Genomic DNA, 57,671 nt, shown 5'->3' with positions numbered 1-57,671 from the left:
CTTTTATTAAGATAGGCAACTTACTTTAGTAAAGATTTTCCTGACATTTCCTCTGGCTTTGCTACATCAAGCAGATCAAGTAGTGTTGGAGCAAGGTCTGCCAGGATTCCGCCGTCGCGTAATGCTGCATCCTCTTTTGTTACAATAACAGGCACTGGATTCGTCGTATGTGCTGTCATTGGGTCTCCGTCTACTGTAACTACTTCATCTGAATTACCGTGATCAGCGGTAATAATAGCATTTCCACCTAGAGAAGTAATTTTGTCCACAATCTTACCTAAGCATTCATCCACTGTTTCAATCGCTTTAATAGTTGGTTCAAGCATTCCGGAATGCCCCACCATATCAGGATTTGCGAAGTTTAGGATAATCGCGTTTTGATTGCCTTCGTCAAGCTCTTTTAATAGCGCGTCTGTTACTTCGTAAGCACTCATCTCGGGTTTAAGGTCGTATGTTGCGACCTTTGGAGAATCAATTAAGATACGTTTCTCTCCTTCAAACTCCTGCTCACGTCCGCCACTCATAAAGAAAGTAACGTGCGGATATTTCTCTGTTTCAGCAATACGCAATTGGTTTAAATTGTTTTGAGCCAATACTTCACCAACCGTGTTATCAAGATTAATAGGCTCATAAGCCACATAACCATCAACTGTTTCACTGAAGTTAGTTAACATAACGAAGTCTAGATCCTTCGGTACGTTTTCACCTCTGTCAAAATCACGGAAATCTTTATTGGCAAACGTACGCGAAATTTGAATCGCTCTGTCCGGACGGAAATTATAGAAGATAACCGAATCTTCGTCATTTACCGTACCAACAGGATTGCCACTTTCATCTGTTATTACCGACGGTAGCACAAACTCATCATAAATGCCATTCTCATAGGAATCGTCCACTACTTGTTCAGCACTTGAATAAGTTGGACCATCACCATAAACCATCGCGTCATACGCTTTCTTAACGCGTTCCCAACGCTTATCTCTGTCCATGGAATAATAGCGACCTGAAACCGTAGCAATTTTCCCTACACCCAATTCTTTCATTTTTTCTTCTGTTTGGGCAAGATACTTTTTAGCAGATTGTGGACCAACATCTCGTCCATCTAAAAATGCATGTACGTAAACCTCTTCTAATCCACTGTCTTTAGCTAGCTTTAGTAATGCAAACATATGGCTAATATGACTATGCACACCACCATCAGATAAGAGGCCGAAGATATGCAACGCTTTGCCTTTTTCTTTAGCTGAACGAATTGATTTTAAGAAAGCTTCCTTCTCAAAAAAGTCGCCTTCTTTAATAGAAAGGTTTACTCTGGTCAAACTTTGGTAAACGATTCTACCTGCACCAATATTTAAATGCCCTACTTCGGAATTACCCATTTGACCATCAGGCAGGCCTACAGCCTCCCCGCTTGCCGTTAGCTGATTATGAGCATATTTTTCCCAATATCGGTCGAAATTTGGGGTATTAGCTTGTTTTACTGCATTTCCCATCTCTTCATCACGAAAAGCGAAACCATCAAGAATAATCAATGCAGCTAATTTATTTTGTGTCATTATTTACCAGCCTCCACGAGCTGCAAGAATGAGTCTGCCTCCAGACTTGCTCCGCCAACTAGGGCGCCATCAATATCTGATTGAGCAAGTAATTCACTAATGTTTGCAGGCTTAACACTACCACCATATTGAAGAACAACTTTTTCTGCTGTCGCTTCTGATGTAACTTCTTTTACGACATTACGGATGTGTGTACAAACTTCATTTGCTTGCTCACTTGTTGCCGTTTTACCAGTACCGATTGCCCAAATTGGTTCGTAAGCAATGATAGTTTCTGCTACTTGCTCCTCGGAAAGTCCTTCTAAGGCAGCTTTTACCTGGTTTCCTACATGGTTCATTGTTTCATTTGCTTCACGTTGATCAAGTGTTTCACCAACACAAACGATTGGAGTAAGATCGTGTTTGAATGCAGCCTGGGTCTTTTTATTTACAGATTCATCTGTTTCTGCGAAAAGTTCTCTGCGCTCAGAATGGCCAAGTACCACATGTGTCACACCAAGATCTTTTAACATTACAGGACTTACTTCGCCTGTGAATGCGCCACTTTCTTCAAAATGCATGTTTTGTGCAGCGATTTTCACTGGTGAATTTTTTGTTTGTTCAACTAAACTCGCAAGGAATGGATATGGTGCACAAACAATTGCTTCAGTTTGATCAGATTGAGGTGCTTTATTTACAACTTCCCCAACGAATTCAGTTGCCTCAGACAACACTTTGTTCATTTTCCAATTACCTGCAATCACATTTTTACGCATACGATCACCTCTTCAATAAATTTTAGTTCCGTAAACTATTTATCGTTTAAAGCTTCAACACCTGGAAGTGCTTTTCCTTCCATGAATTCCAATGATGCACCACCACCAGTAGAAACATGGTCCATGTCTTCAGCATAATCGAACTTCTCTACTGCAGCAGCAGAATCTCCGCCACCGATAACAGTATAACCTTCTGTATTTGCAAGGCTCTCTGCAACAGCTTTTGTTCCACCAGCGAATACGTTAAGTTCAAATACGCCCATTGGTCCATTCCAGATCACTAGCTTAGAATCTGCAACAATTTGGCTGTATTTCTCACGTGTTTTTGGCCCGATATCTAATGCTTCCCAATCTGCAGGAATTTCTTCGATATCTACAATTTTGGTATTTGCCTCTTCAGAGAAGTCATCTGCTACAACGACGTCTACAGGTAATACAAAATTAACACCGTTATCTTTTGCTTTTTGCATGAACTCTTTTGCGAGATCAAGTTTATCTTCTTCTAATAAAGATTTTCCAATTTCATGGCCTTGTGCCTTGATGAAAGTATACGCAAGCCCACCACCAACGATAAGGTTATCTACTTTATCAAGAAGGTTATCAATTACATTGATTTTATCTTTTACTTTTGCTCCACCTATGATAGCTGTGAAAGGACGCTCAGGGTTTTCAAGTGCTTTACCCAATACTGCAATTTCCTTTTCTAATAGGTAACCAGCTACTGCTGGAAGCTTTTCTGCAACTCCTGCTGTTGAAGCATGGGCACGGTGTGCTGCACCGAATGCGTCATTCACATAGATGTCAGCCATATCTGCGAAGGCTTGAGCAAGCTGTTCTTCATTTTTTTCTTCTCCTGCTTCAAAGCGAACATTCTCTAATAGTAAAATATCGCCATCATTTAAGCGAGATAGAGCTTCGTTTACTTCACTACCATAAACTTCGTCTGTTTTCACTACTTCTTTGTCTAGAAGATCGCTAAGACGCTCTGCAACAGGGTCAAGACGTAATTCTTCGACAGCTTCTCCTTTAGGACGGCCTAAGTGACTTGCAAGGATTACCGTTGCACCTTGTTCACTAAGATGCTTGATTGTCGGAAGGGCTGCCTTAATTCTTGTATCGTCTGTAACCTCTCCGTCCTTCATTGGTACATTAAAATCGACACGACAAAAGACTTTTTTACCTTTTACGTCAATGTCTTGAAGTGTTTTCTTATTCATTAAAACAACCTCCTGCTTTATTAAATTATGTAGCGTATATAGCTTTTCCCTTAAAAAGATGTGGTTAACCATGTAACAAGCAAAAGACGAAGGAGGATTTTGCTCCTCCTCCGCCTGCTTTAATTAACCTGACTACTTGTAAAGTGAATCTTATAGTCCTTGTTTTTTAAGAAATGCAGCTAGATCTACACAACGTGAAGAGTAACCCATTTCATTGTCATACCAAGAAATTACTTTAACCATATTATCTTCAAGTACCATTGTTGATAGTCCATCAATAATTGAAGAATGTGGGTTACCTACAATGTCAGAAGAAACAAGTGGCTCTTCGCTGTATTCAAGGATACCTTTAAGATCGCCTTCTGCAGCTTCTTTTAATGCAGCATTAACGTCTTCAGCTGTTACGTTTTTATCCAACTCTACTACTAGGTCAACTAGAGAACCGTCTGGAGTTGGAACGCGAACTGCTCCACCGTTTAATTTGCCGTTTAATTCAGGAAGTACTTTACCTACTGCTTTAGCTGCACCAGTTGTTGTTGGGATAATGTTTTCAGCTGCTGCACGAGCACGACGGTAGTCTTTATGTGGCAAATCAAGGATTTGCTGATCGTTTGTGTAAGAGTGAATAGTAGTCATAAGACCACGCTTCACACCAAATTTATCATTTAATACTTTTGCATATGGTGCAAGACAGTTTGTAGTACAAGAAGCGTTAGAGATAATGTTATGGCTAGCTGGATCATATTGATCATCGTTAACACCCATAACTAGTGTAAGATCTTCGTCTTGAGCAGGTGCGGAAATAACCACTTTTTTCGCTCCAGCTTCAATGTGTTTCTGTGCATCTTCACCTTTAGTAAAGCGACCAGTTGATTCAATAACAACTTCTACACCAAGATCTCCCCACCCTAGATCTGCAGGGTTACGCTCAGATAGTACTTTAATTTCTTTTCCACCAACAACAAGGTTGGAACCATTTACTGAGATTTCTTGATCAAGTTTACCGTGAACAGAATCGTATTTTAACAAGTGTGCTAGCATATTAGCATCTGTTAAATCGTTTACTGCTACTACTTCTACTTCGTCATTTTTAAGTGATTGACGAAATACGTTACGACCAATTCTACCAAAACCATTAATACCTACTTTTACTGCCATGTATATTCCTCCTAAAAATAGAATCTAATTTTATATATAAAAGGGTTACCCCTTTAATATCTCTTTTGCTGCTGCTTCATCTGTAATCAGAAGATTGCTTTTCCCCTGTTTAAAATAAGAATCGATTGCTTTTCCTTTGGAGCTTCCGCCTGCGATGGTAACCACATGCTCGATTGTGTGAAGGTCCTCTAATTGAATGCCTACTGTTCTCACCTTATATACGACATTTCCCAGTGCATCAAAATAATAACCAAAAGCTTCACTAATAGCCTGCTTGTTTTGGAGTTCCACAGCTACCTCGTCCGGCGTTTTCCGGCGTCTTGCCATTGTCAGAGCATCCCCGATTCCGTGAAGAACAACTGTTGCTCCCTTCACATACTGAAGCGTTTCATTAATAGATGGCTCATTAATGATTGTCTGATAGGCAGATTCACTCAATGGATCTGGCGCATAAAGCAAACGATACTGAACCCCTGCTTTACTAGCCATTTCGGCTACGATAGTGTTGGCTTGGTTTTCTACTTTTTCACCAATCCCTCCACGTGCAGGTACAAATAAATAATTATTTGTCTTATCTAATGGATTCATTACATTGGCTACGGCTGCCATGGTTGTACCACCCGTAACGGCGATAATATCCTCGTGATCTACTACAGACTGAAGGAAGGAGACACAAGCTTTCCCCATTTCCTGCTTCACCCATTCATAATGATCACTATTCCCTGGGACAACAATAACCTTCTCAATATTCAATTTATCCTTGATTTGCTTTTCTAAAACACTTAAACCTTTAATTTCATTCATAAATTCGGCCAACTGTTCTAGAATTACCTTACCCTCTTTTGAGATATACATTCCTTTTGAGGTAACTTTTATAAGTCCCTGTTTTCCTAGGAAATCTACCTCACTGCGGGCGTTTCTTTCAGACAAACCGGTATTTTCCGCCAAACCGCGCCTGCCAATAGGTTGGAACAGGTCTACGCTATGAAGTACTGCATATCTTTGCTGCATGACTTCCACTAAGTCTGGAACTAGTTTTTTCTGCAAATCAATTAGATCACTCATTTAGATCCCCTCTTGCTGGACACAAAAAGTCCCAGATGGTTATATTATGTCCCGTTGACGACAAAAAAAAATAACATCTTTCTACAAACACATTATAGCATAGCCAAAATAATATACAAATAAAAAGCATGAGATATAAATGAAACTTCAATTGGCGGGGGCTTTCCTGCCTCCCCACCAATTGTTAGTTGAAAGAATCAGAACCAATACTCCCAATCGATCTCGCTTCCTGCCGTTAATAATAGATAAGAAATCCAATACTAGTTTATTTTATTATTGCAGCTTCGAGCACTTCTGGTTGGAGTTGTTCACCGTAAAATTGTGTTCTTCCGATCTCTACAACAGGTATCATAAGCTGATACTGCTCTAACCATTGATCATTCGTATAAATGTCCCGCTCTTCAATTTGAAATGAATGGATCAATTGTAAGCTCTCTAATAAATCCTTTGCTTGTTCACATAGTCCACAGTTTTCCTTCGTATATAAAATTATCGTTGATTGCATTATTTAGGCTCCTTGCGTTTTATTGAAGATGGGATATTTAGTTGCTCGCGGTATTTCATTACAGTTCTTCTAGCAATCTCAATACCAAACTCCTTTTTAAGTTTATCACGCAAAGCTTCATCTGAATAAGGGGAATGCGACACTTCATGCTCCACTATTTTTTTCAACAATAACTTAGCAGAGACGGATGCTTGCTGTTTACCATTTTTCTGTTTAATTCCAGATTGGAAAAAGAATTTAAGAGGTACTGCCCCATTTGTGGTTTGAACATACTTATTTGCCACTGCTCTACTTACTGTCGAAAGATGGATATTTAAATCTTCCGCAACATCTCGCAATGTTAGCGCTCTAATATAATGGACCCCCAATTCAAAGTATTGCCATTGCTTTTGAATGATTACATAAATGATATTTTCTAACGTATTGGCTCGGAAAACGAATGCACGGTTCAGTTTCTCAATCTCTTGTCGTTTCCTATTTAAAAAATGATGTGCTTCTTTCTGATGTGGGTTTATATGCTGATAGGTGGAGTCAATCGTTATGATAGGGGTACTCCATTTATAAAAAGAAACTTGCCATTTTCCCTCGCTTTTATAAATAAAAGCTTCAGGTACAACATTTTCCGTCTTTTTTGGCTGCAGCAACTGGCCTGGCTTGGGATGGCAATCTTTAATTTGATTCAGAATTTCCCGGACTTTTGTTGGTGTAACATTATATTCAGCTGAAATCTCTGCAATAGAAGCGCTTGCAATCCAATCTAAATGGTTTAATAATAAATCCTCTAAAAATGGAGCAATTCCCTTACTATATCGCTTTACCTGCAACAAAATACACTCTGTCAGATTTCTAGCCCCCACCCCTGCAGGTTCTAACTGTTGTAGTATCTCTAATGACTCCTGAATTTGTGCATCTGACGCGAGCTTTTCAGAGGCCCATTCTTCTATGGTTATATCTAAATAACCATCATCATTTAAAGAATCAATCCCATATTCTACTAGGTCGACCTTTTCGTCAGGAACATCAAGAAGTAGCAATTGGTCCTTCAATTTATCACCCATTGATCTTTCTCGTTCTTCCCATAAATTCGGGTCCAGTCCTTTTTGCGAGCTATCGTAAATATAATCTGTAAAGGAAGTAGAAATCTCCGTCTGATCAATTAAGGGATTTTCTTCGGCTATTTCTTCGATGTATTCCAATAGCTCTAAACCGGAGAACTGTAAAAGCTGAATCGATTGTAGAAGGGATTGATTCAACTTCCTTTGTAACCGCTGTTCCAGTTGAAATACCGTTTTCATTTCTCCCACCCCTGTTCCCAATTATATTTTGGCACACTTGTTTGTGACTGTCACGCACTGCTTTCTCATTTACTCTGTTGTCTATTTCTGGCTATAATAAAATATATCTATTAAAGGAGTTGCAGGAGAACATGATTGAAGTGTATACAGATGGCGCCTCCCGCGGAGATCCAGGCACTAGCGGTGCAGGTATATACATAAAACAGGGCAAGAATAAGTTTGAGTATGCCATTCCATTAGGTGAACTCTCCAACCATGAGGCAGAGTTTCTTGCAGTGATAAAAGCATTGGAAATTTGTGAAGAGAGATTTCCTGGTGAAATTATCTCCATTCGCTCTGATTCAAAATTAGTAGTAGATGTCGTAGAAAAGAATTTTACTCGCAATCAAAATTTTAAGCCATTTTTGGAGCAAATCAATCAAAAATCAACTGCGTTTTCTTATTTATTTATTAAATGGATACCTGAAAAACAGAACCCTCATGCAGACAGACTCGCAAAGCGGGCTATTAACGATATGATCTAAACAAAAGGAGTTTGCTTTATGCCACACAATAAAAGAAAGAAGGAAAGCATTGGTCATCTTATCATCAGATATATAATGCTTTTCTTTGGAGCAGCATTAGCAGCTGCATCTATTGAACTATTTCTCGTACCAAATGAAATTATTGACGGCGGGATTATCGGTACCTCTCTATTAATCACTTATCTAACCGGTTTTAGTTTTGGGGTCCTCGTTTTACTCATTAACATCCCATTCTTGTATGCCGGACTTAAACGCCTCGGAAAAGATTTTTTATTTTCCTCACTGTTTAGTATTTTAGCTCTTGCTATAGTGGAATCCTCGTTGCACCATATAGCTCCCATAACAGATGACACATTGCTGGCAACTGTATTTGGTGGACTTACACTTGGGGCAGGTGTGGGAATTGTCATCCGCAACTCAGGCGCATTGGACGGAACAGAGATTCTAGGTATCATATTATCGAGGAAAATACCTTTCTCTGTCGGGGAATTTGTAATGTTCATTAACATATTTATCTTCCTGTGGGCAGGCTTTGTGCTCGGTTGGGAACAGGCAATGTTTTCCATTCTAACCTATTACATTGCGTCCAAGACGATTGATGCTGTAGGGCAAGGTTTTAACGAAACAAAAGCCGCCCTTATCGTAACGAATTTAACAAGTGAAATTGCAGACGAGATAGGGGAAACGCTTGGTAGAGGTGTCACCAAGCTTTATGGTCAGAACAGCTACCAGGAAACCGACACGGAAGTTGTCTATGTTGTGGTGACGAGATTAGAAGTGGCCAAGCTAAAAACTATTGTTCATGGTATTGACCCATCTGCCTTTACCACCATTATGGACACACAGGAAGTACATGGAGGCAAGTTTAAAAGTAAAGGACACTGATTAGAGTTTATACCATTTAAAAGCCTAGCGATCTTGAATGATCACTAGGCTTTTGTGTTATTACATATGTGATTATGTCGTAAGTTAGCCATTGGATAAAACTCTTTTATCCGTAAGCCTCAACCTTGTTTTCCATTTTACCAATGTTCTCAATCTCTACCGTAACTAAATCGCCATCGTTTAAGAAACCTGGTGGGTCCATAGCAAGGCCGACTCCACTTGGTGTACCTGTTAGAATAATGTCCCCCGCTTCTAATTTCATAATGGAAGAGATAAATTCGATAAGGTATGGGATATTAAAAATCAGATGCTTTGTATTCGAAGATTGTCGTTTCTCCCCATTCACAAATGACTTTATTTCCAGATTAGCAGGATCAGCAATTTCATCTGCTGTCACAACCCAAGGTCCGACAGGTGTACTTCGATCAAGCGTTTTTCCCTGTAACCACTGTGGTGTACGTTTTTGTAGGTCACGGGCGGAAATGTCATTCCCAATGGTATAACCTAAAATATATTCCACAGCATGTTCTTGCTGAACATGTGAAGCTTCCTTTCCTATTACAATAGTCAACTCAGCCTCATAATCAAGCTTGTTAGTTAATGGGCTCTTCACAATGACGTCCTCTGGGCCAATTAAGGAATTAGCAAACTTGGCGAATAAAACAGGGTGTTCTGATATGTCACTTTTCATTTCTGCTGCATGCTCGGCATAATTCTTCCCAACACAGATGATCTTACCTGGTTTGGAAATTGGTGTTCCTAATTCCACTTCGTCCCTGTCAAATTGCATTGATTCTACCTGATTACTTTCAACATATGCCACTACTTGCCTTGCCTTTTCTACAGCTTCGAATCCACCTGTAAAAAAAGCAGTCGGATCTGCAGGAAATTCATATCTAGCTTCCCCACTTAATTCCAGTTGCTTATTTGCATCTTGTAAATCAAGTACTTTATCTGTATCTAATAATACCCCCATTTGAAACGGGCTATTTTTCTCTTTTCTGTAGCTGACTAGTTTCATATTATCACCTCAATAATTATTATGAATGCTGATGAATGATCTGTAATGCTTTTCTTAGTTCGGCAACCGAAATCTGACCTGGAGCTGAAGCTTGCTTTCCTGCAGCAAATGTTGCAGCACTTCCAAATACCTCACCTGAAAGACGACTTAACAAACCTAATTTCCCCATAGCCATGGTAATAAGGGGGCATTCTGATTTTTTTGCCTCCTGTGTTACATCTAACAATGTCAAAAGATCTTTCACGCTTTGTGGCATAACAGCAATTTTAGAGATATCAGCGCCTAGTGAGACCATCTTTTGTAGGCGAAAAAGCAAGGTTTCCTTTGCAGGTGTATGAGAAAACTCATGGTTTGATAGAATTATTTTTACACCTTGCTGCTTTGCATGGTCTATCGTTTGTTGCAGCATGCTCTCATCAGTGAGTAATTCCATATCTATGAGATCCACCTTATTTGAATCGAGGACAACGTTTAACAGGTTAAAGTAATCTTCTACATGCATTGGACAGTTTCCGCCCTCTTGTTCCGTTCGAAAGGTAAAGATTAATGGGATGGCAGGTAATTTTTCTCGTAATAAGCGAAGTATCTGCTCTACAACCGAGAAGTCAGCGACACGTTGAAAAAAATCAGCACGCCATTCAAGTAAATCAGGTTTTAATTCTTCTATGTATGTAATCTCTTCTAGTAGTTCCTTCTCTGTCGCTCCCATTAAAGGAACAATAATCTTAGGTATTCCTTCTCCTACTGTAACGTCTCTCACCTGAATTGGATTCATCTACTTTCCCTCCCGCGGTTATTAAGTTAACACTATTCTATCATCTTTATCACAATATTTTTAGTTAATTTGATAGTTGTTTTTCTTGGTAGATCTAAGCGGCGTTATCAAAACAAATCTATTTAGAAACACCGTTACAAATTTGGATGTTTCCCCTATACTAGAATAAATCATATTTTGAAATGAGGGTGACGATGAACCGGGAAGATAAAAAAAGTATTGCTTTAACTGGATTTATGGGTGTTGGAAAAACTTCTATTGGACAAGCCCTAGCGAAAAAGACAGGGAGACAGCTAATCGATATTGATGCAGAGATAGAAAAAGTGCATCAGCTCACTGTACCGGAAATTTTCCGTGAATATGGAGAAGCATATTTTCGGGAGAAAGAAAAGGAAATGATTGATAAATATAGTAAGGTAGATAAGAAAGTTCTTTCTCTAGGTGGCGGGGCTTTTCTGCAGCCTGAGGTGAAAGATATATGTATGGCCAACTGTTATGTCATTCACTTAGAGCTTTCTTGGGGAAAATGGGTCAAGCGCTGTGAGCAACTCATTGAAACAAGACCCGTCCTACAAGGGAAGAGTCTTGAGGAAATGAAAGCTCTGTTCCATGATAGAGAAAAAATCTATCAGACATACCATCTAAAAATCAACACAGACCATTTATCCATCGACGAAGCCGCTGAAGAAATAATACTTTCATTATAAGAACAAAAAGAGACAGCTCTTGGTTTTTTCCAAAAGCTGTCTCTTTCTTTTTATAGCGCGCCCGGAGGGATTCGAACCCCCGACAAACCTGGTACCGGAAACCAGTGCTCTATCCGACTGAGCTACGGGCGCAAATTCTATTTCTTAAATAAGACACATAGGCTATTATAACTCCCCTGAATGTCAGATACAAGCATTTTATTAAAGAAAAACTCGTATTCGCTCATTTTTTAGCGAGTGTTTAAGTTTTTCTTATAGTTAGGACTTCTAATCTCTAACTATATACCCTTTGCTTCCTGGATAAAGTTTTTTACTTCTCTAATTTGAAAAAAGGAACGAAAGTACCATTTTTTACTAGTAAGTTATTAATCCATGGGCATGTTTCATATAATTTACGAGCAGCAATCTATGAGGAGGAGTCCTATGCAAAATGATTCATCACTTCTTGAAGTAAGAAACCTGCATACACATTTTTTTACCAAATCCGGTGTGGTGAAAGCAGTTGATGGGGTGGACTTTTCTGTGAAACCAGGAGAAACACTAGGAATCGTCGGTGAATCCGGTTCAGGAAAAAGTATTACAGCATTATCCATTCTTGGTCTAATTCCTTCTCCCCCAGGGCGGATTGTGGATGGAGAAGTATTGTTTAAGGGTGACAACTTATTGAAAAAATCTCCTAAAGAGATGCGGTCAATTCGAGGAAAAGAAATTGCCATGGTTTTTCAGGATCCCATGACTTCACTTAACCCAGTACTTACCGTAGAAAAACAAATGGTTGAAACCATTTTGACTCATGAAAAGCTAACTAGAAAACAAGCTTTTGCTCGGGCATTGGAGTTATTAGACCTTGTTGGAATACCAGATGCCAAAAATAGAATTCATAATTACCCACATGAATTTAGTGGGGGCATGAGGCAACGAGTTATGATCGCAATCGCTTTATCATGTAATCCCTCCCTGCTCATTGCAGATGAGCCAACTACCGCTTTGGATGTTACCATTCAAGCGCAAATTTTAGAGTTGTTTAAAAAAATGCAGAAAGAACTCGATATGGCAATCGTTATGATTACACATGATCTTGGTGTAGTGGCCGAAGTATGTGACAGGGTGATGGTGATGTATGCAGGAAAGCCGGCAGAATACACGGAAACAACAAAGCTTTTTGATAATGGAAAACACCCTTATACACTCGGACTTATGCACTCGATCCCCAAAATAACGGAAAAAAGGCAAAAACTAGAAGCTATTACGGGTATGCCACCTGATCTGCGTTCTCTCCCTATTGGCTGTAGTTTTGCACCACGCTGTAAATATGCAATGGAGAGTTGTCTGGAGTCTGATCCCCTGTTAAAAAATGTGGCAGACGGCCATGCTGTCAGATGCTTTCTTCATGACGACGCTTTCAGCAAGGAGGAATCATTCAATGAGACCATTATTGGAAGTGAAAAATCTTAAAAAACATTTTCCTATAAAAGGTACTTCCCTATTTTCGCGAAATAAAGAAATGGTAAAAGCAGTGGATGGTATTTCATTTTCTATAAAACACGGGGAAACACTGGGCTTAGTCGGGGAAAGTGGCTGTGGCAAATCTACTGCGGGTAGATCCATATTAAAATTGACAGAACCCACCGAGGGACAGCTTATTTATAAAGGAGAGGATATAACCACTTTTCGTGGAGAACGTATGCGAAAACTACGTAAGGAAATGCAGCTAATTTTTCAAGACCCTTATGCTTCTCTAAATCCACGGAAAACAATTGAGCAGATTATTACGGAGCCAATGAAAATATTTGAGATAGAGAAAGCAACACGGACGGAAAAGCTGAACCGCTTATTAGATGTAGTTGGCTTGAGTTCCTATCATAAGTCTCGCTACCCTCATGAATTCAGTGGCGGACAGAGACAACGGATTGGCATTGCCAGATCTTTGGCACTAAATCCCGAGCTTGTCATATGTGACGAGCCAGTCTCCGCCTTGGATGTGTCCATACAAGCCCAAGTTATAAACTTGTTAGAAGAACTCCAAGAGGAATTTAAATTAACATACCTTTTTATCGCACATGATTTAAGTGTTATCCACCATATAAGTGATCGAGTCGCCGTCATGTATTTAGGTGAGCTTGTCGAGATTGGCGATGCAGTAGAAGTCTATGAATCACCCAAACACCCTTATACACAGGCTCTTCTATCTGCTGTACCAAAAGCAAATCCTCATCAAGAAAAGGAGAGAATCATCCTAAAAGGTGATCTTCCATCACCAGCCAATCCACCAAAAGGATGTAAGTTTCATACTCGCTGTCCATTTGCCGAAGCAATTTGTCGTAGTGAAAAACCGAATATGAAACAAGTATCCTTATCAGGGCAAATGGCCGCTTGCCATTTTGCAAAGGAGGTGATGAATTAATCATACTGCTTCTAGAAACATTGAAAGAAATCATACGAGGGGGATTCATATTGATAAACAAAAAATGGTTTGGAATACTGGTCTTGTTGTTTGCGATGTTACTTGTTGTTAGTGCGTGTACCGGTGATGATGGCGATTCTAGTAACGAATCAGGAAAAGAGAAGGATACTGAAAATGCCACGGGTGATAAAACACTCATATTTGGCCGCGGAGCAGATTCCATTCAATTAGACCCATCAAAAGTAACAGATGGCGAATCCATTTATGTTACAAACCAGATTTATGACACACTTGTACGTTATGAGGAAGACAGTACAGAAGTAAAACCAGCACTCGCAACAGAATGGACCCCAAGTGAAGACGGATTAACGTGGACTTTTCAGTTACGTGATGATGTTACTTTCCATGATGGTAGTGAATTTACAGCAGAGGACGTAGTCTTTAATTTCGAGCGCTGGGCGACATCGGCAGAATTTATCTATTATGGTTATATGTTTGGAGCTTCGGAAGAGGATTTAGGTGGCATCATTGAATCCGTGGAAGCTACTAGTGACTACGAAGTTACTTTCACCTTAAGTGAGCCTAATGCTCCATTTCTACAAACACTGGCAATGCCTCCATTCGGAATTGCCAGCCCTGAAGCAGTTGAAGAACATGGAGAAGACTATTTTAAAAACCCTATTGGCACAGGACCATTTGTTTTTAGTGAATGGGTTCCAGATGACAGCATTACGGTTATCAAAAACGAAGAATATTTCGGAGATACAGCAAAGGTAGATAAAGTTATCTTCCGTACTATCCCTGATAACGGTGCGCGTTTTATGGAACTGCAGTCAGGTTCCATTGATATGATGACTGGTTTAAACCCACAGGATATTCAAACAATTGATGCAGATGAAAACTTACAGATTATCGAACGACCATCGATGAATGTTAGTTATATGGCGATGAACACAGATAAAGAAGGACCACTTGCAGAAAAAGAAGTTCGTCAGGCAATTAACCTAGCTATTGATAAAGAAAAGCTTGTTTCTTTATATGAAGGTATTGGCAAGCCTGCTAAAAATCCTCTACCACCTTCATTATGGGGATTTAATGATGACATAGAAGACTATGGCTATGATATTGAAAAAGCAAAAGAATTACTTGCTGAAGCAGGATTCGCTGATGGTTTTGATATTACTCTAAATACGTTTTCAAATCCGAGACCATACATGCCTCAGCCTAAAGTGAGTGCACAGGCAATCCAGGAAATGTTGAAAGAAGTAAACATTAACGTAGAAATCATCGAAAGCGACTGGGATACCCATTTGTCCCTCACAGAAAATGGGGAACATGACATGGCCTTTTTAGGCTGGACCGGTGACAATGGCGATCCGGACAATTTCCTTTATGTTTTACTCGATAAAGACAATGCAAAAGTAGGTTCAGCTGGAAACATTGCTTTCTATAAAAATGATGAAGTCCATGATTTGCTTAAAGCTGCACAAACAGAGATGGACCAAGAAAAACGAACAGAACTGTATTTGGAAGCTCAGGAATTAATTCATGAGGATGCGCCTTGGTTCCCGATTGCTCATACGACGCCTCCAATTGCGGCAAACCAAAAGGTAAGTGATTACGTGCCACATTCTACTGGAAGTGAACCTTTTAATATGCTTGATATTCAAGAGTAATTCATTTTGAACAGGAGTGCTGCCTTTATGTACAGGGCAGCACTCCATAAAAGGAGGTGTGTTTCATGCTTAAATATATTAGCAAACGCTTACTGATGCTCATACCCGTCCTTATTGGTGTTTCCATCATTACCTTTTCACTCATTCACTTAATTCCCGGGGATCCTGCACGCAGTATGCTTGGAGAAAAGGCAACAGAGGCTCAACTGGAATCACTTCGCCAAGAGCTGGGACTAAATGATCCATATATTGTTCAGTACGGACGTTTTGTAGGAGATATCCTTCAGGGTGATTTGGGACAATCTATCCAATCAAAGGAATCTATTGGATATGAATTGTTACATAAGCTTCCAGCAACCATGGAGCTTACCTTGTTTGCTATGTTACTAGCTGTAACGATTGGAATTCTCGCGGGAGTAATTGCAGCAGTAAAACAATATTCCTGGTTTGATAACATCAGTATGACAGGTGCTTTATTTGGTGTGTCACTCCCCATCTTCTGGCTTGGTCTTATGATGATTTGGTTCTTCTCTGTCAAACTTAATATTCTCCCCCCTTCTGGAAGACTGACACCAGGTACTGAAATAAATACCATAACAAATTTTTATCTGCTAGATAGTCTACTGACAGGGAATTTCCGTGCATTTAAAGATGCCTTTTTACATTTAATAATGCCAGGTATCGCTTTGGGAACTATACCAATGGCGATTATTGCTCGAATGACCCGCTCCAGTATGTTAGAAGTAATGAAGCAGGATTATATTCGTACCGCAGACGCAAAAGGTTTAAAAACGCGATTGATCATCTTTCGTCATGCTTTAAAAAACGCATTTCTTCCTGTTCTTACGGTAATAGGATTACAATTTGGTCTATTGCTTGGAGGGGCAGTGCTTACGGAAACGATATTTTCATGGCCAGGTATCGGACGATATGTATATTTAGCCGTCCTGGGCAGAGATTATCCGGTTGTGCAAAGCACGATATTAGTTGTCGCGACCATATTTGTATTAGTTAACTTATTAACTGACCTCCTGTATAAGTATTTTGACCCGAGGATCCGGTATGAATAATTGCGTTGCACAGCAATGGAAAGGATGTGAATACGATGGCGCGCACTCCAGAGCCTTTACCGAGCACAGGAAGTGGAGAAACCTTAAAAAAATCAAAGCCTATTCCCTTGTGGTATGAAGCTGGATTACGATTAATAAAAAGTAAAACCGCCCTTGTCGGGGTGATTATTATTGTATTACTTGTATTAACTGCCATTCTTGCACCTGTAATTGCCACACATAATCCTACTGACCAAGATATCGTCAATCGTTATCAAGCACCATCTTCAGCTTACTTACTCGGAACAGACGAACTCGGGAGGGACATATTTTCTCGGATCGTTTATGGGACAAGAATCTCTATTCAGATTGGCGTTATTGCAGTAGGGATATCGCTGGTAATTGGTGTCTTCCTTGGAGGTATTGCTGGCTACTATGGTCGTTGGATTGATCAATTGGTGATGCGTTTTATCGACATCATGATGGCCTTTCCAAGTATTCTTATGGCAATTGCACTTGTGGCTGTACTTGGCCCAAGTCTCCAAAATGCGATGATCGCGGTCGGTATAGTGGGTATTCCCCAATTTGCGAGAATAGTACGTTCAGCGGTATTATCTATTAAAGAGAACGAATATATAGAGGCTGCCAAATCAATTGGGGCCAAGCATGGCAGGATTCTTATACAGCACGTTCTTCCAAACTGTGTAGCACCAATTATTGTCCAAGCTACTCTAGGCGTTGGTACTGCGATATTGGATGCAGCAGGCTTAAGCTTCCTTGGTCTTGGTGCTCAGCCGCCCACACCTGAATGGGGAGCCATGTTAAGTGATGGACGTGCCGCTATACAGAATGCACCTTGGGTCGTTGCCTTTCCAGGTCTAGCTATCTTTTTGGTCGTACTCGGATTTAATTTGTTTGGAGATGGATTAAGAGATGCATTGGATCCAAGATTAAAACGATAAAGTTGCGAGGTATCCCCTTCTACCCCTCTTCTCTTTCGTTTCATTTTTCTTAAACGTTATTAAGAGAAGATGGGTTTATTTTCCTTACAAACGGGAATAATGGAGGAATGTACATAGTATGATGCTATTACGGTGAAACTTGTCGATCTATTTTATTTGACCTTTTTTGACCTATTAGGTATGATAAGTATATCCAATCCAATACATGGATAAAGTGAAACAATTGAAGGAGGATTTACAAATGAATTTAATTCCTACAGTTATTGAACAAACGAACCGTGGAGAACGCGCCTATGATATTTACTCACGTCTTTTAAAAGACCGCATTATTATGCTAGGAAGCGCGATTGATGATAATGTAGCAAATTCAATCGTGGCACAATTGCTTTTCTTAGAAGCGGAAGATCCTGAAAAAGATATTTCTCTTTATATCAACTCTCCAGGTGGTTCCATTACAGCAGGTATGGCTATTTATGATACAATGCAGTTTATTAAATCAGATGTTTCTACTATCTGTACTGGAATGGCTGCATCAATGGGTGCTTTCTTACTTGCTGCAGGTGAAAAAGGGAAACGTTATGCTCTTCCGAACAGTGAAGTTATGATTCACCAACCACTTGGCGGAACGCAAGGTCAAGCTACTGATATTGAAATTCATGCAAAACGTATTATCCAAATGCGTGAGAAAATCAATGAAATTCTATCAGATCGTACTGGACAGCCAATTGACGTGATTGAGCGTGATACAGATCGAGATAACTTTATGACTGCTCAGAAATCAGTTGATTACGGGTTAATCGATAAAATTTTAGAACGTAACACAGATAAATAATTTACTTAAACTCAAAAAATCCCTTTCATAAAGAAAGGGATTTTTATTCTGTAACAAAGGCTGTCAACTCTTGGATTGCTTCTTGTTCATCCGTTCCATCACCTAGGATTATAATTTCCTCGTTACTGGCAACCGCTAAACTCATTAGACCCATAATACTCTTAGCGTTAACTCGCTTACCTTCCTTTTCTAAGTACAAATGTGAACTGAACCGGTTTGCTAACTGAACAAATTCTGCAGCTGGTCTAGCCTGTAAGCCTGCTGCTAACCCCACTTTAACTTGTTTCTCCTGCATCACCATCACCTCTCCTTAGTAAGCGCTATCATTCGTTGTGTAAAACAATCCGGTTTGGCTGTATTTTCGCCTACACCGGATCTATAAAGCATTATATCACTAAATTTTTTAAATTATTCGTATTATATCATGGAGAAATGAAAAAGAAAATCTTTACCCATTCCCAAGTAACTCTCCACGTTTAATTTTTTCTGCAAATTCATCTATTTTCTTCAGTCGGTGATTAACTCCAGACTTAGAAATTTTGCCACTGCTTACTAACTCTCCAAGCTCCTTCAACGAAACATCCTGGTGTTGCACACGTAACACCGCAATTTCTCTTAGCTTTTCCGGAAGCTGATCAAGTCCTACAGATCGCTCAATTAAATTAATGTTTTCAATTTGACGGAATGCTGCACCAATTGTTTTATTAAGATTGGCTGTTTCACAGTTAACGAGTCGATTAACAGAATTACGCATATCCCTTACAATCCGTACATCTTCGAACTTAAATAAGGCATTGTGCGCACCAATGATACTTAGAAACTCTGTAATCTTCTCAGCCTCCTTCATATATACAATATAGCCATTCTTTCGTTCTAGCTTTCGTGCATGAAGGTCGAACTCATTGATAAGCTCACATAGCGCATCATTATGTTCTTGATAAAAATTGAATATTTCTAAATGGTAGGATGACGTTTCTGGATTGTTAATAGAACCACCAGCAAGAAAAGCACCTCGTAAATAGGATCTCTTGCAACAGTTTTTCTCCATATAATTACTGGATATTGTTCTACTGAATGTATGTGGCGATTTTAATATTTCAAGATCTACAAGTAGGTCTTGAACTTCTTCTTTCATTCGCACAATGTATACATTATTCTTTTTTAACTTCATTTTTTTCCGTACCAAAAGTTCCACAGGTAGATCAAAGAGGGATTTAATTAAAGTATAAATTCTTCTGGCAATTGCAGCATTTTCTGTCTGAACATCAAGCACATATTTTTGCCTTGATAGTGAGATGGCACCATTCATACGAATAAGGGCAGCGAGCTCCGCTTTTTTACAGCATTCATCCACTTCAATTGCCGTTAGTTCCTTTTTAATTTCTGATGCAAATGACATTGGGCGTCCCCCCTCTCTATTTCCCAATTTTCTTTGCTACGTTAATGCTTGTAACCTGTACATTTTATTTCTTTAAAATGGAATAAAGCAGGTTTGCTACTTTAACATTATCATGCCTAAGCATTTGTTGAGAATGATCTATAATATCTCCCTCAATAATCTGGATTCCCATTTTAAGGAGTGTATCTGTATCATAAATTACTGGCTCAGCGTTTTCTTCAGCATAAATTTCCCGTACTGATCTTACAATTGGCTCATTATGTACGACAATTGCATCCACACTATCTTCTCCGATATGATCCCGAATAGCCTGAACATGATTAGAGGCCGTGTAACCAGTTGTTTCCCCTTCTTGGGTCATGACATTACAGACATAGACCACTTTCCCCTTCGTTTTGCGGATAGCCTCATCAATCTTTGGCATAATGACAGTTGGCATGATACTTGTATATAAGCTACCTGGAGCGATAACGACTAGGTCAGCATTTTCGATCGCCCGAACCGCGTTTGGTAATGGCTGTACAGGTTGTGGGCTCAAAAACACTTGATCGATTTGCTTATTGGATAATGGGATATTCGATTCTCCAGAAACAATTGTCCCATCCTTCATCTTTGCGTGAAGGGACATATTGTCATTAGAAATAGGGTAGATTTTACCCTTTACATTCAGTACTCGAGATATCTCTTTTATCCCTGTATTAAAATTACCTGTTATGGCAGTCATGGCTGCCAATAACAGATTTCCCATAGAATGCCCTGACAATCCATTGCCGGCATTAAATCTATGCTGAAACAGCTCAATGAGCATAGGCTCCGCATCTGAAAGTGCGGCAATAACATTGCGAATATCGCCTGGTGCCGGGATGGACATTTCGGATCTTAGTCTCCCTGTGCTCCCACCATCATCAGCTACCGTTACTAATGCGGTTAAATGAATTGGTAAATTCTTTAGTCCCCTTAGAAGAACCGGCATCCCTGTACCGCCCCCTACTACGACCACTTTAGGTAAAGCTTGTTGTTTCATATTACTGTCCCTTTCTTTTGTCTATATCCCTGTGAGTCACATGTGTGATATAAGATTTTGAGAGTTCTTTGGCAAAAAACTCAGAAAGGGCAACGGAACGATGCTGTCCGCCTGTACAGCCAATTGCTACAACAAGCTGTGATTTCCCCTCTTTTTTGTACTGTGGCAGCATAAATTGCAGAAGGTCCAGTACCTTTTCATTAAATTTCTGTGTGTCTGACCATTTAAAGACATACGAAGCAACATCATTATTTAACCCGGTCAACGGCTGTAATGTTGGCACATAGTGGGGATTTGGAAGAAACCGTACATCAAAAACTAAATCTGCATCGATTGGCAATCCGTACTTAAACCCAAAGGATACCATGTGAACTGAGAAAATTTCCTGTTTTTCCTCCGTATATTTCTGGACGATTTTCTCACGCAACTCCTTAGGCTTCAAGGCCGTGGTATCTATAATACGCTGTGCCCTTCCTCTAAGTTGGTCGAGAATCTCACGCTCTTGACGAATACCATTAAGAGGCAAACCACCAACATCTAATGGATGCGCTCTTCTAGTCTCTTTGTATCTACTCACTAATTTTTCATCTTTTGCATCAAGGAAAAGAATATGCTCTTCCAACCAGTTTTCCTTCCCTAATACATCTAACGCTTCGAACAAGGAATCAAAAAATTCTCTGCCACGCAGGTCCATAACAAGGGCTACTTTATGAATGTTGTTCTTTGAATCCCTCATTAACTCTAGAAATTTTGGCAATAGTGCGGGTGGTAAATTGTCCACACAGTAATAACCTAAATCTTCAAAGCTCTGAATAGCTACTGTTTTTCCTGCTCCAGACATACCAGTTATAATAACCAGCGATGTTTCGGTATGATTACTTTCCATCGATATTCCCCTCCATTCAGAATCAGTCCCTTACGATGGGTCCAAACGGGCATTTAGAAGTTGATAATCCTCCGTATAAGAAAATGCGCCGTATAATAGCTTTTGTGAGCGTTTGACATGCTGAAAGATTTTACGATCGCCTTCTGCCATTGGCAAGTTTTCTATTTCATCCAAATGGATCCACTCAAGCTCGCCTTCTGGGCTATTATCTGTTATTTCCCCTGTATATTCATATGCTATAAAGGTGAACATCATCCACTCCTGAATAAAAGTGTCGTCAGTATCAACCGAAAAGGTGAATACACCCGCAAGTTCAGGCTCTTGTATATGAAGATTCGTTTCCTCGCGGTATTCTCTTGTGACCGCCTCTTTTACTGATTCCCCTGCTTCCATCTTCCCACCAGGTATCGCGTACCATCCGCGCCTTGGTTTTTTTATTAATAAAACACGATTATTCTCGATAACGATACAATTTGTTACACGTTGCATTTTTTACCGCCTCTTTCCGTATCTATTAAGAGGATATATTTGCGCCCAGTGGTCCGGGTCATGGCCACATCGACTCAGGACGGGTCGTTCTTAGTCAGCATTCCTTATTACGGGCGTTCTCCGCTCTTATTTAAACACACTACTCTTATTATACAATGAATAAATTCATTCCAACAAGGTAAAGGTTTTACCAAAAGGACACACTTACTTCTTCATGTCTAGAATTTTTTCTTTCCTAACACGCAAAAAAAAGACACAGGCGCATCAGCACCTGTGCAAGAAACTAATCTATCTATTAAAAGGGGGTCAATTAGTTATCTATAGTGTACCCCATTATTATTGCGTACATATTACAGCAGCGTTAAGAAGCAATTACTTCTTAGTAAAGATAATTTCACAATTCTAAGATTGTGTTGTTTTTAGTGCTTCTTGAATGTCTTCCACATACTTAATAGCAGCCTCTGCAGCCACACTGCCATCCCCTGTTGCTGTCACAATTTGTCGAAGTGTTTTATCGCGGATGTCTCCAGCAGCAAAGATACCTGATACATTTGTTTCCATGTGTTCATTCGTTGGAATATATCCTTCTTCATTGGTAATCCCAAGAGATTTAAATGGTTCACTTAGTGGGACCATTCCAATGTAAATGAAGACACCATCAATGTCTTTCTCTGTAACTTCTCCTGTAACCGTGTCTTTTAACGTTACGCTGCCGACTTTACCATCTTTATCGTTGATGTTTTCTACAACTGAATTCCAGATAAAATCGATCTTTTCATTATCGAATGCACGCTCTTGGAGAATTTTTTGTGCACGTAATTTATCACGACGATGCACTACAGTAACTTTGTCAGCAAAACGAGTTAGGTAAATACCTTCTTCAACTGCTGAGTCACCGCCACCAATTACAATTAGATTCTTCGCCTTAAAGAATGCTCCATCACAAACTGCGCAATAGGAGACACCACGGCCACCTAATTCTTCTTCACCAGGGATGCCAAGTTTTTTATACTGTGCACCAGTGGTAATAATTAGTGATCTTGTGTTGTATTCCTTTTTTCCCGCTACTACGGTCTTATATTCCCCATGATCAATTACCTCTTTAATGTCGCCATAAGCATACTCAGCGCCAAACTTTTTTGCATGGTCAAACATTTTATTTGATAAGTCTGGTCCTAATATATGATCATAACCTGGGTAATTTTCCACATCTTCCGTGTTAGCCATTTGGCCACCAGGAATTCCTCTTTCAATCATTAGTGTGTCTAAATTTGCACGAGATGCATAAACCGCCGCAGTCATTCCTGCAGGACCAGCACCTGCGATAATCACATCATACATACGTTCTTCGGACATATTTATCGCCCCTTTTTCTTCTATTAATTAGCCATATCTAGCTTATAAGACAAACGTCATTTCGTCTAATATAATGCTCATTCCCATGGCGCCGACTCTTTAGCTAGCTTGGGATATTTTTTTATCCCTTCCTCCCAAAGCTGACGGGACCGATCTTTATTCCCTTCATGAAATGCCGCGATACTATACCAACGGAAATATGATGGGTGTCCTTTTAGCCTTCCCTTAGAGAGTAGCTGAAAGCGTTGATAAGCTTCCTTGAACCGGTTTGTTCGGGCTAGTGTAACAGCAATTCTTAGCTTTTGCTGCTCATGGATAGGATATACATTTAGTAATGCCTGAATATGCACTTCATATTCCGAATAGTTTTCTTGCTGGAAGTAGAATAAAGCAAGATTTACATGACTATATAAGGAAGTTGGTTCTTCAGCAAGAATGTCTTCCTCCATTTGAACAGCCTCTTCTTCTTTACCAGAGAAAAAGAGTGCCTGCGTATAATCATGCTTAGTCATTTTATGCTCTGGGAAGAGGGTCATCATCTCCTCAATTAGCGGGACCGCCTTCTCCCATTCCATGTTTTCCATATGGTGAAAAACGGTTTCCTGATAAATGAGAAGTTCATCCTCATCCTCTAAATCCCAGTCTTCCTCTTCATCCTCATCAATATCTATCAGTTCCAAAAGCCTTTTGGCTTCCTCACTTAAATCCCCTTCTGGTTCATGCTCTAGGTATGACAACGCAAATTTTTTCGCATCATGAAGCAAACCCAAATGGGCATAATTGTTTGCAAGTAAATAATAACAGTCAACATAGTCTGATGTTTGCAAGACCTTATTTAATAGCTGATTTGCTGCGTGAAATGCACCGATTTCCGTATATACAACCGACATTTGGCAAAGATACAATGGATCATCCGGCTTTTCTTCCGTTGCTTTTTTCATCCATTTAATTGCAATGTCAAATTTTCTTTTTTGAAAAGCCTCTATGCCTTTTGTGAAATAAAAGTCACCTTCAGGAATAAAAGGGATAACATTGTTCTGATTTTCTTTCTTTCCTTTTGTCACCTGTGGCATGCATATCCCCCTAATTAAATTACATACGAAAAGATTATACCACAATACAAAGATGAATTATATAGAAGGAGCAGTTAAAAAGCTATATCATAAATGTCTAAATAATACAAGAGCCGAACTTAGTTGTCCGGCTCTTGTATTAGTGTTATTTTGATTTGTCATCCTCAGCTTAAAGTGCTGCATAGTGTGTCCCCATTGTCGTTAATTAAGACTTGATAGGCGTAACAGCATCGTGCAGAAGTTGCTCAAGTTCGTCTTTATAAGCCTTTGTTTGATCATCTGTCCACTTCAATTCTTTCGCCATGTAGCGAATTACATTTTCCTTGTGTGCTTTAACCCATCCAATTTCAAAGAACAAAGCACCCGTACGACGAACAAAAAAGTCAACTGGTTTATAGGCCAGTTCATATTCTAATGCGTAAACAAGTTCAGCAAATACGATAGGATCAATATCTTCCGTTTTAGCTTTCTCTTGATTCGTAACGTAAAGTTCTAAAATCTTATCAAAGTTAGAGCCGTATCTCTCAACTAACATGAGTGCAGTTTGTTCATCAAGTCCCTGCGCCATACCTTCACTAACTTTTCTATTTTTGAAGTCCTTAAATCCTTTTGAGCCGCCGACTTCTCCACCAGAAAGGGCTAAATGCTCTGTTTCCGATCCAGAATAAAGAACCCCTTCTTCTTCTTTCAATTGTTTGGTAACTTTATCGACTGCATGCTGTGCCATTTTTCGGTAACCTGTTAACTTACCACCGGCCATGGATATAAGGCCAGAGTCTGAAACGAAAATCTCATCTTTACGTGAAATCTCACTAGGATTTTCATTATCCGCTTCCGCAATTAAAGGACGCAGACCTGCCCAGCTTGAATCAACATGCTCAGCTTTTATATCAAGGGTAGGGAACATATAATTAATCGCATCGATAATATAATCACGATCTGCTTCCGTCATTTTCGGATTAGCGATATCCCCTTTATAGGTTGTATCTGTTGTACCTACATAGGTCACATTATCACGCGGAATTGCAAAGACCATTCTTCCATCAGCTGTATCGAAATATATAGCCTGTTGTAATGGGAAGATTTCTTTACGGAAAACAAGGTGTACCCCTTTGGTTAAATGGAGTGCTTTCCCTTTTTTTGATCCATCGATTTCTCTTAGCTCATCGACCCATGGACCACCTGCGTTAATTACTTTTTTGGCGAACACTTTATGTTTTTCACCAGTAATAAGATCTTCCATAACGACTCCAGAAATTTTATTTGCGTCATTATATATGAAATCCACAACTTTTGTGTAGTTGACAGCATGCACACCATTTTCAACTGCCTTTTTTAATACCTCTATCGTCAAGCGAGCATCATCTGTCTTATATTCAACATAAAACCCAGCCCCTCTTAACTCATCACGTTTAATAAGTGGCTCTCTTTCCATTGCTTCTTCTGGTTTGAACATTTGTCTACGTTCACCTTTTTTCACACCAGCAAGAAAATCATATACACGAAGCCCTAGATTTGTAGTAAGTGGGCCAAATGTTCCGCCCTTATGAAATGGAAGCATCATCCATTCTGGTGTTGTAACATGCGGACCGTTTTCATAAACAATGGCTCGCTCTTTCCCCACTTCGGCAACCATTTTCACTTCAAATTGTTTAAGATAACGAAGTCCGCCGTGTACTAGCTTTGTAGATCGGCTAGAAGTTCCTGCAGCAAAATCCTGCATTTCTACTAATCCTGTCTTTAATCCCCTTGTTGCGGCGTCTAATGAAATTCCTGCACCGGTAATCCCTCCACCGATAACAAGTAAGTCTAATTGCTCTTCTTTAAAATGGTTAAATGTATGATTTCGTTCATAACTGGAAAAAACAGTCATGTCTAAGCCCTCCCTGTTTATTACGATTGTCTATACATATAAATACCCTAATTTCAGCATTCTAATGTATATTCCTATAGAAAAATCGCTCTTCAGGCAAATAAAAAACCGCAAAGCACACTAATCATTATATGATTAGCGTGTTTGCGGTTTCTCCATTTCTCCGTCCGAGATTATTAACTTAAATTCATTGTAACATAGCTATAATTGGAAGTATAGCAATATGTTGATGATCTATAGCAGATTAAGAGAGTCTATACCTTACTCTCCATGATACCCAATTATTTAAATGCCTGTGCCGCCTTTACAGCTTTTTTCCAGCCGTCATAAAGCTGTTCTCTTTCATCCTCATTAATCTCAGATTCAAATGCTTTATCTACCTTCCATTGATTTGCGATTTCCTCCTTACTTTCCCAGAAGCCAACCGCAAGTCCTGCTAAATAAGCTGCACCAAGTGCTGTTGTCTCCGTGACAACCGGACGCTCTACTTGAAGTCCCAGGACATTGCTCTGAAATTGAACAAGGAAGTCATTTTTAACAGCGCCACCATCAACACGTAATGTCTTGACATCAATACCCGAATCATCTTTCATGACATCTAATACGTCACGTGTCTGGTAGGTGAGAGATTCCAGTGTTGCACGTACTAAGTGCTCCTTCTTCGTTCCCCGGGTCAGTCCAAATACCGCACCTCTTACATCACTATCCCAGTAAGGTGTTCCTAGACCAACAAATGCTGGTACGACATATACCCCACCGGTGTCCTCAACACTTGTAGCAAGAGATTCCGTTTCCTTGGCATCTTTAATAATTTCTAACCCATCACGAAGCCACTGAATGGCCGACCCGGAAACAAATATACTTCCTTCTAGGGCATATTCTACCTTCCCATCAATCCCCCATGCGAGCGTTGTTAATAAGCCATTTTCAGACTTAACTCCTTTTTCTCCAGTATTCATCAACATAAAGCCGCCTGTTCCATACGTATTTTTTGCCATTCCTTTTTCAAAACATGCCTGACCGAATAGAGCAGCATGTTGATCTCCAGCAATACCAGCAATTGGAACTTCATGTCCAAAGAAGTGATAGTTTACTGTTTTTCCATATACTTCGGAAGACTGCTTTACTTCTGGTAGCATGGATTTAGGGACACCAAGAATATCAAGTAATTCTTCATCCCATTCTAAGTCATAGATATTGTACATAAGAGTTCTTGATGCATTCGAATAGTCTGTTATATGTTGCTCCCCACCAGTTAACTTGTAAACAAGCCATGTATCAATCGTGCCAAACATTAATTCGCCATTATCTGCTTTTTCCCTTGCACCGTCTACGTTATCCAATATCCATTTCACCTTGGTTCCAGCAAAATATGGATCAATAAGCAAACCTGTCTTATCTCGAAACAGCTCATTATGACCAGCTTCGCGCAGTTCATTACATATTTCAGCAGTTTGACGTGACTGCCATACTATCGCTCGGTAAATCGGCTTTCCGCTTTTTCGGTCCCAAACAACGGTTGTTTCTCGTTGATTGGTTATACCAATACCAGCGATGTCTTCTGGCTCGATATCACTCTTTCGCATTGCCTCTGAAATACTGGATAAGATAGATGTCCAAATTTCATTCGCATCATGTTCTACCCATCCTGGCTTTGTGAAATGCTGCTCGAATTCACGTTGCCCTGTTTCTACAACTTTTCCCTCTTGATCAAAGATAACAGCTTTTGAGCTAGTAGTTCCCTGATCTAATGCTAAAATGTATTTTCCCATTATAATCTCTCCTCTTTTTAAAAATTAGTTTTGGCTAGCAGGTTTCTTTAGTTCCTGTTGTAAACCTACCCCAAATAAAATAAGTATGATAGCAGTAACTACCCAAAATACCACGGTGGGATTTGTCTCGAAAATCGCCTGGTAAAAAAGTCCGCCATAAATCCCTCCGAGTGCTGGACCTATAACAGGCACCCAAGAATAACTCCAATTAGATCCCCCTTTACCTGGTATCGGCAGGAAAGCATGGGCAATTCTAGGCCCCAAATCTCTAGCCGGATTAATTGCATAACCTGTTGTTCCACCAAGTGACATACCAATTACAACAATAAGTAGCCCAACAATAAGCGGATTTAACCCTTCTGTGAATTCACGGGCACCAATAAATAGGATTCCCATTACTAATACGAAGGTACCAATGACCTCACTTATTAAATTTGCGATTGGACTGGCAATTGCAGGTCCTGTACTAAAAACCCCTAACTTTGCTCCTGGGTCTGTTGTACTTTTCCAGTGTGGCAAATAGTGAAAAAATACAATGATTGCGCCAATGATCCCACCAATCATCTGTGCTGTAATGTAAAGTGGGGCTTTACTCCAAGGAAAATCACCCACAGATGCGAGCCCTAAAGTAACGGCAGGATTTAAATGACCACCTGTAATATCTCCAACTGCGTAGACACCCATTGCGACACCTAGTCCCCAGGCGAACGTCACAAGTACCCAGCCAGCACCTTCTGATAGTGTGTTTTTCAATGTGTTACCAGCTACTACACCAGTACCGAAGATAACAAGAATCATTGTTCCAATTACTTCTCCAACAAACTCTGACATGACATCTCCCCCAATAACAATATATATATGTTATTCCACAATTTTCAGAGATTACACGTCAAGGCTGGTTCTTTTAGAAGTATTATGAAAAAAGAAACCTATAGGCTAGGTCTCTTTTTTTGATGTTACCAAAGCGATTTATTCGATGTAGAGACGGCTATTGCTCCTGCTTCTAATGCTTTGTCAACTTCATCTTTGGTTTTGATAAGTCCACCAGCTATCACAGGAATATTCGTCTGCTCTTGAATATAGGTTATCATATCCGGTATCAAACCTGGTAAGACTTCAATACAGTCCGGCTTTGTTCGATTAATTAATTTAATATTATGCTCCAATGCTAGACTATCCAGTAGAAAAACTCGTTGGACTGCTAAGAGATTATTCTTTTTCGCCATTCCAATTACATTTGCTCTCGTCGATAGAATTCCATCTGGCTTGATTTCTCTTATTAAAAACTCCATGGCATAATCGTCAGCTCTGAGCCCTTGAATTAAATCAAAGTGAACCAGCGCTTTCTTATTAGCACGCTTTGTATAATCTACAAGACTTTTTAGCTGGGCTAATCTTGTTTCAAGAAAAACAATCGTTTCATAGGAGGTTTCCAACGCGAAATCAAAATCCTTCATTTTACGTATTGCTGGTAATATCCCTGAAGGTGCGTTCATTATTTCACCTGCTTCATGTTTCAATTTGACGTCTTTCCATTTCCTCTTGCGAGTAGATCAACTTCATCGGGTTTCCCCCGACAAAAGCTCCTTCTGGAACATCTTTATGTACGAGGGTTGCCGCTGAGACAACTGCACCGTCCCCAATCGTAACACCAGGTAGAATGGTCGTGTTAGCACCAATCAGAACATTATTTCCTATATACACTTCCCCGATCCGATACTCCTTGATCAAATATTCGTGAGCAAGGATTGTAGTATTATACCCAATTACACTATTCATTCCAATTGTAATTTTTTCAGGGAACATAATATCAGGCATTACCATAAGGGCAAATGCTGTTTGGTTGCCAATCTTCATTTTCAAAAACGTGCGGTATAGCCAATTTTTCATTGCTAAAAAAGGTGTGTACCTGGCCACCTGAATGACTACAAAGTTTTTTACGACCTTCAAGAAAGGAACTGTTTTATAGATTTGCCAAAGCGAATTAGTGTTTTCCACCTGGTAACGTTTGGTCTTTCGCATTATTTACACCTCTGTAAGTTGAAGTAAATCCCGGATATCTTTAAGCATATAGGTAGGATTGTATCCTTCCAAGAAGGAGCTTCCTTTACCAGACCAGGCAACACCAGCTGTTTTCACTCCAGCTTTATGTCCTGATTCAATGTCATGGGAGTTGTCTCCTACCATTAAGGTTGTTTGCAAATCAGCGCCTAATTCTTGAACTCCCTTAAGTACAGGCTCTGGATGTGGCTTAGCATGTGTGACATCATCCAATGTTATGATAGTGTCCATGTATGTATCCAAACCTGTGAGTGCCAATCCCATCTTAACGCCTTTTCTCATTTTGGTCGATACAATCCCTAATTGAATCCCTTGTTTTTTGAGGGATTCAATAGTTTCCTTGACATGTGGAAAGGCTGTCACATAGCTATCATGTGCTGCTAAATTGTGTTCCCGGTATGTTTTCACCATGTCCTCTGCTAGTTCTGGAGAAATGTTTTTGAACGTATCTACTAATGGTGGTCCATTAAACTGAATAATTTCCTCCCGTTCATAATCCATACCGTAATGCGAAAAGGTATACTGGAAAGAAGCAATAATTAATTCATTGGTATCAATCAATGTACCATCTAAATCAAAGAGTATTGTACGAATGCTCATGTTGGTTTGATTCCTTTCGTTTCTTTTTGTCCAATCGTTTCCATATATATGCAATCGTCATCGTTAATAAAATAGCTGTTGCCAGCCTTATTAATAGTAGTGGCCAGACTGGGATTCCTAATGGTATAAATATAAGCGTATCCTCCACGACAGCATGGCAAGACACAAGGAAAATGAGGGCAAGGGACATATCCTTTTTAGAAACATTATCCTCTTTTACCGCCTGAATCATTAAACCTGCCCCGTATGCAAGCCCAATTGTCAAACCAGCAACCATGGTCATAGAGGTGTTTTTTTCCATTCCTAAAAACCGCATGCCTGGAGCCAGTTTATTGGATAGCAACGTTAACCATCCCTTCTCTCTCATAAACTGCATGATGATCATTAATGGAATGACGATTAAACCAAGCTGTACAACCGCCATCAATGCTTTTTCCATTCCTAAAAAGGCAGTTTCTCCCCAGCCAGCTGGTACATTATCTGTAGCTGTTATAAATCCATATTGCGCTTTTTCAGCGCCTCCATGCCATACTAGGTTAATCACAAGTCCCCCAAGCAAGGCAAGTCCTATTCTTATTCCGGAAATTAGCCACCAGCTAACACCAACCTTTGATGCAACGGCAGATTCGATAAACAAGTTATGTGAAAAGGAAAGCATTACAGCCAAAATAAATACTTCCTTTACTGTAAATTCAAAGGAAACAATAGCCGCAATCCCTGCATATAAATTTAGGGTGTTTCCCAATACAAGTGGTACAGCTGCTTCCCCGGATAATCCTAACAGTCCCATAGCGGGTGATAACATTTCAATAATCCAAGGTAAAACGGGTGTGAATTGTAAGATGGTAATAATTAATGTAATAGGGAAAATAACTTTTCCTAATGTCCAAGTTGTTGTTAATCCTTGTTGAAAACCACGATATAGCGTACCAGACATCTATATTCCCAACTTTCTGTGAAAATTATTTCTTTTTCTTTTTCTTTTTATTCTTTTTTGGGGGGATTGGAATATCGTTATATCGTTCTATTCCCCCTTTTTTTCTGCGATAGATGATTAATATAATGGACACTATGATAAGAATAATGGACAATAGCTGCGCCTGTCGAAGACCAGCAAAGGCATACAAACTATCTGTTCTCATTCCCTCAATAAAGAAACGGCCAATTGAATATGTAATCGCGTATCCCAAAAAGATTTCACCGCGTAACGGGTTATATCTTCTTAATATCAGTAATAGGGCAAAAACAAGCAAGTTCCAAACCGATTCATATAAAAAAGTCGGATGGTACATCACCCCATCTATTGTCATCTGATTCATAATAAAATCAGGAAGATACTGTAGAAAATTATCATAAGCTGCACTGGAAACCTCGTGTCCATGCGCTTCTTGGTTCATAAAATTTCCCCAACGGCCAATCGCTTGGCCAAGTATTAAACTAGGTGCAATAATATCTGCAATCTGCCAAAATGAAATATCACGATATCTTGCATAAACGATAGCTGTGAGTACCCCACCTATTACAGCTCCATGGATAGCAATACCGCCTTCCCAGATAGCAAATATATCTGTCCATGTACCATTGACATAACGATCCCATTCAAATACTACATAGTAAATACGTGCACATATTATAGCTATCGGGATAGCAAAAACGATGAAGTCAATGATTAAATCTTTCTTCAAACCAAGTCGATCTGCTTCTCTTGTTGCTAAATAAAGGCCTAGAAATGCGCCAGTTGCAATAATTACCCCATACCAATAAACAGTCAATGGACCGAGTTCAAAAAAGACTCTATCCAAAGGAGCCGCAGTTAACAGCATAATGAACCCTCCTATTCTGTTTCATCCTTTTCATTATTTATCATCGTTGTTAGCCGTTCTGAAAATTCTTCCGCTGCGTTGACTCCCATTCTTTTTAACCTGAAATTCATCGCAGCTACCTCAATAATTACAGCGAGGTTTCTACCAGGACGTACGGGAATCGTTGCTTTTGGAATATCTACTTCCATAATCCTCATTTTATCTTCGTCGAGGCCGAGACGGTCATATTGCTTCTTTTTATCCCAGATTTCCAGGTTAATAATAAGCGATATCCTTTTATGACTTCTAACAGAACCGGCACCAAATAATGTCATCACATTAATAATACCAAGACCACGAATTTCTAATAAGTGTTCTATAAGGGGAGGAGAATTTCCTACAAGGCTGTCATAATCCTCCTGCCTAATTTCAACACTATCATCTGCAACAAGTCTGTGGCCGCGTTTAACGAGCTCCAAGGCAGTTTCACTTTTCCCTACACCACTTTGACCGGTAATAAGTACCCCTACCCCATAAATATCTACAAGCACACCGTGAATTGCAGTAAATGGAGCGAATTTAGTCTCTAGATAATTCGTTAACCTGCTTATAACCCTCGTCGTTTTTCTTGGTGAGTGTAAAATAGGCACCCCTGATTCGTTTGCTGCTTCAATTAATGCTTCTGGTATGTCCATCCCTCTAGAGATAACGATACCTGGTGTAATGTCTGTGCATAAATTAGCAGCTCGATCTCTTTTATCTGCATCGCTTAATTCCATGTAATAAGCCATTTCCGTCTTGCCAATAAGCTGTAATCTTTCTTTCGGGTAATATTTAAAATAACCTGTCATTTCAATACCAGGTCTGGAAATATCACTTGTAGTAATTTCTCTATGTATACCGTCCTTGCCAGCAACTAATTCTAAATTAAAATGCTCTAGTAAATCTTTTGTACGCACTGTCGACATCAAGTATATCCCCCTAGCTAATTAACGTTGTTCATTCTATTATCACCATTCTACAAGTTTTCTTATTCCTCTAAGCAGAACAGATACACTTTATTGTAGCACACGGCAAACAAAAATCGTAGGCTATGGGCCTACGATTTAACAGAATCTTTGATCAAGCTATTAAGGAATAGGTTGAGTATCGCTAATATGATGGCAGCAATGAGTGCTGTACCGAATCCTTCAATAACAAAGCTGCTTCCCATCAGCGACTGGGCTATCATTAGGGTAATGGCATTAATAACGAAAAGAAACAACCCAAGTGTGAGAAAAGTAATTGGCAAGGTTAACACGACGAGTATTGGTTTTATTATCACGTTTAATATGGATAAAATAAAACTCGCTAGAACCGCTGCGCCAAACCCTTCAAGTTGGAATGAATCAAATAGTTGCGCCACTACAATTAATGCCACAGCATTTAATACAATTGATAAGACCCAACGAATTAGCATGGTTACAACTCCCTTTCATTTGGGATAATAAAGAGAGCGACGAGGTAAAGAAGTGCTACGGTAAAGAAGCTCATAAATAATAGAATGACAAAGATTAAACGAAGAATAGTGGTATCAACATTTAGATAAGCTGACAATCCACCAAAAATTCCTCCAACCATTTTATCTGAATTAGATCGATAAAGTTTTTTCATTATAATTCCTCCCTTTTATAATATACCAATACTATTGGATATATAAACTTCAATCAGTGGGGTTTCATTTTTCCCCCACTGATTGTTAATTGAACGAATCGGGGTGTTAGCGTCCGTTTACTCCCACTTATACATCACTGTTTCACTTAACCTGGTTCTCGCCTTACTTTAAATGCTTTGATTCCAAATTGGTGAGAGATAATACATTATACGGATCTTCCCCTTTAAAGGATTCAAAAAACTCTCCTGCACCATGTACAGAAGAGTTCTCCCACTAATAGTTCCACGTATAAAATTGTTCTTTGCCAAACTGTTCTACCACTGCATCCCTGTCTTCACTGTTCATCTGCTGGTAGTTTTTAATTTGGCCGAGAATGCCACCTGCTTGAGAATCATGACAAAGAATGGCTTCCATTTTTTTATCAAAATGTTTTCTTACATCATTTATAATATCAGGTTTACCTAATACTTCTTCATAATCTCTCGAAATAGCTTGTGCCCAAACGACAGGTCGCTTTGCTTCATCCATTAAGCGTACTGCTTCGATAGCTGCAGCACCAAGTGCGTTATGATCTGGGTGAACGGCATGATCAGGATAATGGGTAATAACAAGACTTGGATCAATTTCTTCCAGTAAACCTTTAAGATGTCTCGCTACTTCATCACGATCCTCGTATTCAACTGTTTTGTCACGATAGCCAAGCATTTGTAGATCAATATCAAGTACTTCGCACGCTTTAATTAATTCTTTTTTTCTAATTTCCGGTAATGTTTCCCTATTTGCAAAGGTAGGTGTACCCATGTTACGTCCCATCTCTCCTAGGGTCCCACAAAGGTAAGTTACAGGTACTCCCTCTTCACGAAATTTTGCTATTGTGCCCGCAGCACCGAATGATTCATCATCTGGGTGTGGGTAAATGACTACAACATGTTTTTCCATCGTATCTCACCTTTCTTTATTCAATCTCTTGCACCCGTTCCTTAATAACGGAAAGGTGTTTCACTTATTTGTAAGGAGACCATTAGTCTTCCTTCACGATCATGGCCAGCAAGCAATAGTTTATTGTCATCCTCGATGGTCCAGTCTGTTAGTCCTTCTGCATATATCCAACCCATTTCCATCTTTAGTCCTGCTCTGAACACTTTTCCATCACCTACTATTTTAGCTTGACTGAATGTTACAGCAGCATTCCGAACATAGGCACCAACATTATATGCCTTATCATTAAAATGGCTTGCATATGCACCATTGGTTGTCTCCACATGGACGTAAACTTGCTTATTAATAAATTGTTCCAGTTTTTCCTGTACGTCGTTTATTTTAATTTGCTTCATTCTTTAATCCTCCTACTACGCTTCTCTTCTTAGCTTATCGAAATGATGGGTTACCGTCAAAACATTGAACCACAAACTAAAAAACAGCCAGTAGTTGCGTAGACTTACTGGCCATTTTTATTGGTTTAGCTATTTAGCTGTAGCTTTTTCTCTTGTTGTGATATTATCTTCCGTTCGTTTTCGATCTCTTTCTAGTACTGGTTTTAAATACCTTCCTGTGTAAGAAGCCTCTACCTTTGCAATCTGCTCTGGTGTTCCTTTGGCAATAATCTGTCCGCCTCTGTCTCCACCTTCAGGTCCAAGGTCGACAATATGGTCAGCTGTTTTAATGACATCAAGATTATGCTCGATAATTAAAACAGTGTCTCCATTATCTACAAGTCGCTGCAAGACTGCTATTAATCGTTTAATGTCATCAACGTGAAGTCCTGTAGTTGGCTCATCAAGAATATAAAAAGATTTCCCGTTAGATCGGCGGTGTAACTCACTTGCTAGCTTCACACGTTGTGCCTCACCACCAGATAAAGTAGTTGCAGGCTGACCCAACCTGACATATCCCAAACCTACGTCAAAAATGGTTTGCAACTTCCGTTTAATTTTCGGTATGTTTGCAAAGAAATCAAGTGCATCCTCGATCGTTAGTTCTAACACATCCGCGATATTTTTCCCTTTATATTTAACTTCTAAGGTCTCACGATTATAACGTTTTCCATGGCACACTTCACATGGAACATACACATCTGGAAGGAAATGCATTTCAATTTTGATAATACCATCCCCGCGGCAGGCTTCACAGCGTCCACCTTTTACATTAAAGCTGAATCTACCCTTCTTATAACCGCGTACCTTTGCCTCATTTGTTTGGGCGAATACATCACGAATATCATCAAATACACCTGTGTAAGTAGCAGGGTTTGATCTAGGTGTTCTGCCAATCGGGGATTGATCGATATCAATTACTTTTTCAATATTTTCAATTCCTTTTACTGCTTTATGCTTTCCAGGCTTATGCTTACCACGGTATAGTTCTTTCGCTAGAGATTTATAAAGGATTTCATTTACAAGTGTACTTTTACCAGATCCGGAAACACCTGTGACTACCGTCATTAAACCAATCGGGAATTTTGCTGAAACCTTTTTCAGGTTATTTTCCTCAGCCCCTACTATCTCGATGAATCGTTTATCAGCTTTTCTTCGCTTAGTTGGAAGTCCAATAAATTGATCCCCCGATAAGTATTGACCTGTAAGTGAGTTTTTGTTTTTCATCACTTCATCTGGTGTACCACTGGCCACAATATTTCCACCATGTTCGCCAGCGCCTGGACCAATATCAATGAGCCAGTCGGCCGCGAGCATTGTATCTTCATCATGTTCCACGACTATTAAAGTATTATCCAAATCACGCATCCTTTTTAAGGTGTCAATTAAACGATCATTATCTCGCTGATGTAATCCAATGGATGGTTCATCCAGTACGTAAAGAACCCCTGTCAGTGCTGAACCAATTTGGGTCGCTAATCGGATACGCTGTGCCTCTCCTCCAGATAATGTACCTGCAGCCCGAGACAAAGTAAGGTAATCCAGACCCACATTGTTTAAAAACTCTAAGCGATTGCAAATCTCTTTTAATATCATTTTAGCAATTTGCTGTTCTTTTTCCGACAATTGTAGGGTTTCAAAGAAGTCTTTTGCTTCCACAATAGAAAAATCTGTTACATTGCTTATATGCAAGTCGTTTACTTTTACAGCAAGTGCTTCACGCTTCAAACGATATCCTTTACACGTTGGACAGTTCTTCTGCCCCATGTATTTCTCTAGAGACTCCCTAATAAAATCAGAAGAAGTTTCACGATATCGTCGTGCAACATTATTTAGTACCCCTTCAAATTGAATTTGGTTATCTCTCACATTTCCAAATTCATTTACGTAGTGGAAGCGAATTTTTTCTTTCCCGCTACCATGTAAAATAATATCCATTTTTTCTTTCGCTATCTTTTTAACAGGTTTGTCCATATCTATATCAAAGTGTTCACAGACGCTTTTCAGAAGCTGTGGGTAGTATTGAGAGCTAATTGGCTCCCACGCTGCGATTGCATGCTGGTTAAGTGATAAATTCCAATCCGGAATAACAAGGTCAAGGTCGACTTCCAGCTTTGTCCCTAACCCGTCACACGTTTGGCAAGCGCCATACGGACTGTTAAAGGAGAATAAGCGAGGCTCCAGTTCTCCAATGGAAAATCCACAAATTGGGCAGGCGAAATTTTCACTGAAAGTAAGCTCTTCCTCTCCAATGACGTCTACAATAATCTTTCCATCACCCAGACCAAGTGCTGTTTCTATGGAATCACTTAAACGTCCAGCAACGCCTTCTTTTACAACAATTCTATCTACTACCACTTCAATGGTATGTTTCTTATTCTTTTCCAGTTGTATATCATCTGTAACTTCTCGCATTTCTTTGTCGACACGGATACGGACATACCCTTCTTGACGTAGCTTTTCAAGTGTTTTTACATGCTCACCTTTACGGCCTGAAACGACTGGTGCAAGAATTTGCATTTTCGTTCTCTCTGGATACTCTAATATCCGATCGACCATCTGCTGAACTGTTTGAGATGTAATCTCCACACCGTGATTAGGACAGACAGGATGACCTACTCTAGCATAAAGCAATCTAAGATAATCATATATTTCGGTAACTGTTCCCACTGTTGATCTAGGGTTTTTACTGGTTGTTTTTTGATCAATTGAGATTGCTGGCGATAAACCTTCAATTGCATCCACATCTGGTTTATCCATCTGGCCTAAAAATTGCCTTGCATATGCTGAAAGCGATTCTACATATCTACGTTGTCCTTCGGCATAGATGGTATCAAAGGCAAGGGAAGATTTTCCGGAACCTGAGAGTCCTGTTAATACAACAAGTTTATTTTTCGGGATCGTCACATCTATATTCTTTAAATTATGCGCCCTTGCTCCCTGAATCTGGATTGATTTACTAGGCATTTTCCCATCACCTTCCTGCTTTTAGTTCATGTATTACGTCACGAAGCTCGGCTGCTTTTTCAAAATCAAGCGACTTTGCAGCTTCCTTCATTTCTTTTTCCATTTTTTCTATTACTTTTGCTTTTTCGTCCTTTGACAGCTTCGTTAAGCTCTTAGCTTTGTTTTCATATTCAGTCGTTTCCTCTGCTGCAACTGTTGCACGAATAACATCTCGTACTTCTTTTTTAATGGTCGTTGGTGTAATGCCATGCTCTTCATTAAAGGCTTGCTGTTTTTCTCGGCGTCGATTGGTTTCTCCGATCGCTATTTCCATTGACTTGGTCATTTTATCAGCATACATGATAACCCGCCCGTTCTCATTACGTGCGGCTCTCCCCATTGTCTGGATCAAGGAACGCTCAGAACGAAGGAATCCTTCTTTATCTGCATCAAGTATTGTCACAAGGGAAACTTCAGGAATATCCAGTCCTTCACGTAATAAATTAATTCCGATCAGCACATCATATTTTCCAACACGAAGGTCCCGAATGATTTCAATACGCTCTAACGTTTTAATTTCTGAATGTAAATATGCCACTTTAATGCCAATTTCCTTCATATAATCGGTTAGATCTTCTGACATTTTTTTGGTTAATGTCGTAACAAGGACTCGTTCATTTTTTTCTGAGCGTATGTTGATTTCTGCTAAAAGATCATCTATCTGTCCATCTATTGGTCTTATTTCCACTTCAGGATCCAGTAACCCCGTAGGTCTAATAATTTGCTCCGTCATCTGTGGAGAATGTTCTAACTCATACGGCCCCGGAGTTGCAGAAACATAAACGAGTTGCTTTGTCTTTTCCTCAAATTCTCCAAACTTTAATGGTCGATTATCCATTGCAGATGGAAGTCGAAAGCCGTGATCCACTAAAACCTGTTTTCTGGCCTGGTCTCCATTATACATTCCTCTTATTTGCGGAAGTGTAACATGGGATTCGTCAATTACGACAAGAAAATCATCTGGAAAGAAGTCGATCAGTGTATACGGAGTTGCTCCCTGCTCACGTAGCGTCAAATGTCTGGAATAGTTCTCTATCCCCGAACAGAAGCCCATTTCATTCATCATTTCCAAGTCATAATGGGTACGTTGCTCAAGACGCTGTGCTTCTAGAAGTTTGTCATTCTCACGCAGCTCTGTTAACCGTTCTTCTAGTTCTTTTTCAATGTTTTTAATCGCAATTTTCATTTTATCTTCTCCTGTAACAAAGTGAGAAGCTGGGAAAATAGCTATATGTTCTCTGTCACCAATAATTTCTCCAGTAAGGGCGTCCACTTCACGTATTCGGTCGATTTCATCACCGAAAAACTCCACTCGGACACAATGCTCTTCTCTTGAAGCTGGAATAATTTCCACGGAATCACCTCTTACCCGAAAAGTTCCGCGCTGAAAATTGATGTCATTTCTTGCATATTGGATATCAACAAGTTCACGTAAAAGCTGGTCTCGCTCCTTCTCCATTCCTACCCGAAGAGAGAGAACTTTCTTTTTGTATTCTTCCGGTGAACCTAAACCGTATATGCAGGATACACTGGCTACAATTAATACATCATTCCGTTCAAATAACGAAGAGGTGGCAGAGTGACGTAACTTATCAATTTCATCATTAATACTTGCATCTTTTTCTATAAATGTATCTGTAGATGGCACATAGGCTTCTGGTTGATAATAATCATAATAGCTCACAAAATACTCTACTGCATTATTGGGGAAAAACTCTTTAAACTCACTATAAAGCTGTCCGGCCAGTGTTTTGTTATGGGCAATTACTAATGTAGGACGATTAATCTCTTTTACCACATTAGACATTGTAAAGGTCTTTCCTGTCCCCGTGGCACCAAGCAACGTCTGATGTCGCTGGCCTTTCATAATTTTATCGATAATTTCTTTAATCGCTTTTGGCTGGTCACCGCCAGGTTCGTAGCTTGATACTAACTCAAATGTATTGTTCACATTTTAACCTCCGTTCAAGTGAATATCTAACTTAAAAACTTATATATTGAGGCTATTTCCTAATAGTTGAACCCGTTTAGAAATTCCGCTTGTGCAGTATCACCAGGCAGGCAAGTACAACTTCAATATCCAGTGGGATACCTACCACTTGCAAAATAGGAAAAGCCGTTCATTTAAAATAGTTCATTTTATCTTATCATATAACTTCTATATTATAACATAAACACGAACAAATATTCGATTATTTTGTTTTGACTATCTTACCATTATACCCTCTTTACCTACCGAAATATCAAAAGGACATGGATAAAGTGAAACTTCAATCAGCGGGGATTTTCAATATCCCTCACTGACTGTTACTTGAACGAATCGGGGTGTTAGCGTCCGTTTACTCCCACTAAAACTAACGGTTTCACTTCATGTTTTGAAGTGGGAGCCTTACGGACAGTTGCTCTAGGATAAAGTGAAACTTCCTTTGTTGAACTGAGATCTATTGGAAATTGAATACCTCACCTTAAATGCTTGGTTTCACCTCAAATTCTTACACAAGGGGTTTACATCCAGTTAAAGCGGAATTTAAGTAATGAATACTCCCGCCACTTAATTTCCTAACGAAAATTTGAAGTGGGGGTTTCTTTCGTGTCGAACTTAGTGAACGATTAACGAAAGTGGAGTTGACACGTTGATGGACTGACTACCATCCAACCCCTCTATTCCATTTGCAAGTGCATTTGGAAATGCTTTTCTTAAAATATTGCAGGCGCCGTTTACATCTGCGTTTAGTAGTGTTCCGTTCGAAGAACGGTACAAACCTCGCTTGATGCGTTTCCCCGAAAACACAGGTTTGTCCTTTGTTTTCTTTCCATATGTTGGGATAACATCGTTATCCAAGAAACTCGCTTTTGAGGTGTAGGACTCTTCGCGTATTTCAACTTTAATACCGTGTTCTGCAGCCTTATATTCGACCATATTTAATAACATTCCGTGCGGAATGCTGGTGAAGGATTGATTGTTCCTTTTGGACATATTTGTTTCCTGTTTCCATTGCTTGTTCAGTCCAATTACAATGGTTGATACATCCTCTCGGAGTGCAAGGTTAACGATATTACGGCTCGCCTTGTGGAACAAATCCTTTATTTTGCGTTGTCGTTTCTGGTACAGACCTGTGAGGGCATTTGAAGAGAAAGAACCCTCTTTCGCTCCCTTACCTTGGCGCAAGACGCCATATAAATGAGCTCTTTTTTTATTGTACAATTGATTAATGGATTTAATATTTTTGCCCTTTAACAAAACAGGTCGATAACCTGTGTTTGTAATAATAGTTGCTAAATTATCAATTCCCAAATCGATGGCCATGTACTTATTGTTGTCTGCTTTTGGTTCGTTCTTAGGCTGTGTTTCCTTTATCACTTCCACAACGTACTGGCCGTGTCTAGGGATAACTCGGACCTGTTTTAACTTGCCTTCGGTAAGTCCTAACTTGCCAATATTCAAACGTTCCTTGGTTTTAGGAAACTTTAAGAAACGTTGGTCTTTCACAACGCAATCTTGATTGCTAAAAACCACTTCTTTTTGCTTGGCCCGGGAGTAGTTCGGAATTCTTGGTCGGCCTTTGTATTTAGAAGGGTTCTTTTTGTAGTCTTTCAGACTACTAAAAAACGACTTCCAGTTCTGAAAAACGTTCTTCATGACTGCTTGAGCCGATTGTGTTGGCAAAGAACGGTAATCATTCTGAACCATGGATTTGAACAAAGCATCCAAAAAATTGTAATCAACAAAAGGTTTTTCTTGAGTTGGACCTTCGAAAAGATTACATTTCAACTCTTTTCGTTTTTCTTTTGGTTTCACTTTTTCTTTTTCTGCTTTTCGAAGATAAGCAGCTAGCTGCACATCATTCATTTTAGGTAAGTGTTTTTGGATATTTTCCAGCACTTCGTGTTGAAGAGGTTGAAGCTCTTTATCGCTTTTCAACGCTGTGTAAGCCTGACGAATATAAAAATTAGTCGTGTTATACATCTTCTTTGCATTAGAAGTGGCTTGTTCAAAATAATTGAACATGCGATGACCTTTTTTAACTAAAATTTGATCTGTTTTGTACTGTTTTTCTGTTGTAGCCATAGCTCCCATCTCCCAATACGAATGTATGTTTGTAAGATAATATTACCAAAAACAAATTAAAAAGTCTCTGATTTCGCCAGAAAATAAAAAAAGTCCATTCACCCCGCCACTTAGCAAGCTTGAAGTGGGGGTACTCTGGACGGATTTGATAGAAAAAACATTAGCGAATTTGCTAATGCTTGTCTATAATTTCTTTTAGAATCTCACTAATATCTCGAGTATCAAGGTTGGTATGATACTCTTCTACCCTTCTTTTATAGGACTGTATTTTTGTTTGGTCTTCTAGATAGCTAATAATTTGCTCTTCCACGTTTTTATCAGGGGACAATGCTAACATTAAGCCATGCTTGTCCAACTCTTTCATATTTATTTTCTCCTGACCTGGTAGGGCATGACTAACAAAAATAGGTTTTTGCTTTATCAGACACTCACTAATCGTGACACCGCCTGGTTTGGTTAATACTGCATCCACCTTATTATATAACGCATTCATTTCTTGCTTATTATTAATATATGGAATTGGGATGAGCTGCTCGTTCTTTCTTGCTGAAAGTCTTTTAAAGAGCTTTTCGTTATTGCCACAAAGAATAAAATAGCGAATAGAAGCGTTCTTTTTTTGTGGTAGCAGATTTTCCAATGAACCAGCTCCCATATTTCCTCCCGTAACGAGCACAGTATAATTTCCTTCCTCTTTTTGAATCGAGTTTGCTTCTTTAAATACAGAATGGACAGGGATTCCTGTAATATAAATACGTTCTCCATCCACTCCCAAGCGAATTAGGAAATTTTTTACTGTTAAAGAGGGCACCAAATGGTAATCTATCCCGTCAATTCCCCATACACGATTTACAAAAAAGTCAGTATACACATTTACAATTATCGCATTTAACTTACCCTTTTGCTTTAAAACAGAAGCCATATTTGAAGGCAATGCGTGTGTACAGAAGAGGAGTGAGGGATCTTTACTTGCTACTAGCTTGTGCATAAATGGTTTAAAGAGAAGCTCGTAATGAAGATGACGACTACGTTTACTAAGATTGCGAAAAGCCAAAAGGTGATATAGGCGATCATAGGAACTTGGGAAAAGGTGGATCCACTTCATATAGAATGCTGATACCAATTTTTCAGCCCCGCCATAGCTATAGGAAAGGATATCTACCTTGCTCATTCTTATATTTTCGCTAAGTTTTGCCGTTTCTTCCATAAGGGTATCTGCTACATGGTGATGCCCTGAGGCCATTTTCATAAATGGCAGAAATAACGCTTCTTTCTCCATCTCTCTCCTCCTCTTGCTTGATATACCGCTAATTACCAATGATTTGCCTACTTTTCACATGCTATAATAATCGTGGAGGCGATACTACATGACCTATCTAGCAATCGGAATATTACTAATTGTCACCTCGATCTTAATCTATAAAGCATATAGCAATACAAAAGACATTAAGTTTAATAAGATAAACATTGATTGTGAGAAGGCACCAACGCTTTCTTCCCTATCAATCCTTCATCTGTCTGATTTACATCTAGAAAATATCTCCATAACTCCCGATGAATTAGAACAGAAACTAGTTGGTGAAACACCCGATATAATAGCTCTGACAGGCGATTTTCTCGATAGAAAGAAATCAATACCAAGATTAGGTCCCTATTTAGAGGTACTGCAAAAAATGCAACCGAAATATGGTATGTATGCTGTATTAGGTAACCATGACTACGTACTAAAGGACATTGACCTATCACATTTAAAGCAAACCTTGTTAGATTACAACTGTTCTGTGCTACAAAACCAACACAAGACTTTATTGATAAATGAACATCCAGTTAACATTATCGGTATAGATGATTACAGTACGAACAGAAGTAATGTTGAGAAAGCCTTTCATGGTGCTGCAAGAGGAATGAATCTTGTTTTAACTCACGATCCTACCGTTGTGCTTGAAATGGAAGATCAATCCTTTGATTATCTCCTTGCAGGACATTTTCATGGGGGACAGATCTGCTATCCTAAAGCATACCACTTAGTTAAAATGGGAAAGCTTGCTAGGAAAAATATTGTGAAAGGATTGCATAAGCAATATGGGTGCCCTTTTTACATTAGTGAAGGTTTAGGCCAGACCGGTTTTAATATTCGAATAGGCAGTCGACCGGAAATAACGACACACACAATAAGCGGCTACTGATACACTTCTAATAGGTGTTGTTTAGACATAAATAAATATACTGGATCTTTACCAATACGCTTTTTCCCTGCAATGTAATTGATGGGGAGAAGCGTTATTTTTTTATAGGTGCGGTAGAAACTGTTTTTTATGGGTGCCGTTTCAAAGCCAAGTTTTCCAACCCCGCTACTCAATGAAGTGATGCCAATTATTCCTTTAATTTGCTCGTGATTTTGGTGTGTAGAAAGATAGGTCGCAAGCCTTGGTAAGGAACGTTTCATCATATGATAAATATAAACAGCTCTTTTCATCTCACTCGTAACACCGTCAAGCTCTTTTAGCATCCGCACGTTATGCAAATGAACTTTAAGAAGAAGGTCGTTTTTTGTAATAACAGTGCCATCTAGTAAAGTGAAGCTTGCACCTTTGTATCGAGTTACTCGAACTCGCAGGATTGTATTCGTTTTATTAGTTTCCTCCAAATACTGCAACCTTGTACATTTAAAATAAAGAGGATCAAGATAAATCCATGCATTCATTAGATAGCTTTTCATCATTTTATCCATTCCATTCCTTAAACTTAGGAATAGTTTTAGATGATATCAAATAAATTATTGAAGGAATAATATGGATTTTAGGCTTTTTGCCTGAGAAAAGCGTGTTTAGCATAAAAAAACCAGGCAATCGATTAATTCGATGCCCAGTTCTTCTTTTTTTCTTATTAAGCTTCCTTACGACGATATGGCGTATCACTAAATAGCAATCCCAATTCATGGTGATCTCCTTGATAGAGTGCACCTTGAACAAACCTGAGTTCCCCATTTAAATCCTCGATATCTAATTTAAAATAGGCACCACTTGCCTGCAACGACTGGTAAAAAGAATCAATACTGTTTACCTTTTGCCCATTAACTTTCATGATGTTTTCTCCGACTTTAATATCCAAGCGATCAGCAGGCGTACCAGGGATAACTCCAAGCACTTTTAATCCGTTGTTCATCGGGTGGAAATAACAACGTCTCAATCGCTCACTATTACGATGTCGATAATTGATATATTCTTTACCAAAAATAGTTACCACCACCGCTACGAGAGACAATGGGGAAAAGAACACACCTCCAACAGCTAGTCCCGCAGCACCAATACCAAGCAATATAATAGGTACTGCTATCTTATTTGCGGCTTCTTTCGGATACCTCCCACGGACCTTATAATCTACCCCAAGCAAAAAGGGAAATAAAATGATGCTGTATGATTGCTCACCGAAAGAAACGTACGGCCAGAAATCAGCAAATGGTGTAATTAAACCTGATGGAAGGAGAAGAAAAAATGGAATCATTGCTAGTTTTTTAAGATGATGTTCTCCAACCCAAACCCCACGGTTACTAAGGGACAGGCCGGGAAAAGTATCTTTCATGTTTGTTCGTTTTAATAGCAAACCTTCTGCTATTAAAAGAACGCCTAGTAATAGTGGGAATGCAGCTAAATTGATTGGATCAAAAATATCTTCCCTAATCCACTGTTGATTTTCAAGAAGGGTGGGAACAAATAATAATAACACGAAAGAAATACCTATCGTATAAACAGGAGATAAAAACATAAACCTGCCTGATATACTGAATAAAATAGCTATGAAGCTTAATAACAATAACGATGGGTATGATACTACAAAACCTGTGCCTATCATGATTACAGAAATAACAAAACCTGTAACAAGAGAAAACAACCACGTTGATCTCCATTCAGAAAACACATCAAATATTTTCGTTCCAAAGTTTTGCCTCTCTCGTTTCACCCGTCTATAACCTGCAAGCAGTAATACGATGACAAACCAATACAATAACGGGTTTAATAATAGCTTGGCCACCCCTTTAGCAAGCTCTACTAGCCATGCTTCCACCATAACGATCACCTCTTTTGCTGTATCTATGTTCTTGCCTTGCATTCGTTCATATCTTGTTATGAAATAATTTTACCATACAATGGAGAAGGTTAGTATATTAATAGATTTGTTCCTAGAAATTTTGATACGTAGATTATCTATTCTGATACCTGTATTGGTACTCTATATGCTATTAAATTAAATAGCATAAATGAAAAATAGAGCAAGGACTTAGTCCCTGCTCTCCACCAAAATTACTAGTATATCTCTTCTAATGATTTCTCTAACTGTCTATCGTCTTCACCACTGCGTATTTTATCAATAATTTGTGCTTCAATTAATCCGGCCGTTTCTTCATTAACTTTGCCGGTTACATCCAGGTCATTTTCTTCTTGGAAGGAATTCACTGCCGACTCGGTTTCTTCACTAAAATAACCGTCCGTTCTACCTGGGTTATAACCGAGACCTTCAAGCATAATTTGAACATTTTCAATAGCATCCGCTGTTTGATCAAATTCCAATGCTTCCTCAATTTGAATAGGATTCGTATAGAAATAATCAGCTTGTTTCACTTCGACAGTAGGTTCTACACCCTTCTCGTGGATAGACTCGCCTTCAGGAGATAACCATTTATAAAAAGTTAACTTAATGGAGCTACCGTCCCCCATTGGTACTGCTTGTTGTACAGTTCCTTTTCCGAAGCTAGTCTGGCCTACAATATCGTAGCCCATTTCTTTCATAGCTACAGCAAGTATTTCTGATGCGGAAGCACTTCCTTCATCAATCACGACACTCACTGGGTAATCTTTTTTCTCACTTAAATCTGAAAAATAAGGTGTTTTCTCTCCGTTTTTATCTTCAATTTGCAAATATGGCATATCTTCAGGAACAAAGAGCTTTAGCATGTCTTCTACAGCCGTAAGTAATCCACCAGGATTGCCACGCACGTCTATTACTAAGCCTTCAATACCTTCCTCTTCCAACATTGTCAATTGTTCTTCAAATTCTTCTGCTGTATGCTCAGAAAAGTTCGTAACTTCAAGCACTCCAGTTTTCTTTCCATCTATTTCTTCAATACTATTGTACACTGTTTCAAGTGGAATAGTGTCGCGTACAATAGTAATGTCAAATGGATCAGATGCGCCAGGACGCTGAATCTCTAATACAACCTCTGAACCTTTCTCACCACGTATCTTAGCGACTGCCTCGTTTAAATCCAAACCTTCCACACTTTCCCCATCAACACTTAAAACTTGATCATTCGGACGCAAGCCTGCTTTTTCAGCAGGAGAGTCTTTAATCGGCGCTACGATCGTTACCATGCTGTTTACCATACTAACCTCTGCACCAATTCCTTCAAATGAAGATTCAATCTGCTCATTAAACTGAGCCATGGTTTCGACATCCATATAAGAGCTATAAGGGTCTTCCAGTGTAGAAAGCATACCTTGTATAGCACCTTCGATTAACGTACTATCTTCTACGTCCTCTAAATAGTTATCCTTTATTAATGAAAAAGCTTGCTCTACTTTTTCTATGTCAGATGTACTTGTTTCTTCTGTACTAGGTATTGTCTCTATTGTTTGCTCAGTACTTTCTTCATTATCTCCCTGTCCTGCTAGCTGTACGCCAAAATAGGCACCTGCAAACCCTAGAAGGAGTGCAGCAAGAAGCAGCAGAATTATATGTGACCTTTTCAAACTCATTTTTCCACCTCGATAGTTGTTAGTCTAATAATACTTTTCATCACATCTTACAAAAGCATACCATTATCTTCTACTTATGACTATGGTTTTCCTGCACGTTTTATGTAATACATTTATGGGAATAGAATAAAAAGACATCACACATAGAGAGTGATGTCTTTAGTTAAAAGAATGTTTTAATAGAATTTCATTGGGTCTACTGCATTACTTTTGGCTCCATTCCATGGTCCCTCATGGATCTCGAAGTGAAGGTGAGGCCCAGTACCAATTCCTGTATTCCCCGTCTGCCCAATAACTTGTCCTTGTGACACACTTTGTCCAACTGATACGGAAACATTATTTAAGTGTGCATATAGTGTTGTATAAGTTTTCCCATTTAAGTGATGGGAAACCATGATTGTTTTACCATATCCGTTCATTGTACGGGTGCTAATTACGACACCTGAGGCCGCTGCTTTTAATTCGCCATATCTCACACCAATGTCAATGCCATAATGCGGACTAACATATCCCTTAACAGGATGCATTCGATTTAAGTTGAATGGAGATGTCAATCCACCTTTTGCTGGCCAGATAAACAATCCGCTACCACTGCTCGAAGGAGTCGATGTAGTGGTGTTTGTATTTGAGCTAGTATTAGACGAAGCTGACTGGGACGAACCAGTGTTTGAAGAAGGTGCTTTTTCTTTTGTCTGCTCAGCTTTTCTCTTCTCTGCAGCACGTTTTTCAGCTTCTCTCTTTTCCGCTTCTTTTCTTGCAGCCTCTTCACGTGCTAACTGCTCTAATTTACCTTTTTCTGATTCTGCTAGTGTTTTAGCTTTCGCTACCGCATCAGCTTGTGCTGCAAGAATTTGTTGTTCATCTTCAAGGCTAATTTTGTAATTTTCAAGGTCAATGTACTCTTCTTCTAGCTTAGCCATTAATGACTTCTTTTTCTTCTTTTGATCATCAAGATCATCTTTAAGTACAAGTAATTCTTCTTTTTGCCCTTCTAGCGCAACTTTCTTCTCTTCCACGGAAGCTTTGCTCTCTTCTACTTCAACTTTATTAGCCTCGAGCGTGTTTTTGTCAGACTCCTGTTCTTCCATGATGCTTTTATCTTGGTCCATTATCGTGTTTACTGCTGAACTGCGATTAATGAAGTCTCCAAAGCTTTTTGAACCTAGAATAACTTCGATATATTTCATATTTCCGCCACTCTTTTGAATTGCTCTTAAGCGTTCTTTTATAAGTTTATCCCGCTCTGCAATTCTTTCCTTTAATACTACTATCTCTTCTTTCAATTCTACTATTCTATCTTCTAGCTTTTTAATTTCATCATTAGTAGACGTAATCTCTTGTTCTTTTGACGCAATATCATTTTGTGTTTTCGCTAATTTATCGTCAATTGAATTAATTTCACTTTCAACGGTAGTTTGTTTCTCTTCATTTTCACCCATTTTGCCTTCTGTTTCGTTCTTATCACCTGAGATATTTCCCTGTTTCTGTTTCAGGTCATTTTGTTCTTCTTCTAATTCATTAATTTTCTTCTCTAATCCACCAATAGACTCTGCTGAAACGGTAGTCCCACCAAAGGAAATGCTGGTGACTGCCAAAGTTGTTGCAAGTAAAAATGAGGCATATTTTTTCATCGTTTTGCTTTCCCCTTCCCTTTGTACAAAAATGGTAGTTTCTTTTTATCTAGAGCTATACTTTTAGGAATTTACGTACACTCATCACACTGCCCCAAATTCCAATAAACGCACCAATTCCCAAAATAATAAGGGAAAGTTGCCATGCAAATGGGTTAAATGGTAAAACTTCTACAAAGCTGTATGAGATACGATCACTTACATTGTTTGCCAAATAATAATACCCTGTAAGAATTACTCCAATTGGAATAATAGATCCTAATATGCCTAACATTAATCCTTCAATAAAGAACGGCCATCTAATAAAACCATTTGTAGCTCCAACGAGTTTCATAATACCAATTTCTCTACTGCGTGCCATAATTGTAATTTTAATTGTGTTTGAGATTAGGAAGATTGCTGTAAATACTAGTCCGATGATTAGAGCTAAGCCAATATTTCTTGCGTATTTATTAAAAGTGAATAATCTTTCGACTACTCCTTTACCATAATTTACTTCTTGCACACCATCCATTTCACTTATTTGATCTGCAACATCTATCGTGTCTTCCGGGTCCGTTGTTTTTACAACATAAACATGATTTAAGGGGTTGTCCTGTTCAAATAGCTCCCAAGATCTCCCTTCATCTCCCATGCTTTCAATAAGTTTTGCCAGCTCATCATCTTTAGATGAGAAAGAGACCGTTTCGACACCATTAAGTTCTTCTATTTCATTACCTAAATTCGTAATTTCTTCTTCGTTTAATGTCAAATCAATGAGTGTAGTTATTTCTACATCTTGTTCTATGTTATCTGCCATTTGATTTAGGTTAAGCATGAGTGCGAGAAACGCTCCAACAAGAATTAATGTTGTGGTTACTGCTCCCACCGATGCTACTGTCATCCATCCATTTCGGCCTATGTTTTTTAAGCCTTCACGAAAATGTCGCATCACTGTTCTAAACTTCATAGCCGTATTCTCCTCGGTGTTCGTCTCTTACAATTAAGCCATCCTCTATTGCAATAACACGTTTCTTAATTGTGTTTACTATTTCTTTGCTGTGGGTTGCCATGAGAATGGTAGTACCTCTAGCATTAATTTCTTCAAATGTTTTCATAATTCCCCAAGAAGTATCCGGGTCTAAGTTTCCTGTTGGTTCGTCTGCAATAACAATTTTAGGATTGTTAACTATTGCCCGGGCAATAGAAACACGTTGCTGCTCTCCACCAGAAAGCTCGTCAGGAATAAATCTTGCTTTGTTTTTCAACCCTACCAGGTCTAGTACTTCCATGACGCGATTGCGGATTTTTTTAGGAGATTCCTCAATAACTTCTAAGGCAAATGCAATATTTTCATAGACTGTCAGTTTTGGCAGCAACTTAAAGTCCTGAAAAATAACCCCTATATCACGTCTGAGAAGTGGAACCTTCTTTTCTTTAAGCTCACTCATATTCATTTCATTAATAAGAATGCTTCCTTTAGAAGGTTTTACTTCACGGTAAATTAGTTTAATAAAAGTCGATTTCCCAGCACCACTTGGTCCAACAACATAAACAAACTCACCTTGCTTTATATCAACATTAACGCCATTCAGCGCGGTAACCCCATTGGGATATGTTTTATATACATCGTTCATTAATATCATTTAATCACCTTTGCTTTTTTGTTAACTTCTACACTGTGTGTGTTCTACCCTATGACTATATTGTGGTAGGTGGTTATGTACCCAATACTTACCTAGTATAACATCTTTCGCCACGATTTTTAGACACAAAATTATTACATTTATGTTTCAAGAGTTTGCAATTGACACTATTTGTAATATGCTGGTGATACATGTAATAATCGCCATCCTACTAAAGATAATATTCGTTTTTAAGTGTGATTTTCTGACTTTCTTGATTACAAAGATATATCAATGTAGAACTCGGCCATAGGTAATGGAAGTTTTTGTGGAAGATTATGGATGGGTAACTCTTTAATAAACGAGGGCAGTTCTTTTAATAGGGAGATAGTGTTTCTACACGGTGTAATTTAAGTGAAGTACACTAAAAAATGGGATTGAATCTTTAATGAAAAAATAACGTATAAGTAATATATAAATCTTACTAATGGGGGGAGCGTAATGTTATTCTTTGTCATAGTACTTTCAATACCTGTATATGTCTTATGCATTTGGAGTCTATATGAACCAGAAGAAAGCTTTTTATTTCTAGACCGATGGCGATATAAAGAAACGCCTGAGTTGTCGGATATTCAGATTAAGTTAATAAGAATTGGAAGTGTGATTACTATGGTTCTATGGACTATATTTCTTATTGTCACTGCAATTGAAACCTTTACACCTGATCCGCCTATGTTCCCGATGGAATAAATTTGCTCAACATAAAAAAGGCCCAACGCTTATTAAGCATTTAGACCTTTTATCCTTTATTTCTTTTCAGCTAACCAATTGGCAAGAAGATCAACGTCATCTCCAGTAGCCTGTCCTGGCGGCATGGAACCTTGTCCATTGTTAATAATGTCTGCAATTTGATCCGCTGAGTATTTTTCCCCTGCATTTGTTAAAGCAGGACCAACACCACCGGATAAGTCAGCACCGTGACAGCTTGAACAGTTGCTCCGAAAAGCATCTTCGGCTGCAGCTGTATCGACTGTACCTCCAGCACCTTCATCTGATTGGTTGGCTTCTTCTTCTGTTGCCCCATCATTAGCGGGTTCTTCTGAAGCATCATCTCCGCCACCACAGGCGCCTAAAACAAGGGCAGAGCCAAATAATACGGTAAATAACCATTTTTTCATAGCATAGTTACCCCCCTTTTTAAACTTTTGTTACGTTTCAAGGATTATTATAACCTAATTAGAATTTTTAAAACCGATATATAAAAATCCATCCTTAAAGTCTTAGGGGAAAAATGGCTTTAGACCCAATCAGGTCAATTGTTTCCTAAGTTGTTACAATTTCATGAAATGTATTATTGTTCACTAACTCTAACCCATTTGTGAACGCAAATATGCATCAATAAATGGATCAATTTCTCCATCCATAACGGCTTGTGTGTTTCCCATCTCCGTGTTCGTACGGTGATCTTTTACCATAGAGTATGGATGAAACACATAGGAGCGAATTTGGCTACCCCAACCAATTTCCTTTTGTTCTCCACGAATTTCAGCTAGTTCCTGCTGTTGCTTTTCAATTTCTAACTGATAAAGCTTCGATTTTAACATTTTCATTGCTGCTTCTCTATTTTTAATTTGGGACCGTTCATTTTGACATGTAACGATAACATTTGTGGGTAAATGGGTAATACGAACGGCGGAGTCTGTGGTGTTAACATGCTGACCACCTGCGCCACTTGCTCTGTAGGTATCCACCTTAATATCTTCAGTTCGAATGTCAATATCCACATCATCCGACATTTCTGGCATAATGTCACATGAAGCAAAAGAGGTATGTCTCCGACCAGAAGAATCAAATGGCGATATTCTTACGAGACGGTGAACACCTTTTTCTGCCTTAAGATACCCGTAGGCATTGTGTCCTTTAATTAGGAGGGTAACACTTTTAACACCAGCTTCTTCCCCTGCAAGGTAATCGAGCATCTCCACTTTGAAATCTTTTGCTTCCGCCCAGCGCTGGTACATACGTAATAACATACTTGCCCAGTCCTGTGATTCTGTTCCACCTGCACCTGGATGAAGCTCTAAAATAGCGTTGTTCGCATCATATGGTTCACTTAATAGCATAAGCAATTCAAATTCATTAACGTCCGAAATGATCGCTGCCATGTCTCCAGCTAATTCTTGAAATAATTCCTGATCGTTTTCCTCTTTTACAAGCTCATACGATACTTCCAGATTTTCAATTCTCTCTTCCAATGCTTCAAAGTTTTCCGAATAACTTTTTAAGCCGTTTACTTCATTGATTACTTTTTGAGCTGTTTCCTGATCATCCCAAAATCCTGGATCAGTCATTTCCAGTTCAAGTTCCTGGATACGTGCTTTTTTATTATCGAGGTCAAAGAGACCCCCTAAAGTTCTCTATTCGGGTATTTAATTTATCCAATTCATTTCTTATTTCAGCTAATTCCATGCTATTCACCTCTGTTAGTAATATGTAGGAAAGGGGCTGTGACGCAACGTCCCAGCCCTTTCAAAATGCGAACAATAAAATAAGAAAAAAGACTGCTTCATTACCGCTACGGAAAATACTCCGCTTTCCGTGGGCACGGCCTTAGTCTCCTCAGAAGTAAAAATCGCTTCTTGCGGGGCCTTCGGACTCGTGCTGTTCCCACAGGAGTCTACGCATTTCCCTTCGCTAAAGTGTGATTAACACAAAAGATTAGGGACTATCCTAATTGCCCGCACCTTTTCTTCATTACTTCGTTTGAACTTCAGATTTTTTCTTGTTTAATATTCTTAAGACCTATCCTCTTTGAAATTTTAATTTCCGTGACAATTTTTATATTTTTTGCCGCTTCCACATGGGCAAGGGTCATTTCTTCCTACATCTTGTTTTTTAATGAATGGTTTACGGCTTTTCTTTTTCTCCTCTTGGTTACCGGAGACAGCCTGTGTATTTTTAACAACTTCCTGTCGTTGCAAGTTATCACGGATTTGTGCTTTCATGATATATTTCGCAACTTCTTCTTCAATGTTTTCGATCATCACTTCAAACATTGCGAAGCCTTCAAGCTGATACTCACGAAGTGGATCATTTTGTCCGTATGCACGTAAGTGAATTCCCTGGCGGAGTTGGTCCATTTGATCAATATGATCAGTCCATTTCGTATCCACAGTGCGTAGAAGAATTACTTTTTCAAACTCACGCATCTGCTCTTCCGTTAACTCTTCTTCTTTTTCATCATAACGGTTACGGACTTTATCCAAGATTAATGCATTAATCTCTTCTGGTTCTTTACCGCTTAAATCATTTTCGGTCACATCTTCTGGTGGAAGAAGGTTACCTTCAACATATTCAACAATTGCTTTTAAATCCCAGTTATCATTATCATCATCTTGAGTATGTGTTGCAACCACACGATCCAGCGTGGAAACAATCATTTTTTCGATAATGTCACGCAATTCTTTGCCATCCGACTCAATAACGTCAAATCGCTGTTTATAAATGATTTCACGTTGTTCACGTAGAACGTCATCATAAGAAAGCACTGTTTTACGTGCGTCAAAGTTATTTCCTTCAACCCGTTTCTGTGCCGATTCTACTGCACGAGAAACCATCTTACTTTCAATTGGCTGGGTATCATCCATGCCAAGACGTTCCATCATAGACCTTAAATTATCAGAACCAAATCGGCGCATTAATTCATCTTCCATGGATAGATAAAATTGCGACATACCTGGATCCCCTTGACGACCTGAACGTCCACGAAGCTGGTTATCAATACGTCTAGATTCATGACGTTCTGTACCAACTACAGCCAGTCCACCTATATCTTTCACACCATCGCCAAGTTTAATATCTGTACCACGACCAGCCATGTTGGTAGCAATGGTCACAGCTCCTTTTTGACCAGCATTCTCAATGATTTCTGCCTCTCTATAATGGTTCTTCGCATTTAAAACATTATGGCGTACTCCTGCTCTTTTTAGCATTTGAGAAATTAATTCTGACGTTTCTACAGCAACCGTACCAACAAGCACAGGTTGTCCTGCCTCGTTTTTTTCTTTAATTGATTCTACTACAGCCTGAAATTTACCTTCCATGGACTTATAGATTAAATCAGCTCGGTCGTCACGTACGATTTCTCGGTTAGTCGGAATCGCTATAACATCCATGTTGTAAATATTCCTAAATTCTTCTTCCTCTGTCTTAGCAGTACCTGTCATACCCGACAACTTATTGTACATGCGGAAAAAGTTCTGGAATGTGATGGATGCAAGTGTCATGCTCTCATTTTGAATTTGCAGTCCTTCTTTGGCCTCAATTGCTTGATGCAGGCCATCACTATACCGACGTCCTTTCATAAGGCGCCCGGTAAACTGATCGACAATTACGACTTCATCTTCCTGTACGACATAGTCAGCGTCACGATGCATAGATACATGTGCTTTTAACGCTTGATTTATATGATGTGTTAAGGAAACATTATCTAGATCATATAAATTTTCGATAGAGAAATATTTTTCTGCTTTTGTAATACCTTCCTCAGTAAGTTGTACACCTTTAGTTTTCTCATCGTACGTATAATCATCATCTACTGTTAGATTACTTACAAACCCATCTGCACGCTGATATAGGGACGCTGATTTTTTTGCAGACCCTGATATAATTAGTGGCGTTCTAGCTTCATCAATTAAAATGGAATCAACTTCATCAATAATGGCAAAGTTTAATGGACGCTGCACCATTTGTTCTTTATAGAGCACCATGTTATCACGTAAATAGTCAAAGCCAAATTCATTATTCGTTCCGTAGGTTATATCACTGTAATATGCGTCACGCTTTTGCTCTTTTGTAAGTCCATTACCATTTAGGCCGACTGTCAATCCAAGAAATGAGAAGAGTTCCCCCATTTCTTTCGCATCACGGTCTGCCAGGTATTCGTTGACTGTGATAATGTGAACACCTTTACCCGATATGGCATTTAGATATGATGGCATGGTAGAGGCAAGCGTTTTACCTTCCCCTGTTTTCATTTCTGAAATATTCCCTTCATGAAGGGCGACCGCACCCATCAGCTGTGTCTGGAAAGGTCTCATTCCAAGCACTCGTTTAGCAGCTTCACGCACAATTGCATAGGCTTCAACCAATAAATCATCAAGGGATTCACCTTGTTCATAACGCTGTTTAAATTCTTCTGTTTTCAATTGTAACCCGTCATCTGTTAATTTTTCTATTTCAGGCTCTAAGGCCTCTATTTGATCTACTTTTTTTTGTAATCGATTAATCTGTTTTTGGTTACCATCACCAAAAAGCTTTTTAATTAATCCTGCCATAGTAAACGCTCCTCAATTTCAACTTAATCATTTGAAAATAATATATAGTCCACAATTAATAATAACACTTTATAAAGAAAGATGACAACTGGCTACCCCAACGTTAAAGGTTTCTGTGTTTAAAAATATAGACGAAAATTGTAGAGGACTAGAAAAGAGCAGTCCGGGGATGAACTGCTCTTTTACATTGAGGGATGTTGAGGTAACATTAATGGAAGGCAACTAATCTTGCGAGGAGATCTAGGATGTTCCAGCTAGGGATTCTTGCCGGGCTGATATGTCTGTTACTCTTCTGTTGGTTGCGGCTATAATTTCTACAAGCTGTGTAATGGTTTCTTCTTGTTGTTGTACTTTTTTAGACAACGTTACTAATAGTCTTCGTTCTTTTTCACTCATATCACACCTCCTGATTCCATTGACCCATTTATAGCATGAAATAGGACTTTTTGGCTAATAGTCATTTTCTTATTTTAGGTACCCATTCGACAAAATATAAGAGAGAAATAAAGGTATTCGACATGGATATT

Annotated in this window: 54 protein-coding genes and 1 tRNA gene; 11 read left to right on the top strand and 44 right to left on the bottom strand. The window is 39.1% G+C overall.

Annotated elements, in window-relative coordinates:
• Positions 1 to 20 precede the first annotated feature (20 nt).
• The 7 genes from gpmI to rpoN all read right to left on the bottom strand — a co-directional run bounded on the left by gpmI (position 21) and on the right by rpoN (position 7,551).
• On the bottom strand, positions 21 to 1,556 hold the full coding sequence (gene gpmI / locus BN985_RS08470; protein ID WP_042222556.1) for a 2,3-bisphosphoglycerate-independent phosphoglycerate mutase: 1,536 nt from the start codon (positions 1,554 to 1,556) through the stop codon (positions 21 to 23).
• Positions 1,556 to 2,311, bottom strand: coding sequence for a triose-phosphate isomerase (tpiA, locus tag BN985_RS08465; protein ID WP_042222555.1), 756 nt, complete (start codon positions 2,309 to 2,311; stop codon positions 1,556 to 1,558). Before tpiA ends, gpmI begins: the two co-directional genes overlap by 1 nt.
• Positions 2,312 to 2,346: 35 nt before the next feature.
• The gene (locus BN985_RS08460; protein ID WP_042222552.1) at positions 2,347 to 3,528 is read right to left on the bottom strand and encodes a phosphoglycerate kinase; all 1,182 of its coding nucleotides are present in this window, start codon (positions 3,526 to 3,528) and stop codon (positions 2,347 to 2,349) included.
• A 150-nt stretch (positions 3,529 to 3,678) separates the two neighbouring features.
• Positions 3,679 to 4,686 carry a type I glyceraldehyde-3-phosphate dehydrogenase gene (gap, locus tag BN985_RS08455; RefSeq protein WP_042222550.1) on the bottom strand — a complete coding sequence of 336 codons (1,008 nt, stop codon included), beginning with the start codon at positions 4,684 to 4,686 and terminating at the stop codon, positions 3,679 to 3,681.
• Between the two features lie 45 nt (positions 4,687 to 4,731).
• Positions 4,732 to 5,751, bottom strand: coding sequence for a sugar-binding transcriptional regulator (locus BN985_RS08450; protein WP_042222549.1), 1,020 nt, complete (start codon positions 5,749 to 5,751; stop codon positions 4,732 to 4,734).
• 265 nt (positions 5,752 to 6,016) lie between these two features.
• Entirely contained in the window at positions 6,017 to 6,256 is a 240-nt protein-coding gene (locus BN985_RS08445; RefSeq protein WP_042222546.1) for a glutaredoxin family protein, read from the bottom strand.
• Positions 6,256 to 7,551: an RNA polymerase factor sigma-54 gene (rpoN, locus tag BN985_RS08440; protein WP_042222545.1), complete on the bottom strand. Its 1,296-nt coding sequence runs from the start codon at positions 7,549 to 7,551 to the stop codon at positions 6,256 to 6,258. The genes BN985_RS08445 and rpoN overlap by 1 nt, the downstream gene beginning before the upstream one ends.
• A 131-nt stretch (positions 7,552 to 7,682) precedes the next feature.
• On the opposite strand from rpoN, the gene BN985_RS08435 reads away from it, so the two are divergent.
• Complete coding sequence (locus tag BN985_RS08435) at positions 7,683 to 8,075, top strand: ribonuclease HI family protein (protein WP_042222544.1); 393 nt, start codon at positions 7,683 to 7,685, stop codon at positions 8,073 to 8,075.
• 18 nt (positions 8,076 to 8,093) lie between these two features.
• Positions 8,094 to 8,960 (top strand): YitT family protein, encoded by an 867-nt coding sequence (locus BN985_RS08430; protein WP_042222542.1) that lies wholly within the window; start codon positions 8,094 to 8,096, stop codon positions 8,958 to 8,960.
• 106 nt (positions 8,961 to 9,066) lie between these two features.
• On the opposite strand, the gene BN985_RS08425 is transcribed toward BN985_RS08430, so the two are convergent.
• Together BN985_RS08425 and aroD are read right to left on the bottom strand one after the other, a co-directional pair.
• Positions 9,067 to 9,981 carry a fumarylacetoacetate hydrolase family protein gene (locus tag BN985_RS08425; RefSeq protein WP_042222541.1) on the bottom strand — a complete coding sequence of 305 codons (915 nt, stop codon included), beginning with the start codon at positions 9,979 to 9,981 and terminating at the stop codon, positions 9,067 to 9,069.
• A 19-nt stretch (positions 9,982 to 10,000) separates the two neighbouring features.
• The gene (gene aroD, locus BN985_RS08420; protein ID WP_042222539.1) at positions 10,001 to 10,756 is read right to left on the bottom strand and encodes a type I 3-dehydroquinate dehydratase; all 756 of its coding nucleotides are present in this window, start codon (positions 10,754 to 10,756) and stop codon (positions 10,001 to 10,003) included.
• A gap of 194 nt (positions 10,757 to 10,950) precedes the next feature.
• Between aroD and BN985_RS08415 the strand changes: the two genes are divergently transcribed.
• Positions 10,951 to 11,463: a shikimate kinase gene (locus tag BN985_RS08415; RefSeq protein ID WP_156960103.1), complete on the top strand. Its 513-nt coding sequence runs from the start codon at positions 10,951 to 10,953 to the stop codon at positions 11,461 to 11,463.
• A gap of 56 nt (positions 11,464 to 11,519) precedes the next feature.
• On the opposite strand, the gene BN985_RS08410 is transcribed toward BN985_RS08415, so the two are convergent.
• A tRNA-Arg gene (locus BN985_RS08410) sits at positions 11,520 to 11,595 on the bottom strand.
• Between the two features lie 291 nt (positions 11,596 to 11,886).
• On the opposite strand from BN985_RS08410, the gene BN985_RS08405 reads away from it, so the two are divergent.
• The 6 genes from BN985_RS08405 to clpP all read left to right on the top strand — a co-directional run bounded on the left by BN985_RS08405 (position 11,887) and on the right by clpP (position 18,386).
• Positions 11,887 to 12,918, top strand: coding sequence for an ABC transporter ATP-binding protein (locus BN985_RS08405; RefSeq protein ID WP_042222535.1), 1,032 nt, complete (start codon positions 11,887 to 11,889; stop codon positions 12,916 to 12,918).
• Positions 12,887 to 13,867 (top strand): ABC transporter ATP-binding protein, encoded by a 981-nt coding sequence (locus tag BN985_RS08400; protein WP_042222533.1) that lies wholly within the window; start codon positions 12,887 to 12,889, stop codon positions 13,865 to 13,867. The genes BN985_RS08405 and BN985_RS08400 overlap by 32 nt, the downstream gene beginning before the upstream one ends.
• A gap of 50 nt (positions 13,868 to 13,917) precedes the next feature.
• Entirely contained in the window at positions 13,918 to 15,543 is a 1,626-nt protein-coding gene (locus BN985_RS08395) for an ABC transporter substrate-binding protein (protein ID WP_232225561.1), read from the top strand.
• 65 nt (positions 15,544 to 15,608) lie between these two features.
• Positions 15,609 to 16,613: an ABC transporter permease gene (locus tag BN985_RS08390; protein ID WP_042222532.1), complete on the top strand. Its 1,005-nt coding sequence runs from the start codon at positions 15,609 to 15,611 to the stop codon at positions 16,611 to 16,613.
• A gap of 26 nt (positions 16,614 to 16,639) precedes the next feature.
• Positions 16,640 to 17,554: a nickel transporter permease gene (gene nikC / locus BN985_RS08385; protein WP_408634678.1), complete on the top strand. Its 915-nt coding sequence runs from the start codon at positions 16,640 to 16,642 to the stop codon at positions 17,552 to 17,554.
• Between the two features lie 205 nt (positions 17,555 to 17,759).
• Positions 17,760 to 18,386 carry an ATP-dependent Clp endopeptidase proteolytic subunit ClpP gene (clpP, locus tag BN985_RS08380; protein ID WP_269635268.1) on the top strand — a complete coding sequence of 209 codons (627 nt, stop codon included), beginning with the start codon at positions 17,760 to 17,762 and terminating at the stop codon, positions 18,384 to 18,386.
• A gap of 43 nt (positions 18,387 to 18,429) precedes the next feature.
• Here the strand turns inward: clpP and BN985_RS08375 are convergent, their stop codons facing one another.
• The 24 genes from BN985_RS08375 to BN985_RS08260 all read right to left on the bottom strand — a co-directional run bounded on the left by BN985_RS08375 (position 18,430) and on the right by BN985_RS08260 (position 44,099).
• The gene (locus BN985_RS08375) at positions 18,430 to 18,681 is read right to left on the bottom strand and encodes an HPr family phosphocarrier protein (protein WP_042223056.1); all 252 of its coding nucleotides are present in this window, start codon (positions 18,679 to 18,681) and stop codon (positions 18,430 to 18,432) included.
• Between the two features lie 153 nt (positions 18,682 to 18,834).
• Positions 18,835 to 19,785, bottom strand: coding sequence for a DNA-binding protein WhiA (gene whiA, locus BN985_RS08370; RefSeq protein ID WP_042222526.1), 951 nt, complete (start codon positions 19,783 to 19,785; stop codon positions 18,835 to 18,837).
• A gap of 64 nt (positions 19,786 to 19,849) precedes the next feature.
• Complete coding sequence (locus BN985_RS08365) at positions 19,850 to 20,809, bottom strand: gluconeogenesis factor YvcK family protein (protein WP_042222524.1); 960 nt, start codon at positions 20,807 to 20,809, stop codon at positions 19,850 to 19,852.
• 1 nt (position 20,810) lies between these two features.
• Complete coding sequence (gene rapZ / locus BN985_RS08360; protein ID WP_042222522.1) at positions 20,811 to 21,695, bottom strand: RNase adapter RapZ; 885 nt, start codon at positions 21,693 to 21,695, stop codon at positions 20,811 to 20,813.
• A gap of 30 nt (positions 21,696 to 21,725) precedes the next feature.
• A complete protein-coding gene (locus BN985_RS08355; protein ID WP_042222520.1) occupies positions 21,726 to 22,184 on the bottom strand; it encodes an NUDIX hydrolase in 459 nt (152 codons plus the stop codon).
• Positions 22,185 to 22,586: 402 nt separating this feature from the next.
• Complete coding sequence (gene trxB / locus BN985_RS08350) at positions 22,587 to 23,540, bottom strand: thioredoxin-disulfide reductase (RefSeq protein ID WP_042222518.1); 954 nt, start codon at positions 23,538 to 23,540, stop codon at positions 22,587 to 22,589.
• A 77-nt stretch (positions 23,541 to 23,617) separates the two neighbouring features.
• Complete coding sequence (locus tag BN985_RS08345; protein WP_042222516.1) at positions 23,618 to 24,613, bottom strand: tetratricopeptide repeat protein; 996 nt, start codon at positions 24,611 to 24,613, stop codon at positions 23,618 to 23,620.
• A gap of 205 nt (positions 24,614 to 24,818) precedes the next feature.
• A complete protein-coding gene (locus BN985_RS08340; RefSeq protein WP_042222514.1) occupies positions 24,819 to 26,486 on the bottom strand; it encodes a glycerol-3-phosphate dehydrogenase/oxidase in 1,668 nt (555 codons plus the stop codon).
• Between the two features lie 281 nt (positions 26,487 to 26,767).
• A complete protein-coding gene (gene glpK, locus BN985_RS08335; RefSeq protein WP_042222512.1) occupies positions 26,768 to 28,258 on the bottom strand; it encodes a glycerol kinase GlpK in 1,491 nt (496 codons plus the stop codon).
• 24 nt (positions 28,259 to 28,282) lie between these two features.
• The gene (locus tag BN985_RS08330; protein WP_042222510.1) at positions 28,283 to 29,089 is read right to left on the bottom strand and encodes an MIP/aquaporin family protein; all 807 of its coding nucleotides are present in this window, start codon (positions 29,087 to 29,089) and stop codon (positions 28,283 to 28,285) included.
• Between the two features lie 125 nt (positions 29,090 to 29,214).
• Positions 29,215 to 29,754, bottom strand: coding sequence for a glycerol-3-phosphate responsive antiterminator (locus tag BN985_RS08325; RefSeq protein ID WP_042223054.1), 540 nt, complete (start codon positions 29,752 to 29,754; stop codon positions 29,215 to 29,217).
• Positions 29,755 to 29,767: 13 nt separating this feature from the next.
• Entirely contained in the window at positions 29,768 to 30,280 is a 513-nt protein-coding gene (locus tag BN985_RS08320; RefSeq protein WP_042222509.1) for an acyltransferase, read from the bottom strand.
• A gap of 3 nt (positions 30,281 to 30,283) precedes the next feature.
• Positions 30,284 to 30,919: a pyrophosphatase PpaX gene (ppaX, locus tag BN985_RS08315; RefSeq protein WP_042222507.1), complete on the bottom strand. Its 636-nt coding sequence runs from the start codon at positions 30,917 to 30,919 to the stop codon at positions 30,284 to 30,286.
• The gene (locus BN985_RS08310; protein WP_042222504.1) at positions 30,894 to 31,856 is read right to left on the bottom strand and encodes a nucleoside recognition domain-containing protein; all 963 of its coding nucleotides are present in this window, start codon (positions 31,854 to 31,856) and stop codon (positions 30,894 to 30,896) included. The genes ppaX and BN985_RS08310 overlap by 26 nt, the downstream gene beginning before the upstream one ends.
• 25 nt (positions 31,857 to 31,881) lie before the next feature.
• Positions 31,882 to 32,742 carry a prolipoprotein diacylglyceryl transferase gene (lgt, locus tag BN985_RS08305; RefSeq protein ID WP_042222501.1) on the bottom strand — a complete coding sequence of 287 codons (861 nt, stop codon included), beginning with the start codon at positions 32,740 to 32,742 and terminating at the stop codon, positions 31,882 to 31,884.
• Between the two features lie 11 nt (positions 32,743 to 32,753).
• Positions 32,754 to 33,689, bottom strand: a complete 936-nt coding sequence (hprK, locus tag BN985_RS08300) for an HPr(Ser) kinase/phosphatase (RefSeq protein WP_198029984.1) — start codon at positions 33,687 to 33,689, stop codon at positions 32,754 to 32,756.
• A gap of 131 nt (positions 33,690 to 33,820) precedes the next feature.
• The gene (locus tag BN985_RS08295) at positions 33,821 to 34,180 is read right to left on the bottom strand and encodes a phage holin family protein (protein ID WP_042222498.1); all 360 of its coding nucleotides are present in this window, start codon (positions 34,178 to 34,180) and stop codon (positions 33,821 to 33,823) included.
• Positions 34,181 to 34,182: 2 nt separating this feature from the next.
• Positions 34,183 to 34,374, bottom strand: coding sequence for a PspC domain-containing protein (locus BN985_RS08290; protein WP_042222496.1), 192 nt, complete (start codon positions 34,372 to 34,374; stop codon positions 34,183 to 34,185).
• 274 nt (positions 34,375 to 34,648) lie between these two features.
• Entirely contained in the window at positions 34,649 to 35,314 is a 666-nt protein-coding gene (gene bshB2, locus BN985_RS08285; RefSeq protein ID WP_042222495.1) for a bacillithiol biosynthesis deacetylase BshB2, read from the bottom strand.
• A 41-nt stretch (positions 35,315 to 35,355) separates the two neighbouring features.
• Entirely contained in the window at positions 35,356 to 35,709 is a 354-nt protein-coding gene (locus tag BN985_RS08280) for a YojF family protein (protein WP_042222494.1), read from the bottom strand.
• A 129-nt stretch (positions 35,710 to 35,838) separates the two neighbouring features.
• On the bottom strand, positions 35,839 to 38,715 hold the full coding sequence (uvrA, locus tag BN985_RS08275; RefSeq protein WP_042222492.1) for an excinuclease ABC subunit UvrA: 2,877 nt from the start codon (positions 38,713 to 38,715) through the stop codon (positions 35,839 to 35,841).
• A 7-nt stretch (positions 38,716 to 38,722) separates the two neighbouring features.
• A complete protein-coding gene (gene uvrB / locus BN985_RS08270; RefSeq protein WP_042222490.1) occupies positions 38,723 to 40,705 on the bottom strand; it encodes an excinuclease ABC subunit UvrB in 1,983 nt (660 codons plus the stop codon).
• A 648-nt stretch (positions 40,706 to 41,353) separates the two neighbouring features.
• Positions 41,354 to 42,823, bottom strand: a complete 1,470-nt coding sequence (locus BN985_RS08265) for an RNA-guided endonuclease InsQ/TnpB family protein (RefSeq protein ID WP_042222488.1) — start codon at positions 42,821 to 42,823, stop codon at positions 41,354 to 41,356.
• A gap of 172 nt (positions 42,824 to 42,995) precedes the next feature.
• Positions 42,996 to 44,099: an MGDG synthase family glycosyltransferase gene (locus BN985_RS08260; RefSeq protein ID WP_042222485.1), complete on the bottom strand. Its 1,104-nt coding sequence runs from the start codon at positions 44,097 to 44,099 to the stop codon at positions 42,996 to 42,998.
• Positions 44,100 to 44,187: 88 nt separating this feature from the next.
• Here BN985_RS08260 and BN985_RS08255 point away from each other — a divergent pair, with 88 nt between their 5' ends.
• Complete coding sequence (locus BN985_RS08255) at positions 44,188 to 45,006, top strand: metallophosphoesterase (protein WP_042222484.1); 819 nt, start codon at positions 44,188 to 44,190, stop codon at positions 45,004 to 45,006.
• Here BN985_RS08255 and BN985_RS08250 read toward each other — a convergent pair.
• From BN985_RS08250 to ftsE, 6 genes are all read right to left on the bottom strand, one after another.
• The gene (locus BN985_RS08250; RefSeq protein WP_232225560.1) at positions 45,000 to 45,551 is read right to left on the bottom strand and encodes a YkoP family protein; all 552 of its coding nucleotides are present in this window, start codon (positions 45,549 to 45,551) and stop codon (positions 45,000 to 45,002) included. The genes BN985_RS08255 and BN985_RS08250 overlap by 7 nt on opposite strands.
• 155 nt (positions 45,552 to 45,706) lie before the next feature.
• Positions 45,707 to 46,930 carry a PDZ domain-containing protein gene (locus BN985_RS08245; RefSeq protein WP_232225559.1) on the bottom strand — a complete coding sequence of 408 codons (1,224 nt, stop codon included), beginning with the start codon at positions 46,928 to 46,930 and terminating at the stop codon, positions 45,707 to 45,709.
• Between the two features lie 194 nt (positions 46,931 to 47,124).
• Entirely contained in the window at positions 47,125 to 48,573 is a 1,449-nt protein-coding gene (locus BN985_RS08240; protein WP_042222480.1) for a S41 family peptidase, read from the bottom strand.
• 176 nt (positions 48,574 to 48,749) lie between these two features.
• Positions 48,750 to 50,204, bottom strand: coding sequence for a murein hydrolase activator EnvC family protein (locus BN985_RS08235; protein ID WP_042222479.1), 1,455 nt, complete (start codon positions 50,202 to 50,204; stop codon positions 48,750 to 48,752).
• A 55-nt stretch (positions 50,205 to 50,259) separates the two neighbouring features.
• Positions 50,260 to 51,153 carry a permease-like cell division protein FtsX gene (gene ftsX, locus BN985_RS08230; RefSeq protein WP_042222476.1) on the bottom strand — a complete coding sequence of 298 codons (894 nt, stop codon included), beginning with the start codon at positions 51,151 to 51,153 and terminating at the stop codon, positions 50,260 to 50,262.
• The gene (gene ftsE / locus BN985_RS08225) at positions 51,143 to 51,829 is read right to left on the bottom strand and encodes a cell division ATP-binding protein FtsE (RefSeq protein WP_042222475.1); all 687 of its coding nucleotides are present in this window, start codon (positions 51,827 to 51,829) and stop codon (positions 51,143 to 51,145) included. The genes ftsX and ftsE overlap by 11 nt, the downstream gene beginning before the upstream one ends.
• 480 nt (positions 51,830 to 52,309) lie before the next feature.
• Here ftsE and BN985_RS08220 point away from each other — a divergent pair, with 480 nt between their 5' ends.
• Positions 52,310 to 52,558: a hypothetical protein gene (locus BN985_RS08220; RefSeq protein WP_042222473.1), complete on the top strand. Its 249-nt coding sequence runs from the start codon at positions 52,310 to 52,312 to the stop codon at positions 52,556 to 52,558.
• A gap of 56 nt (positions 52,559 to 52,614) precedes the next feature.
• Here the strand turns inward: BN985_RS08220 and cccB are convergent, their stop codons facing one another.
• The 4 genes from cccB to BN985_RS19025 all read right to left on the bottom strand — a co-directional run bounded on the left by cccB (position 52,615) and on the right by BN985_RS19025 (position 57,540).
• Positions 52,615 to 52,986: a cytochrome c551 gene (gene cccB / locus BN985_RS08215; protein WP_042222472.1), complete on the bottom strand. Its 372-nt coding sequence runs from the start codon at positions 52,984 to 52,986 to the stop codon at positions 52,615 to 52,617.
• Between the two features lie 189 nt (positions 52,987 to 53,175).
• A protein-coding gene (gene prfB / locus BN985_RS08210; protein ID WP_156960102.1) for a peptide chain release factor 2 occupies positions 53,176 to 54,277 on the bottom strand; the annotation gives its coding sequence in 2 pieces (ribosomal slippage) (positions 53,176 to 54,204 and positions 54,206 to 54,277; 1,101 coding nt in all).
• A gap of 350 nt (positions 54,278 to 54,627) precedes the next feature.
• Positions 54,628 to 57,144, bottom strand: a complete 2,517-nt coding sequence (secA, locus tag BN985_RS08205) for a preprotein translocase subunit SecA (RefSeq protein WP_042222466.1) — start codon at positions 57,142 to 57,144, stop codon at positions 54,628 to 54,630.
• A gap of 240 nt (positions 57,145 to 57,384) precedes the next feature.
• Positions 57,385 to 57,540 (bottom strand): hypothetical protein, encoded by a 156-nt coding sequence (locus BN985_RS19025; protein ID WP_156960101.1) that lies wholly within the window; start codon positions 57,538 to 57,540, stop codon positions 57,385 to 57,387.
• Between the last annotated feature and the right edge of the window lie 131 nt (positions 57,541 to 57,671).

Origin of the sequence: Oceanobacillus manasiensis (assembly GCF_000724085.1) — a bacterium.
In the GTDB taxonomy this organism is placed as follows: domain Bacteria; phylum Bacillota; class Bacilli; order Bacillales; family Amphibacillaceae; genus Oceanobacillus_B; species Oceanobacillus_B manasiensis.
This window is presented reverse-complemented; position numbering and strand designations above follow the sequence as displayed.

Bases quoted from the DNA above. Each gene is read 5' to 3' on its own strand.
- gpmI (WP_042222556.1), bottom strand. From the start codon at position 1,556: ATGACACAAAATAAATTAGCTGCATTGATTATTCTTGATGGTTTCGCT.
- tpiA (WP_042222555.1), bottom strand. From the start codon at position 2,311: ATGCGTAAAAATGTGATTGCAGGTAATTGGAAAATGAACAAAGTGTTG.
- BN985_RS08460 (WP_042222552.1), bottom strand. From the start codon at position 3,528: ATGAATAAGAAAACACTTCAAGACATTGACGTAAAAGGTAAAAAAGTC.
- gap (WP_042222550.1), bottom strand. From the start codon at position 4,686: ATGGCAGTAAAAGTAGGTATTAATGGTTTTGGTAGAATTGGTCGTAAC.
- BN985_RS08450 (WP_042222549.1), bottom strand. From the start codon at position 5,751: ATGAGTGATCTAATTGATTTGCAGAAAAAACTAGTTCCAGACTTAGTG.
- BN985_RS08445 (WP_042222546.1), bottom strand. From the start codon at position 6,256: ATGCAATCAACGATAATTTTATATACGAAGGAAAACTGTGGACTATGT.
- rpoN (WP_042222545.1), bottom strand. From the start codon at position 7,551: ATGAAAACGGTATTTCAACTGGAACAGCGGTTACAAAGGAAGTTGAAT.
- BN985_RS08435 (WP_042222544.1), top strand. From the start codon at position 7,683: ATGATTGAAGTGTATACAGATGGCGCCTCCCGCGGAGATCCAGGCACT.
- BN985_RS08430 (WP_042222542.1), top strand. From the start codon at position 8,094: ATGCCACACAATAAAAGAAAGAAGGAAAGCATTGGTCATCTTATCATC.
- BN985_RS08425 (WP_042222541.1), bottom strand. From the start codon at position 9,981: ATGAAACTAGTCAGCTACAGAAAAGAGAAAAATAGCCCGTTTCAAATG.
- aroD (WP_042222539.1), bottom strand. From the start codon at position 10,756: ATGAATCCAATTCAGGTGAGAGACGTTACAGTAGGAGAAGGAATACCT.
- BN985_RS08415 (WP_156960103.1), top strand. From the start codon at position 10,951: ATGAACCGGGAAGATAAAAAAAGTATTGCTTTAACTGGATTTATGGGT.
- BN985_RS08405 (WP_042222535.1), top strand. From the start codon at position 11,887: ATGCAAAATGATTCATCACTTCTTGAAGTAAGAAACCTGCATACACAT.
- BN985_RS08400 (WP_042222533.1), top strand. From the start codon at position 12,887: ATGAGACCATTATTGGAAGTGAAAAATCTTAAAAAACATTTTCCTATA.
- BN985_RS08390 (WP_042222532.1), top strand. From the start codon at position 15,609: ATGCTTAAATATATTAGCAAACGCTTACTGATGCTCATACCCGTCCTT.
- clpP (WP_269635268.1), top strand. From the start codon at position 17,760: ATGGATAAAGTGAAACAATTGAAGGAGGATTTACAAATGAATTTAATT.
- BN985_RS08375 (WP_042223056.1), bottom strand. From the start codon at position 18,681: ATGCAGGAGAAACAAGTTAAAGTGGGGTTAGCAGCAGGCTTACAGGCT.
- whiA (WP_042222526.1), bottom strand. From the start codon at position 19,785: ATGTCATTTGCATCAGAAATTAAAAAGGAACTAACGGCAATTGAAGTG.
- BN985_RS08365 (WP_042222524.1), bottom strand. From the start codon at position 20,809: ATGAAACAACAAGCTTTACCTAAAGTGGTCGTAGTAGGGGGCGGTACA.
- rapZ (WP_042222522.1), bottom strand. From the start codon at position 21,695: ATGGAAAGTAATCATACCGAAACATCGCTGGTTATTATAACTGGTATG.
- BN985_RS08355 (WP_042222520.1), bottom strand. From the start codon at position 22,184: ATGCAACGTGTAACAAATTGTATCGTTATCGAGAATAATCGTGTTTTA.
- trxB (WP_042222518.1), bottom strand. From the start codon at position 23,540: ATGTCCGAAGAACGTATGTATGATGTGATTATCGCAGGTGCTGGTCCT.
- BN985_RS08345 (WP_042222516.1), bottom strand. From the start codon at position 24,613: ATGCCACAGGTGACAAAAGGAAAGAAAGAAAATCAGAACAATGTTATC.
- BN985_RS08340 (WP_042222514.1), bottom strand. From the start codon at position 26,486: ATGACTGTTTTTTCCAGTTATGAACGAAATCATACATTTAACCATTTT.
- glpK (WP_042222512.1), bottom strand. From the start codon at position 28,258: ATGGGAAAATACATTTTAGCATTAGATCAGGGAACTACTAGCTCAAAA.
- BN985_RS08330 (WP_042222510.1), bottom strand. From the start codon at position 29,089: ATGTCAGAGTTTGTTGGAGAAGTAATTGGAACAATGATTCTTGTTATC.
- BN985_RS08325 (WP_042223054.1), bottom strand. From the start codon at position 29,754: ATGAACGCACCTTCAGGGATATTACCAGCAATACGTAAAATGAAGGAT.
- BN985_RS08320 (WP_042222509.1), bottom strand. From the start codon at position 30,280: ATGCGAAAGACCAAACGTTACCAGGTGGAAAACACTAATTCGCTTTGG.
- ppaX (WP_042222507.1), bottom strand. From the start codon at position 30,919: ATGAGCATTCGTACAATACTCTTTGATTTAGATGGTACATTGATTGAT.
- BN985_RS08310 (WP_042222504.1), bottom strand. From the start codon at position 31,856: ATGTCTGGTACGCTATATCGTGGTTTTCAACAAGGATTAACAACAACT.
- lgt (WP_042222501.1), bottom strand. From the start codon at position 32,742: ATGCTGTTAACTGCGGCTCCTTTGGATAGAGTCTTTTTTGAACTCGGT.
- hprK (WP_198029984.1), bottom strand. From the start codon at position 33,689: ATGTCGACAGTGCGTACAAAAGATTTACTAGAGCATTTTAATTTAGAA.
- BN985_RS08295 (WP_042222498.1), bottom strand. From the start codon at position 34,180: ATGCTAATTCGTTGGGTCTTATCAATTGTATTAAATGCTGTGGCATTA.
- BN985_RS08290 (WP_042222496.1), bottom strand. From the start codon at position 34,374: ATGAAAAAACTTTATCGATCTAATTCAGATAAAATGGTTGGAGGAATT.
- bshB2 (WP_042222495.1), bottom strand. From the start codon at position 35,314: ATGGAAAAACATGTTGTAGTCATTTACCCACACCCAGATGATGAATCA.
- BN985_RS08280 (WP_042222494.1), bottom strand. From the start codon at position 35,709: ATGAAGCAAATTAAAATAAACGACGTACAGGAAAAACTGGAACAATTT.
- uvrA (WP_042222492.1), bottom strand. From the start codon at position 38,715: ATGCCTAGTAAATCAATCCAGATTCAGGGAGCAAGGGCGCATAATTTA.
- BN985_RS08265 (WP_042222488.1), bottom strand. From the start codon at position 42,823: ATGGCTACAACAGAAAAACAGTACAAAACAGATCAAATTTTAGTTAAA.
- BN985_RS08260 (WP_042222485.1), bottom strand. From the start codon at position 44,099: ATGGAGAAAGAAGCGTTATTTCTGCCATTTATGAAAATGGCCTCAGGG.
- BN985_RS08255 (WP_042222484.1), top strand. From the start codon at position 44,188: ATGACCTATCTAGCAATCGGAATATTACTAATTGTCACCTCGATCTTA.
- BN985_RS08250 (WP_232225560.1), bottom strand. From the start codon at position 45,551: ATGGATAAAATGATGAAAAGCTATCTAATGAATGCATGGATTTATCTT.
- BN985_RS08245 (WP_232225559.1), bottom strand. From the start codon at position 46,930: ATGCAAGGCAAGAACATAGATACAGCAAAAGAGGTGATCGTTATGGTG.
- BN985_RS08240 (WP_042222480.1), bottom strand. From the start codon at position 48,573: ATGAGTTTGAAAAGGTCACATATAATTCTGCTGCTTCTTGCTGCACTC.
- BN985_RS08235 (WP_042222479.1), bottom strand. From the start codon at position 50,204: ATGAAAAAATATGCCTCATTTTTACTTGCAACAACTTTGGCAGTCACC.
- ftsX (WP_042222476.1), bottom strand. From the start codon at position 51,153: ATGAAGTTTAGAACAGTGATGCGACATTTTCGTGAAGGCTTAAAAAAC.
- ftsE (WP_042222475.1), bottom strand. From the start codon at position 51,829: ATGATATTAATGAACGATGTATATAAAACATATCCCAATGGGGTTACC.
- BN985_RS08220 (WP_042222473.1), top strand. From the start codon at position 52,310: ATGTTATTCTTTGTCATAGTACTTTCAATACCTGTATATGTCTTATGC.
- cccB (WP_042222472.1), bottom strand. From the start codon at position 52,986: ATGAAAAAATGGTTATTTACCGTATTATTTGGCTCTGCCCTTGTTTTA.
- secA (WP_042222466.1), bottom strand. From the start codon at position 57,144: ATGGCAGGATTAATTAAAAAGCTTTTTGGTGATGGTAACCAAAAACAG.
- BN985_RS19025 (WP_156960101.1), bottom strand. From the start codon at position 57,540: ATGAGTGAAAAAGAACGAAGACTATTAGTAACGTTGTCTAAAAAAGTA.